This window comes from Vibrio sp. EA2 (genome assembly GCF_033042495.1).
Taxonomy (GTDB): domain Bacteria; phylum Pseudomonadota; class Gammaproteobacteria; order Enterobacterales; family Vibrionaceae; genus Vibrio.
The window spans coordinates 1-57,671 of sequence record NZ_JAWLID010000018.1; the positions used below are offsets into that span (position 1 = coordinate 1).

Consider the following 57,671-nt stretch of genomic DNA (forward strand, 5'->3'; position numbering starts at 1 on the left):
TGGCGCGTCCTGGAGGATTCGAACCTCCGACCGCCTGGTTCGTAGCCAGGTACTCTATCCAGCTGAGCTAAGGACGCGCAATTTGTGAAGCGTATCACATTGATTTTCTTTAAGAACAAAAAAATTGACCGCTACGTCAATAAATGGCGGTGAGGGAGGGATTCGAACCCTCGATACGGCTACAAACCGTATACTCCCTTAGCAGGGGAGCGCCTTCAGCCTCTCGGCCACCTCACCGTTTTATTTGTTCTAAAGAGTGGCGCGTCCTGGAGGATTCGAACCTCCGACCGCCTGGTTCGTAGCCAGGTACTCTATCCAGCTGAGCTAAGGACGCGTAATACACTTTTTAGTTCGCAAGAATGGCGGTGAGGGAGGGATTCGAACCCTCGATACGGCTACAAACCGTATACTCCCTTAGCAGGGGAGCGCCTTCAGCCTCTCGGCCACCTCACCGTCTTGCGGAGGCACATATTACGTTTTACCGAAAATATGTCAAACACTTTCTTTTAAAAAATCCGCCAAAAACACTTAATCGTTGGTGATTTAATCAAAGTGATTATTAAACGAACTTTATCACCCTATTATGATGAAAAAAAGAGAGTCTTCTCTGAAAAAAAGACATTTATCATAAACTAAAAAGGCCAGCCCTTTGGCTAGCCTTTTTCATTCAAACTAAGCTCTGTATCAGAAGAGACTTAGTAGTTACCTGAAGCAACGTTGCCATTACCTTTTTCAGCTTGAATGCGCATGTAGATTTCTTCACGGTGAACTGATACTTCCTTCGGAGCGTTAACGCCGATGCGTACTTGGTTACCTTTAACACCCAGTACAGTTACAGTTACCTCATCACCAATCATCAGTGTTTCGCCTACGCGGCGAGTCAAAATTAGCATTCTATGCTCCTTGAGTAATCTCTAAATTTTCTTACTATCAAAGCTATTATCCAACAAAAGTTATATTTTCGTAAACTACCTTGTTAGCGAAAATCATCCTATTAAGGCATGTTTTTGCTGGATGCTTAACGCTTCATTAGCTGTAATGTAAGCATCATGAAGAACATTTGCCGCCATATCCACACAGTCAGGTGATAATACTAGCATCATGGTGAGTGCATTCGTTGCGCAGAAGTTAATCGCAACACCTTGCTCAGCCAGCAAATCGCACGCATGCTCTACCATTCCATTGGCCTCAAGCCCTACTGCGGTCAACAGACTTACCATTTCACTATTACGGATTTTATCGCTGAACACCAGATCGAACTTGGCACATGCATCTTGTTTTATCATGATACCTGCCCGTTCTGTTTCCTCGATCACATTCCAAATGTCGATACCTAGCATCTGACATTGCTTTGTGGCACTGGATAAATGTTCTTTATCTACTTCAATAATGGCAAGGTCACGTTGAATAGCTATACCAGAGATGGCTTGTGTGCCTGTCTCTCCCTTAACTAAACTGCCTTCATTCCTATCGAATGTAGAAAGCACGCGAAGCGGTACATTGTTCTTCCATGCATATTGCACTGAAGGTAAATGTAAAACTTTAGCGCCACGGCTTGCCATTGCTTCCATGGAAGGAAAGTCAATCACCGCCATTTTTTGCGCCGTTTTTACTACACGTGGGTCACAAGTATAAATACCATCAACGTCGGTAAAGATTTGACACTCATCAGCACGTAGTGCACCTGCCAGTGTCACTGCGCTCGTATCTGAGCCTCCTCGACCTAATGTGGTGATATCCCCATTTTCATTCACACCCTGAAAACCCGCGACGATCACGATTTGCTCTTGTGCAAGCAATGCCATCACTCTCGTGGTATCAATGTGCTTAATCGTTGCGTCATTGTGTTGGTTATCCGTCACAATGTTCGCCTGTGCTCCGGTAAGTGAGCGCGCAGGATGACCGAGTTTGTTCAGTGTCATCGCCAAAAGTGCCATCGACACTTGCTCACCAGCAGAGAGCAAAACATCAAGTTCTCGGGCTGTAGGAACACTATCTACCTGTTTAGCTAGGTCCATAAGCCTATTTGTCTCGCCTGACATAGCAGAAACAACGACAACAACTTGATTACCATCATTTTTCGCCTTAATGATGTGTTCGGCAACTTGGTGGATTCTTTCAATTGAACCCACAGAGGTTCCGCCAAACTTTTGCACGATAAGGGGCTTTTTCACCAGTCTTCACCTTCCCAAGACCAAAGTCTCATTCGGACCACCTACATCCTGTTGATAAAAATAATATAAGTGGCAGTTACAACAAAAACCAAGCAGCTTAGATGACCAGGTTAGTTTCCGGTCAATTAAACCACTTGGTTAACGTAAAAAAATTACGCCCAATCAAAACAAATTGATTGAGCGTAAATTTGTTATTTCATGTTGGTTATAAGCGTTCTTCTAGCCAAGGCTGAACAGTTTTGATTGCTTCAGGAAGTGCAGCTACGTCAGTACCGCCAGCTTGCGCCATATCTGGACGACCACCGCCTTTACCACCAACCTGCTCTGCTACCATTTTAACTAAATCACCCGCTTTGACTTTGCCAACCAGATCTTTAGTGACACCAGCGATCAAACCAACTTTATCACCCGTGATGTTAGCCAGAAGTACCACACCTGAACCCATCTGGTTCTTGATGTCATCAACCATAGTACGTAGGTTCTTGCTATCAGCGCCTTCCAACGCAGCAACCAATACTTTTGTACCGTTGACTTCGATTGCTTTCCCCATGATGTTTGCACTTTCTGCAGCAGCCATCTTGTCTTTCAGCTTTTGAATTTCTTTTTCAAGCGCTTTCGATTTTTGTGCAGATTCTGCCAGCTTCTCTTCGTACTTAGCGGTTTGCGTTTCAATCACATCTAGAGCAGCTTCGCCAGTCACGGCTTCAATACGACGAATTCCCGCAGCAATACCGCTTTCTGAAGTGATCTTGAACAGACCAATGTCACCCGTACTTGAAGCGTGGATACCACCACACAGCTCTGTAGAGAAGTCACCCATCGACAGTACGCGAACTTCATCGTCGTATTTCTCACCGAACAACGCCATCGCACCTTTCTGCTTAGCAGATTCAATGTCCATGATATTCGTTTCGATAACATGGTTGCGACGAATTTCCGCATTAACCATACGTTCCACTTCTTTTAGCTCTTCAGCGGTAACCGCTTCAAGGTGCGAGAAGTCGAAACGAAGGCTTTCAGGTCGAACTAAAGAGCCTTTCTGTAAGACGTGATCACCCAAAATGCGACGAAGCGCTTCGTGCAGTAAGTGGGTCGCTGAGTGGTTTAATGAAGTTGCAGCACGGCGCTCTGCATCGACAATAGTTGCAACGTCATCACCCTTAGCAAGAACGCCTTCAGCCATGACACCGTAGTGTACGATTGCGTTACCCAGCTTCTGAGTGTCTTCAACACGGAATACGCCAGACTCAGTGCGAATCTCACCAGCGTCACCACACTGACCGCCTGACTCTGCGTAGAATGGAGTCTCACCTAGTACGATAATCGCTTTGTCGCCGGCAGACAGTGAATCAACTTCGTTGCCTTCAACGAACATGGCTTCTACTGAACTTGAACCTTTTGTACCGGTGTAACCGCAGAACTCAGTGTCCGCGTCCACTTTAATTGTCGCGTTGTAATCAGTACCAAACTGGCCCGCTTCACGAGCGCGTTGACGCTGTTCTTCCATTGCTTTTTCGAAACCTTCTTCGTCAATGGTAAACTCACGCTCACGAGCAACGTCGTTGGTTAAATCAGCAGGGAAGCCGTAGGTATCGTAAAGCTTGAATACCGTTTCGCCGTCTAGCTCTTTGCCATCCAGGTTATCCAACGCTTCGTTCAAAATAGTCATACCGCGATCAAGCGTACGACCGAAGTTTTCTTCTTCGATACGCAGAACTTTTTCTACAATCGCTTGCTGACGTTTCAGCTCTTCACCAGCGCTACCCATGATTTCTGCAAGCACGCCAACCAGTTTGTAGAAGAAAGTACCCTGTGCACCTAGCTTGTTACCGTGACGAACAGCGCGACGGATAATACGGCGCAGAACATAACCACGGCCTTCGTTTGAAGGCATGACACCATCAACGATCAAGAACGAACAAGAACGAATATGGTCAGCGATAACGCGTAGAGACTGGTTAGATAAATCGTCGTAGCCAACCACTTCAGCAGCGGCTTTGATCAGTGTTTGGAATACGTCGATTTCGTAGTTAGAGTGAACGCCTTGCATAATCGCAGAAATACGCTCAATACCCATGCCAGTATCAACAGATGGTTTTGGCAGTGGCTCCATCGTACCGTCAGCCTGACGGTTGAACTGCATAAATACGTTGTTCCAGATCTCGATGAAACGGTCACCATCTTCTTCAGGCGTACCAGGGCGACCACCCCAAATGTGCTCACCGTGATCGTAGAAGATTTCAGTACATGGACCACAAGGACCTGTGTCACCCATTTGCCAGAAGTTATCTGACTCGTATGGTTTGCCACCTTTCTTGTCACCAATGCGGATGATACGGTCAGCCGGAACACCTACTTTTTTGTTCCAGATATCAAATGCTTCATCGTCGGTTTCGTAAATGGTAACCAGCAGACGCTCTTGAGGCAGTTTCAGTACCTGTGTTAAAAATTCCCAAGCAAATGAAATCGCATCATCTTTGAAGTAATCACCAAAGCTGAAACTACCTAGCATCTCAAAGAAGGTATGGTGGCGAGCAGTGAAGCCCACGTTTTCCAGGTCATTATGTTTACCGCCAGCACGTACACAACGTTGAGCCGTAGTCGCTCGAGTATAGGCTCGTTTTTCCAAGCCTAAGAAACAATCTTTAAATTGGTTCATACCTGCGTTTGTGAACAGCAGGGTTGGGTCGTTATGTGGTACTAACGATGAACTTTCTACGATTTGGTGTCCTTTGCTTTCAAAGAACTTGAGGAACGCGTTACGAACCTCGTCAGTGCTCATGTACATGCAGCTCTTCCTGAAAATAGTCGAGTTAGAATTTCGCCGTATTGTAGATCATACAATCAGCTACGACTAGTTTTCTTACGGAAAAGAGGTCTTAGAGGAATAATTTTGAAGAAAAACAAAAAAAATGCTGGTGAATCGAGCTCAATCGTGCTCCTCAAAGCTTAGCGCGTAGCTGATTTGGTCAAAACTGTATCCACGATATTGCATAAAGCGCACCTGTTTGGCGTACTCTTTCTGGTCTTTGGCTTTTATTCCTTTGAATTTTTTCTCAGCCGCCATTCTTGCCAGTTCAAACCAATCTTGTGGCTCTTCCATCATCGCTTCCTCAATGACCGATTCCGCTACCCGTTTTTGAGCTAATTCCTGACGGATCCTGCGTTCACCATGGCCTTTATAGACATGTTGGCGAATCTGGCTTTTGGCGTAACGCAGATCATCAAGATAGTTGTGATCCAAACAAAAATTGATTGCGACTTCGATATCAGATTCTTCATACCCTTTCAAAGCCAGCTTCTGGTATAGCTCATACTGTCCGTGATCACGACGGCTCAATAACTGAATCGCCGCTTCTTTACTCGATAAGGTCGGTGCTTGACGCTTTTGGTACATGATGATCCTAAACCTATTTTTCCTGTACAGACTTTCTGATCAGCCCGGTAATTTTAGATATAGCAGATACAACAAAGCCCCGCATCGCAGGGCTTTTTATCTCTTTTACTCGAAGTAGAATTTAAAACTCTTCTTCTTTCTGCTCTGGCAATTCACCGCCTTCTGGCTCAGCGACTGCCGGAGCTAAAAGCATGTCACGTAGTGTCTTGTCGATAGTCTGAGCAACTTCTGTATGCTCACGCAGGTAATTACAAGCGTTTGCCTTACCCTGACCGATCTTATCGCCATTGTAGCTGTACCAAGCACCTGCTTTCTCAACCAGTTTGTGCTTCACGCCCAAATCTACTAGCTCACCTTCACGGTTGAAGCCTCGGCCGTACATGATCTGTGTATTTGCTTCTTTAAATGGCGCCGCAATTTTGTTCTTAACCACTTTGATGCGAGTTTCGTTACCCACAACTTCGTCGCCTTCCTTGATTGCGCCAGTACGACGGATATCAAGACGAACCGATGCGTAGAACTTAAGTGCGTTACCACCCGTCGTTGTTTCTGGGTTACCAAACATCACACCAATCTTCATACGGATTTGGTTGATGAAGATACACATACAGTTCGACTGCTTCAGGTTACCTGTTAGCTTACGCATTGCCTGAGATAGCATACGTGCTTGCAGACCCATGTGGCTGTCGCCCATTTCGCCTTCGATTTCCGCTTTTGGCGTTAGTGCAGCAACAGAGTCGACAACCATTACGTCGATAGCACCAGAGCGCGCTAATGCGTCACAAATTTCCAGCGCTTGCTCACCCGTATCTGGCTGAGAAACCAAAAGTGCATCGATATCTACGCCAAGCTTCTTCGCGTATACAGGATCCAGGGCGTGCTCCGCATCGATAAACGCACAAGTTTTGCCTTCACGCTGTGCTGCAGCAATAAGCTCAAGAGTTAGTGTCGTTTTACCAGAAGATTCTGGACCGTATACTTCAACAATACGACCCATTGGTAAGCCACCCGCACCCAAAGCAATATCAAGAGAAAGAGAACCTGTTGAGATGGTTTCTACATCCATTGCGCGGTTATCGCCAAGGCGCATGATTGAGCCTTTACCGAATTGTTTTTCAATTTGACCTAGCGCAGCGGCGAGCGCTTTCTGTTTGTTCTCGTCCATTACTTTCTCCGATTTATTCATCTTCTTTGGGCGACGAATAGTCATTAAACTTTTCTTGAGCAGTTAATCCGCTCAGCAATGAAAGTCATTATACTGTTGATTCATACAGTGTCCATACCTGTATGAAAAAAACTTGGCCTATTCTACATCGCACTTTGCCCCAGAGCTTATCACGTCTGGGCTAAGGTATTTTTAAATTTTCTTGTCCAAATGCTGATAGATTCGAGTCAGTGCATGAAACACGGCCTGTTCACGAACGTCCGCCCGGTCGCCGTCAAAATGCATGGTTTCAACCAACAGCCATTGTTGATTGTCCGCGAATGCAAAACATACCGTTCCAACCGGCTTTTCTTCGCTGCCACCACCAGGACCGGCAATACCACTGATCGAGACACCTATCGTTGCATTCGAATGTTTAAGCGCTCCCTGAACCATTTCAATCACCACAGGTTCGCTGACAGCACCGTATTCATCCAGTGTCTTTGCGTCAACGCCAAGCATTTCCATTTTCGCTTCGTTGCTGTACGTCACAAATGCACGATCCAACCATGCCGAGCTGCCGGCAATGTCAGTAATGGCGGCAGCTACACCGCCTCCGGTACAGGATTCCGCCGTCGTTATTACATGCCCACGCTGCTCTAAAAGCGCACCTAAATCAGCACTTAATTTTGTTGTTCTTTCCATAGCCAAAATGCCCTTTGTCTCTTTTTACTTGATAGGGATTCACGTATCCTAAGCCGCTCTGGAAATAAACAAAAGAACTTACCTGTGAAAGCTGAACAAAAACACACTCCGATGATGCAGCAATACCTCAAGCTAAAGGCTGAGAACCCTGATATTTTGCTGTTTTACCGCATGGGCGATTTCTACGAGCTCTTCTATGATGATGCTAAGCGTGCCTCTCAGTTGCTTGATATCTCATTGACCAAACGTGGTTCATCTGGCGGAGAGCCAATTCCTATGGCTGGTGTTCCGTTTCATGCCGTAGAAGGCTATTTAGCCAAACTCGTTCAGCTTGGTGAGTCGGTCGCAATCTGTGAACAGATCGGTGATCCTGCTACCAGTAAAGGCCCTGTTGAGCGCAAGGTAGTAAGAATTGTGACACCAGGCACCGTGACTGATGAAGCCCTGCTTTCTGAGCGCATCGATAACTTGATTGCGGCAATTTATCACCATAACGGGAAGTTTGGTTACGCGACGCTGGATGTCACTTCAGGCCGTTTTCAATTAACGGAACCAGAAACCGAAGAGGCAATGACGGCGGAACTGCAACGTACCGCACCACGTGAGTTACTGTTTCCTGAAGACTTTGAACCTGTGCATCTGATGTCGAGCCGCAACGGTAACCGTCGTCGTCCGGTATGGGAATTTGAGCTCGATACCGCTAAGCAACAACTCAACCAACAGTTTGGCACCAAAGATTTGGTTGGCTTTGGGGTAGAACATGCCGCGCTTGGCTTATGTGCTGCGGGTTGTTTGATCCAATATGTCAAAGACACGCAACGTACCGCGCTGCCACATATTCGTTCTTTAACGTTTGATCGTCAGGATCACTCCGTTATTCTGGATGCCGCCACGCGCCGTAATCTCGAAATTACCCAAAACCTTGCAGGCGGCACCGACAACACGTTAGCCGCCGTGCTGGATCACTGTGCAACCCCAATGGGAAGCCGCATGCTCAAGCGTTGGTTACATCAGCCAATGCGTTGTGTCGATACACTAAATAACCGTCTTGATGCAATTGGTGAAATAAAAGATCAAGGCGTGTTTGCCGATCTTCAGCCAACTTTAAAACAGATTGGAGATATTGAGCGTATTTTGGCGCGTCTGGCATTACGCTCAGCACGTCCACGTGATATGGCTCGTCTGCGTCATGCTATGCAGCAACTGCCTGAGCTGGAAGCCACTACCACCTCACTGACTCATCCATACCTAGTGAAACTGGCTCAGTTTGCTGCGCCTATGGATGAAGTGTGTGATTTATTAGAGCGTGCAATTAAAGAAAACCCTCCTGTTGTGATTCGCGACGGTGGCGTGATCGCAGAGGGCTACAGTGAAGAGCTGGATGAATGGCGCAAACTTGCGGATGGCGCAACTGAATACTTAGACAAACTCGAAGTGGACGAACGTGAGCGCCATGGCATTGATACGCTTAAAGTGGGTTACAACAACGTGCATGGTTTTTACATTCAGGTAAGCCGTGGGCAAAGCCATTTGGTACCGCCACACTACGTGCGTCGCCAAACCCTTAAAAACGCAGAACGCTACATCATTCCTGAGCTGAAAGAGCATGAAGACAAAGTGCTGAACTCAAAATCAAAAGCACTCGCGTTAGAAAAGCAGCTATGGGAAGAGCTGTTTGATCTGCTGATGCCGAACCTTGAAAAACTACAGAATTTGGCTTCCGCACTTTCTCAGCTAGACGTACTGCAAAACCTCGCAGAGCGTGCTGATTCTCTCGATTACTGCCGTCCGAATTTAGTAAAAGATCCTGGCATCCATATCCAATCGGGTCGCCACCCAGTCGTCGAACAAGTCACCAGTGATCCATTTATCGCTAACCCAATCGAGATCAACCCACAACGTAAGATGTTGATCATTACGGGTCCAAACATGGGTGGTAAATCGACATACATGCGTCAAACGGCATTGATCGCTCTGATGGCCCATATCGGTTCATACGTGCCGGCAGAATCCGCTCAGATTGGTTCACTCGATCGCATCTTCACTCGTATTGGTGCTTCTGATGACTTAGCTTCCGGACGTTCTACGTTCATGGTGGAAATGACGGAAACCGCGAATATTCTGCACAACGCAACGAAAAACAGCTTAGTGCTGATGGATGAAATTGGCCGAGGCACCAGTACCTATGATGGTCTGTCTTTAGCATGGGCAAGTGCAGAGTGGCTGGCAACACAAATCGGCGCGATGACACTGTTTGCCACGCACTATTTTGAATTAACCGAGCTGCCAAGCCAATTGCCACACTTGGCAAACGTCCATTTAGATGCAGTAGAGCATGGAGACAGCATTGCCTTTATGCACGCGGTTCAAGAAGGTGCGGCGAGTAAATCATACGGTCTAGCCGTTGCTGGCCTCGCTGGCGTGCCGAAAACCGTCATCAAAAATGCGCGCACGAAATTGTCTCAACTTGAGCAGTTAAGTCTTGGTAACGATTCCCCTCGCCCTGGCGCAGTCGATGTGGCAAATCAGCTCAGCCTTATACCTGAACCAAGCGAAGTTGAACAAGCTTTGTCTAACATCGATCCGGATGAAATGACACCGCGTCAGGCACTTGAAGAACTGTATCGTTTAAAAAGAATGCTTTAGCAGTAATTGGACACACCACTTAAAACGCAAAAAGGCTATGGTTACCCATAGCCTTTTCTGATTAAGAACGGAGATTAATCATCTTCAACGTTAAACAAGTTTTCCATATTCAAGCCTTGTTTAATGAGGACTTCACGTAGACGACGCAAACCTTCCACCTGAATCTGACGAACACGTTCGCGAGTAAGCCCTATTTCACGACCAACTTCTTCCAGCGTCGATGGTTCATAGCCTAGCAGACCGAAACGGCGAGCCAACACCTCTTTTTGTTTCGGGTTCAACTCTTCAAGCCAGTGAATCAGAGAAGACTTGATATCGTCGTCTTGTGTAGAAACTTCAGGGTCTGAATTGTTTCCATCTGGAATGATATCGAGTAGCGCTTTTTCACCATCGCCACCAATTGGCGTATCAACAGAACTGATACGCTCATTCAGGCGCAGCATTTTGCTGACATCTTCTACTGGAATATCGAGTTGCGCTGCAATCTCTTCAGCCGTTGGTTCATGATCGAGCTTCTGAGAAAGTTCACGCGCAGTACGCAGATAAATGTTCAGCTCTTTCACAACGTGAATCGGTAGACGAATGGTACGCGTTTGGTTCATTAACGCACGTTCGATTGTTTGTCGAATCCACCATGTCGCGTAAGTAGAGAAACGGAAACCGCGTTCAGGGTCGAATTTCTCAACCGCACGGATCAAGCCCAGGTTACCTTCTTCAATAAGATCCAGAAGAGCTAAACCACGATTGCTGTAACGGCGAGAGATTTTAACCACCAAGCGCAAGTTACTTTCGATCATGCGTTTACGAGCAGCTTCGTCACCACGTAATGCACGTCGAGCATACAGCACTTCTTCTTCAGCGGTAAGTAGAGGTGAGAAGCCTATTTCACCTAAATACAATTGGGTTGCATCTAAGCTTTTGCTGCTTGCATCAAATTCTTCACGCGCAGCGGTTTTGCTTTCTTTGGATGATTTTCCGAGTTGGCTGGCAACGGTCTTCACTGACTCATCGTCAAATTCAAACTCTTCAACTTTGGTTACTGTGTTGCTGATACTCATAACGCCTCCCCCTGGCGAGTTAGCAAGACATGACAACTCAATATGTCGCTAAATGGTTTCGCAAGTTGTTTTTCAAAGTTTTACGGTAAATAGCGTTTTGGATTCACTGATTTACCTTGATAGCGAATTTCAAAGTGCAGCTTGACTGATTTCGACCCGGAACTACCCATGGTTGCTATTTTCTGTCCACTGTTCACACTCTGTCCTTCGGATACCAGCAGCTTGTCATTATGAGCATATGCGCTTAGATAATTATCATTATGCTTCACTATAATTAGGTTGCCATAACCTCGTAGCGCATTACCTGAATAAACAACTGTGCCGGCTGCGGTTGAAACAATTGGCTGACCACGCTGTCCTGCGATATCAATACCTTTATTTCCCTGTTCTCCCGCCGAAAAGTTCTTGATTACTCTCCCTTTTGTTGGCCACAACCACTTCGATACATTCGTGTTTTTAGTCGTCGTTGTTGGCGTATTTTTCCTCACATTTTGGTTATCTTTTGAACCAACATACTCCTTTGTTTTAGATTGTTCAACCTTCTTTGGCGGCTGCTTTTGTACCACTTTAGGGGTAGAAGATTGCACTTTTGGGGTAGAGCTTTTACTTGAAGTTTCGGGCTTGGACACTGTTGATGTTTTAATCACTGGCGCCGGAGTCTTCGCAACGATAGGTGCCACAACGGGTTCGACTTTTTGCCCATATTTAGGTGCAATATATTTCGGAGCCCAAAGTTTTAGACGTTGACCCGGGTAAATAGTGTAAGGCTGAGAGAGCTCATTGTAACGAACAAGATCATTTACATTCTTATCTGTGACGTATGCTATGAAATAAAGTGTGTCTCCTTTCTTTACTTCGTAGTAACTCCCTCTATAGCTTCCTCGTTCAACGTTGGAGTAATCTTTTTTCAGGCTGGAAACGGGTGCAGGTGAGTGGGCCGCGCAACCGACAAGTCCCGCAGCTAACATAAAGCTAATACCAGTACGACGTAATAACTTACTCACCTATCCTCAACCCTTACGCTAAATCACCCGAGACTAAAGGAACGAACCGCACCATCTCCACCATAGTAGAAAGGTACTCATCTCCTTTACGCTCGATCTTCAAAAGTTGCTGTTCCGTTTCCCCCACAGGGATAACCATCTTACCGCCATCTTTCAACTGCGCCAGAAGTGCTTGGGGAATGACTTCAGCAGCAGCAGTGACAATAATGGCATCAAATGGACCTTTGGTTTCCCAACCAAGCCACCCATCTCCATGTTTAGTCGAGATATTGTATATATCAAGTTGCTTAAGACGTCGTTTGGCTTCCCACTGTAAAGACTTGATTCGCTCGACGGAGTAAACCCGTTCAACAAGCTGAGCCAGTACCGCAGTTTGATACCCAGAGCCTGTGCCAATCTCTAATACATGGCTTGAGGGCTCGAGCTCCAATAACTCCGTCATACGCGCAACAATGTAAGGCTGAGAAATAGTTTGTCCCTGACCAATCGGTAACGCATTGTTATCGTAGGCTTGGTGCATCATCGCTTGAGAAACAAACCGTTCTCTAGGTAAGTGATGAATGGCATCCAGAACGCGTTGATCTTTAATGCCACTGGCGACGAGATATTCAATCAACCGGTCAGCATGTGGGTTACTCATTACTTCTCTTCCTTCAACCAACTATCCATAGCACGCAATGATTCATGAGCCGTAAGATCAACTTGCAGCGGTGTAATAGAAACCCGACCGTGCTCAATGGCATAAAAGTCTGTACCTTCACCGGCATCTTGCTCTTTACCAGGAGGCCCTAACCAATAAATATCATGACCACGCGGATCTTTCTGCTTGATCATATTCTCTGCGTGATGGCGCGCACCTAAACGAGTCACTTCAATTTGCCCCAGTTGTTCCAGAGGAAGATCAGGGACATTCACATTCAGTAAGCGGTTGGTTGGAATTGGCATAGTAAGGTGTTGTTGTACGAGTCTGCGTGCAATTTTTGCCGCGGACTCAAAGTGGCGCTTTCCAACCAAAGAAAATGCTACAGACTGAACGCCAAGAAAGTGCCCTTCCATTGCGGCGGCCACAGTTCCTGAGTACAGGACGTCATCACCCAAATTCGCACCGTGATTAATGCCTGTCAGAACAAGATCAGGCAAGTTGTCCTTCATCAGCTCATTTAAAGCAAAGTGAACACAATCTGTCGGTGTTCCTTGTACAGAGTAGGTGTTCGGTGCAATCTTGGTTACGCGAAGTGGCTGCTCTAAGGTCAACGAATTAGAAGCACCGGAACGATTTCGGTCTGGTGCAACAATAGTGACTTCGGCAATGTCTCTCAATTCATCGGCAAGCGCATGAATTCCCTGAGCATAAACCCCATCGTCATTGCTAATCAGAATTCGCAATGACTTGGCGTTTGGTGAATCTTGTTCCATTAGTATTCTCTTTCTACTTTTACCTCGTTGACTAACTCACGAACAATGGATGTAGCAAACGAGCCTGCATCTAATGAGAAAGTCAGAGTAATATTGTTTCCGTCAACACTCCAGGCAAGATCTTGCGGCTTTAATGCAATATTACGGCGGTCATGGCGCATACGGTTACCACGAATAAGTGCCATCAAGTCTGGCTCCTCATCCAGGAACGGTTGCTCCAATGCCAAAGCAGCGGCTTGAGTTGGTAGTGCGTTATCACCAGCCAAAGCAGCAGTAATTTCCGCCTCACCGCCGATAAATTGAGCTTGCATATCCGCCATATTACTTGCATCCACCAGCACCTGACCTGTTGGTGTTTGTGCGATATCACCATCGATAAACTTATCGAATAGACCTTGTTCTAAACGCGCAGAGACAATACGGTTGAAAATCCATGAGCGTGCGGCAGACAGGTACATACTGCGTTTATTTTGATTACGAGTACGTACGTTTTCACGCCCCCAACGACGAGCTTCTTCCAGATTATTCCCATCGTTGCCAAAGCGCTGAGCACCAAAGTAGTTCGGTACGCCAACTTGTTTTATTTTTTCAAGACGACGCTCTACGTCCGCGATGTCTGTCACTTCAGACAAAGTGACGACAAATCCGTTTCCAACCAAATCACCCGGACGTAACTTTTTGTTGTGACGATCCGTTGCCAGAATTTCGATATTAGGGTACTGAGCTAAAAACGCGGAAAAGTCCGGTGTTTCACCTTTTGGTAAATGAACGCTCAACCATTGTTCTGTCACCGCATGGCGGTCTTTTAAGCCAGCCCAGCTCACATCCTTAGATTTCACACCACACGCTTTAGCTAACTCATTAGCAACAAAGCTGGTGTTCTCACCCGTTTTACGAATACGCACCATCAAATGCTCCCCTTCGCCAGTAAAGGCAAAGCCGAGATCTTCGCTAACCTGAAAGTGTTCTGGTTGCGCTTTGATTTTCGCTGATGCGACTGGCTTATCTGTAAGGTAAGCCAATGAAGATAAAATATCTGACATGATTTAATTCCACTGCTCTTGCAGCATTAGGGAACAAGTTAATTATTGTTGCTTAAACAAAAGAACAACGGCTTCTGTAGCGATACCTTCTTTACGTCCTGTAAAACCCAAGCGTTCGGTTGTGGTTGCTTTTACGTTGATATTACCGATATCCGTTTCAAGATCTTGAGCAATGGCCGCACACATGGCTTCAATATGCGGTGCCATTTTTGGTGCTTGAGCCATGATGGTAATGTCTGCATTACCCAATCGATACCCTTGTTCTTTTACCCGGCGGTAAACATCTTTCAGCAACTCGCGACTGTCTGCGCCTTTCCACTTGTCATCAGTATCAGGAAAGTGACGGCCAATATCACCAGCCGCTATTGCACCGAGTAACGCATCGCTTAATGCATGTAAAGCCACATCACCGTCTGAATGTGCGATAAGTCCTTGTTCATAAGGAACAGAGACTCCGCCGATAATAACAGGGCCTTCACCACCAAACTTGTGGACATCAAAACCGTGACCAATTCGAATCATTTTCTATCCTTACTTAATCGCCGCGCTCACGGCTTAAATAAAACTCAGCTAATGCGAGATCTTCTGGTTGAGTAATTTTTATATTGCTCGCATTGCCCTGAACTAAAGCGGGCGCTTCACCCTTCCACTCCAAAGCGGAGGCTTCATCAGTGATGGTGATGCCTTGCTGTAAAGCGTCGCTCAGAGCATTTTTTAGGGGCTGAGTTTTAAACATTTGTGGAGTTAGTGCATGCCACAATGCTTCTCTGTCGACCGTATGATCAATGTTTTGTGCTGAGTTGGCACGTTTCATCGTATCTCTCGCTGGTGAGGCAAGAATGCCGCCAGTAGGATGATAAATACAAACATCAATCAAATGGTCTATATCTTTTAACATTATGCACGGTCTTGCAGCGTCGTGAACCAACACCCACTCACTGGTGAGTTGCGTACTTACATAGTTTAGCCCTGAAAGTACAGAATCGGCTCTTTCTTTGCCTCCGGCCACTCGAATCACATCTGGATGATTTGCAATGGATAACTCAGGGTAATACGGGTCACCTTCGGTAACCGCCACCACCACTTTCGCGATTTTAGGATGAGAGAGAAGCTTCTCTACGGTATGCTCTAACACCGCCTTGCCATCGATCAATAAGTACTGTTTGGGGCGATCGGCTTTCATTCGGCTACCAACACCAGCAGCGGGCACAATAGCGATATGAGACGGGACAGTATCCAACATCTTACTGGTTTTCCTCACCAACAATTCGGTAGAAAGTTTCACCATCTCTGACTAAGCCAAGCTCATGACGTGCTCTTTCTTCAATCGCATCAATGCCTTGTCTTAGATCATCAATTTCAGCAAACATTTCATTATTGCGAGCTTGTAGCTTGCTGTTTACTTGCTGCTGTACTTCGATTTCATCTTCTACTGCATAGTAATCAGACACCCCGTTCTTACCGAACCAAAGTGTGTATTGAAGTAAGCCAAACAGTAACGTAAGGGCTATAACAAAGATTCGCATATCGTTGCTAACATTCTGTACCGGAAGGAATTAGATAAGATGATATATATAGCATAAATGCGGGATTGCCTCTAGGGCAGAAAGGAAGACTCACAGACTCCTCACATGAAAGAGTGTAAAGAAAAGCTTTTGGAAGCGTATTCACATAAAGATTCTTCAGGCAAAAAAATACCCCGCCTAAGCGAGGTATTTAAAAGAACTATAAAGTTAAGCTAATAATTAAGCTTGGCCTTTAACTTCTTTAAGACCGCTTTCTTGTGAAAAGAGGGAGCGCGCTCACCTAGCGCTTCCTCGATACGGATAAGTTGGTTGCTTTCTTTTAGGTATGGCAGCAACACGGCCAGAACGGCTCATCGTTCTTAATTACCCGTTTTAAAACAAAAACGCCCCACCGAAGTGGAGCGTTTTTAAAAAGCTTTAAAGTTAAACTTTATTCATTTAAGAATTAAGCTTGGCCTTTAACTTCTTTAAGACCGTTGTAAGGTGCACGCTCACCTAGCGCTTCCTCGATACGGATAAGTTGGTTGTACTTAGCAACACGGTCAGAACGGCTCATAGAACCAGTCTTGATTTGACCTGCAGCAGTACCTACCGCTAGGTCAGCGATAGTTGCATCTTCAGTTTCGCCAGAACGGTGAGAGATTACTGCTGTGTAACCTGCGTCTTTAGCCATCTTGATTGCAGCTAGCGTCTCAGTTAGAGAACCGATTTGGTTGAACTTGATAAGGATAGAGTTAGCAACGCCTTTCTCGATACCTTCAGCTAGGATCTTAGTGTTAGTAACGAATAGGTCGTCACCAACTAGCTGAATTTTACCGCCAAGAAGTTCAGTCTGGTGCTTGAAGCCATCCCAGTCAGACTCATCTAGACCGTCTTCGATAGAAACGATTGGGTATTGAGCAACTAGACCTTCTAGGTAGTGGTTGAACTCTTCAGAAGTGAAGACTTTGCCTTCGCCTTTCATGTTGTAGTTGCCAGCTTCTTTGTCGTAGAACTCAGATGCAGCACAGTCCATCGCTAGAGTAACGTCTTTACCTAGCTCGTAACCTGCAAGCTCAACAGCTTCTTTGATTGCAGCTAGTGCAGCAGCGTTAGATTCTAGGTTAGGAGCGAAACCACCTTCGTCACCAACTGCAGTGCTCATACCTTTGCCTTTAAGAACTTTAGCTAGGTTGTGGAATACTTCTGCACCGATACGTAGACCTTCTTTAAGAGTTTTCGCGCCAACTGGTTGGATCATGAACTCTTGGATGTCAACGTTGTTGTCTGCGTGCTCGCCACCGTTGATGATGTTCATCATTGGTAGAGGCATAGAGAATTGACCTGGAGTGCCGTTTAGCTCAGCGATGTGCTCGTATAGAGGCATGCCTTTCGCTGCTGCTGCAGCTTTAGCGTTTGCTAGAGAAACAGCTAGGATAGCGTTAGCACCGAATTTAGATTTGTTTTCAGTACCGTCTAGTTCGATCATTACTGCGTCGATTGCAGCTTGGTCTTTAGCATCTTTGCCAACTAGAGCTTCAGCGATTGCGCCGTTTACAGCTTCAACTGCTTTAAGAACACCTTTACCTAGGAAACGTGCTTTGTCACCGTCACGTAGCTCAAGAGCTTCGCGAGAACCAGTAGATGCACCAGATGGCGCTGCTGCCATACCTACGAAACCGCCTTCTAGGTGAACTTCAGCTTCTACTGTTGGGTTACCACGTGAGTCGATGATTTCACGACCTAGAACTTTAACGATCTTAGACATTAATGTTTCCTCTCGTTTCAAATATAAATGTCAATTTTAAAGGGCAGCAGCACAACCTTCGCCGCTGCCCGCATCCCTTTACTTACTTCTCGAACTCGCCGCGTGAGAATTGACCCGCGGCTTTAACGAAGCCTGCAAACAATGGATGTCCATCGCGAGGCGTCGATGTAAATTCTGGATGGAATTGAGCCGCCACAAACCATGGGTGTTCTGGGTTCTCAATCATCTCTACTAGCTTCTTGTCCGCAGACAGACCAGAAACTTTCAGGCCAGCTTTTTCGATTTGCGGACGAAGATTGTTGTTTACTTCGTAACGGTGACGGTGACGCTCATGGATCGTCGCGCTACCATATAGTTCGTAAGCTTTTGTCCCTTTCTGTAGGTGACAAAGCTGTGAACCAAGACGCATAGTACCACCAAGGTCAGACTTTTCAGTACGCTCTTCGACGTTACCTGATTCGTCTACCCACTCTGTGATCAAACCTACCACAGGGTACTTCGTTTCTTTGTTAAATTCTGTTGAATGTGCACCTTCCAGACCCGCAACGTTACGCGCGTATTCGATTAGGGCAACTTGCATACCAAGACAAATGCCTAGGTAAGGAACGTTGTTCTCACGTGCGTATTGAGCCGCACGGATTTTTCCTTCAACGCCACGATCGCCGAAACCACCAGGAACCAAGATTGCGTCTAGCCCTTCTAAGAGCTCAACACCTTTGGTTTCAATGTCTTGTGAGTCAACGTACTTGATGGTCACGTTTAGACGGTTTTTCAAGCCTGCGTGTTTTAGCGCTTCGTTTACTGATTTGTAAGCATCTGGTAGTTCGATGTATTTACCTACCATACCGATAGTGACTTCACCGGTTGGGTTTGCTTCTTCGTAAATAACCTGTTCCCACTCAGAAAGGTTAGCTTCAGGAGCGTCAATACCAAAACGAGCACACACAAGATCATCGAGACCTTGAGATTTAATCAATTGAGGGATCTTGTAGATTGAATCCACATCCTTCATTGAAATGACCGCTTTCTCTGGAACGTTACAGAAAAGTGCAATTTTCTTACGCTCGTTCGCTGGGATCATGCGGTCGCTACGACAAACTAGGATGTCTGGCTGGATACCGATCGATAGCAACTCTTTTACAGAGTGCTGAGTTGGCTTAGTTTTTACTTCGCCAGCGGCTGCTAGGTAAGGAACAAGCGTCAGGTGCATGAACATGGCGTTTTCACGGCCGACTTCGATCGCCAACTGACGGATTGCTTCCATAAACGGTAGTGATTCGATATCACCGACCGTACCGCCGACTTCAACGATAGCTACATCGTGACCTTCAGAACCAGCGATCACACGATCTTTAATTGCGTTCGTGATGTGAGGGATAACCTGAATCGTTGCACCTAGGTAGTCACCGCGACGTTCTTTACGAAGTACGTCGGCATAAACACGACCTGCTGTGAAATTGTTACGCTTGGACATCTTAGTGCGAATAAAACGCTCATAGTGGCCAAGGTCAAGGTCAGTTTCAGCGCCATCTTCCGTGACGAACACTTCACCGTGTTGAATCGGGCTCATAGTGCCTGGGTCAACGTTGATGTAAGGGTCAAGCTTCATCATAGTCACTTTAAGACCACGAGCTTCTAGAATAGCCGCAAGAGATGCTGCTGCAATACCTTTACCTAGAGAGGATACAACCCCGCCAGTAACAAAAATGTAATTTGTCGTCATGTTTAACCTGAAATTGGTTGAATGAGGGAAATGGAGTGCTTCTGGACGGGAGATAAATATACCAGAAGCTCCTTACCGCCACAACGTGAAATCTATCACACCGCAATTTTTTATTTTTTGCTTCAAATCAAAGTGGACAAAGAGAACAAGGATGCATATTTATCTTCTTCGTCAAACTGGTCTCAAAACCGCTTCTTGTCACTTGACGCCCGCACTACTCTTCTTTTTTCACTTCATCCCAGAATTCATCAAGCTCAGTCAGAGAGCAATCTTTTAATCCCCTTCCGGATTGAGCTACTTTCACCTCTACCTGCTTAAATCGTCGCGCAAACTTTAAATTCGCCTTACCTAATGCCACTTCAGGGTCTTTACCAAGATGACGAGCCAAGTTCACCGTCGCAAAAAGTAAATCACCCAGTTCGAGTTCTACTTTCTCTTCATCCGGGTCAACTTGAATGGCTTCTTCCATTACCTCATCAATTTCTTCCTGGACCTTACCTACAACCGGCCCAAGCGAATCCCAGTCAAATCCAAATTTAGCGCATTTTTTCTGAATCTTTGTAGCACGCGAAAGCGCCGGCAAAGAGTTTGGTATTGAGTCTAGAATACTTTTTTCTTCTTTGCCTACTTGTGCTTTTTCTTTCGCCTTTTCCGCTTCCCAATTGGCATTAATTTCAGCATCAGATTCGAACTCAGCATCGGAAAAAACGTGAGGATGACGGCGAGTTAATTTTTCATTCACGGTTTCAACCACCTCAGAAAAATCAAACAGCTCCTGCTCTTTCGCCAATTGGCTGTAAAAAATAACCTGAAACAGCAAGTCACCCAGTTCTTCTTTGAGGTTGGGCCAATCGCGATTCTGAATTGCATCGACGACTTCGTAGGTTTCTTCTATGGTATGCGGAACAATCGTATCGAAGCTCTGCTTCATATCCCAAGGGCACCCTCCCTCCGGATCACGCAATTGCGCCATGATCGCTTCAAGCTGTTCAATTGGATGACTCATAACCTTTTCCCCTAAACAAAGCGTTCCTTTTAACAAGGTATTCTTATAGACAAAAAGGCGAGCAGCATAACCACTCACCTTTTAAATTAATTCACTAGTGCGTTTTTACTAAACAGTTGGCTCTTTTAGCAAGGCAGCAAACTTATGAGCCTCCTGAGCATAGCCCGCTATGTGATGGAGCGAATAAGTGCAGCTAACGCAGATAAAAAGCTAAATGTGACGTAAAAACTAGCCGAGGCGTTTTACAGACATAACATCTCTGATCTGCTCAACACGTTTCGACACGCGAGAGAGTGCTTCAATATTGGTCACTTCCAGATCAAAATCCATGATGGCAAGCTGGCGACGATAATCGACGCGGCTCTTCATGCTGGTGACTTTGATTTTCTCATTCGCAAATAGAGTGGTGATGTCTTTTAACAAACCACCACGCTCCATGGCTTCTACTCGTACGGTAAGAATATAGGAACCGACAAAACCACTGCCCCAGACGGTATCAATGATGCGTTCTGGCGCATGATGACGCAGTTCTTCCAGCTGTTCGCAGTCACTGCGGTGAACGGAAATACCACGGCCTTGCGTAATATAGCCACAGATATCATCACCTGGGATTGGCTGACAGCAACGCGCAAGGTGCGTCATTAGGTTATCAACCCCTTCAACCACTACCGCATCTTTCTTCGGCCGGCTCTGAACGGGTGATTTATGCTCAGCTTCCTGAAGTTTTTCAAGTGCTTGCTGATCTTCTTCTTCTGCGGTTGGTTTATTTACCAACGCATTGATGTGGTTAATAACCTGGTTAATACGTAAATCACCACTACCCACACCAACAAACAACTCATCAGGCGTCCTAACGTTGAATCGCTTAAGCGCGTAATGCTCAGCATCTTTCATGGTCGCGCCAATTTTGACCAGTTCGTGCTCTAGGATTTCACGACCTGCCTCTAGGTTTTTCTCACGGCTTTGCTTGCGGAACCAAGCATTGATTTTGGCGCGAGCTCGACCAGAATGAACGAACCCTAATGACGGGTTTAGCCAGTCACGTGATGGGTTTGGCTCTTTTGAAGTGATGATCTCTACCTGATCGCCCATATGCAATTTATGGGTAAACGGTACGATACGTCCGCCGACTTTGGCACCGATACAACGATGACCCACTTCGGAGTGAATATGATAAGCGAAGTCCAATGGTGTCGCGCCCATTGGTAGGTCGACAACATCACCACGAGGCGTAAAGGCATAAACGCGATCATCGAAGACCTGACTTCGTAGCTCATCCAACATCTCACCAGAATCGGACATCTCTTCTTGCCAATCCAGAAGCTTACGCAGCCAGGTGATTTTCTCATCATAGCCACTGCGAGCGCTCGCGCCTTCTTTGTATTTCCAGTGCGCGGCAACACCAAGTTCCGACTCTTCATGCATCTGCTTGGTTCGAATCTGGATTTCGATGGTTTTCCCTTCAGGACCAAGGATAACGGTATGGATGGACTGGTAACCATTTGGCTTCGGGTTCGCGACGTAGTCATCGAACTCACTTGGTAAGTGCTTGTACTTGGTATGGACGACACCTAAAGCGGCGTAACAGTCCTGCAGCTTATCGGCGATAATACGTACCGCTCTGACGTCAAACAACTCGTCAAACGCCAGACTCTTCTTCTGCATTTTTCGCCAGATACTGTAAATGTGCTTTGGTCGCCCACTCACTTCAGCATTAATACCGGAGGATTTCATCTCCTCTGTGAGATCCTCTACAAAGTCTTTGATGTACTGCTCGCGAACTATACGGCGCTCAGATAGCTGCTTAGCAATTTGTTTGTAGGTTTCTGGCTGCTGGTAGCGGAAAGCGTAATCTTCGATTTCCCACTTAAGCTGACCGATACCCAGACGGTTGGCTAAAGGCGCATAAATGTTGGCACACTCTTTTGCCGCCGCACGACGCACTTCATCCGGCGCTTTCTTAACTTCAATCAGGTTACAGATACGTTCTGCTAGCTTGATAACCACGCAACGGAAATCATCCACCATGGCAAGTAACATGCGACGCACATTGTCTACCTGAGACGACGCCTCGCCGCCATCCATAGAGACATTAAGCTGACCGATGGCGGCCATTTCTTCAACGCCATCAATTAGCTTTATGATTTCTTTACTGTATTTTTCTTCCAGCAGTTCTCTATTGAAAGCACCACTTGAAACCAATGGAAACAGTTGTGCAGCCACTAAGGTCGCTTTATCCATAGACAAGGTGATCAGAATTTCGATCATTTCTCGCCCACGCCACAGCAATAATTCCGCTTGTTCGTGATCCACCAAAATGTTTTGGCAGTCTCTGTAAACCTCAATTAAGCGTGATGCTGTGTTTTTCTCTTGCCCCAGGCTAGCCACCCATTGCTCGAGTTCAAACTGTTCATTTTGATTTAAATGCGCGCTTCTTACCGCAACCATCTCATCGTCCTAATTATTATATTCGTGTGGTTTGACTAACACCGTCCAGATTAGTTCTTCAGTCAGCATTGGAGTGCTGACATTTTGGCCCCACCACAAGTAAAAGGGCCAAGGTCCTAAGTACTAGGACTTTTCAAACAAGGCCATTGATTCTAAATGACTGGTGTGCGGGAACATATCCAACATACCTAGTTTGGTTAATTTGTAGCCTTGTTCGATTAAGCTCTGACTGTCCCTTGCAAGGGTAGCAGGATTACAAGAAACATAAACCACGCGCTGAGCCCCAAGTGCGGAAACTTGATCGATGATCCCGCTCGCTCCGGCACGCGCAGGATCGAGAAGGACTTTATCAAACTTCTCTGCCGCCCAAACCTGGCCTTCAAAATCCTGCTCTAGGTTAGCGTGATAAAATTGTGCGTTGTTGATTTGGTTCAAGGATGCATTATTTGTGGCTTTTTCCACCATGTCAGCGACCCCTTCCACACCCACAACATGTTTGGCTAACTTAGCGATTGGCAGGCTAAAGTTACCCAGTCCGCAGAATAAATCTAACACTCGGTCACTCTCTTGTGGGTCTAGCCATTGGATCGCCTGCTCCACCATTTTTTGGTTTACCGCTTGGTTGACCTGGATAAAGTTATTCGGCGTAAATGGCACTTTCACACCATTTTCCTGATAAAACGGTATCTCGCCTGCAATTAAATCAAGCTGATCAGTTTGCGGCATCAGGTACAGTGTCGCGCTATGACGCTCAGCAAGCTTAACCAAAGACTCCACTTCCGATTCCGTCAAAGGGCTCATGTGTCGCAGTGTAATACACGGACCGTTATCGCCTAACACCAGTTCAACATGACCCAATTGCTCAGGCTTTTTAAAATGCTTTAGCTCTGTGTAAATTTCTGCAAGCAGTACGTTCAATTGCGGCGCTAACACTGGACAATCGGTCACCTGAGCAATCTGTTTGCTTTGCTTTTTACGGAAGCCAAAATGCAGTTGGCGCGTCTTTTTATCGACAAACAGACTGACACGAGCGCGACGTCGGTACTGTCGCTCCTCCCCCAAAACCGGCGCATCAAGCTCGATATCACTGCCGGCAAATTTTCGCATCAACTGACGCAGCGTTTGCTGTTTGTGCGTCAATTGTTGGTCATAACCCAAGTGCTGTAAATCGCAGCCACCACACTCATGGTAATGCGGGCAGAATGGTTCAACACGTGCGTCACTTGGCTGTAAAATTTTGATCAGTTTACCGCGAGCAAATTTACTTTTTTCTTCCACCAGCTGTGTCACCACTTCCTCACCGGGCAGCGCGCCATCAATAAATAGCGGCTTTTTCTTTAGGTAAGCGATACCCGCGCCATGATGATCCAAACGTTCAACGTGCACCTGTTGGTGACGAGTGTTGAGTTGGGTTTTCTTTTTTGGTTGAAAGATGCGTGCCATGCTCTGTGCCTGATTTGTGTCTAATTGCCCTACGGCTTCACTATTCTTGATTGCAGCCGTTGTGTGATTGGAGTGACTTGATTATGCTTACCGTTTATTCGGTGACGTCACTTCTTTACTCAAGGCTTTATCGTGCGCTTGAGAAATAATGCGTTATTTTCCCATATCCAGACTCCGATGTAATTAGATAACATGACCAGATATGGCTTACGAGCACGTGTAATTACACTGACTCTCGCTCCCACTCTCATTATTGGCCTATTACTGAGCGGCTTTTTCTCATTTAACCGCTACCAGGATCTTGAGAAACAAGTTATCACCACAGGTAATAGCATCATCGAGCCGCTAGCGATTGCCAGTGAAACTCATCTTCTGACAGAAAGCCGAGAAGCTGTCCGCCGCCTTATCAGCTATGCGCACCGCAAAAACTCCAAACTGGTTCGGAGTATTGCGGTATTTGATGCAAAGCATGAACTTTTTGTCACCTCAAACTTTCATCCTAACTTTGAAGCCTTGATGTTTCCGAAAGATAAACCTATCCCACAGCTGGGAAATTCGGAAATCTACGATAATTACCTAATTTTGCGTGTGCCTATCTTATCTGAAGGCCATTACCTGACAGATCTGTCTAATAAAAGCCAAGCGACCAAAGCCATCGGCTACATTGCCGTGGAGCTGGATCTCTCGTCTCTGCGTCTTCAGCAATATCAGGAAGTCTTCTCTGCCTTTTTGGTGCTAATTTTAGGCCTCGGCCTTGCCAGTGTGTTCGCCTCGCGTTTAATGCATGATGTGACTCAGCCGATCACACACATGAAAAACGTTGTAGACCGTATTCGACGCGGCCACCTGGATGTTCGTATCGAAGGGAAAATGCACGGTGAGCTTGACCAGCTAAAAAATGGTATCAACGCTATGGCCGTCTCACTTTCGGAGTACCATGTCGAGATGCAACATAGTATCGATCAGGCCACCTCTGATCTGCGTGAAACCTTAGAACAGCTGGAAATTCAGAACGTTGAGTTAGACATCGCGAAAAAACGGGCGCAGGAAGCCGCACGTGTGAAATCTGAGTTCCTGGCCAACATGTCTCACGAGCTGCGTACACCACTGAACGGTGTGATCGGTTTTACCCGCCAAATGCTGAAGACCCAACTTTCTAATAGCCAGACGGATTACCTGCAGACGATCGAAAAATCGGCAAATAACCTGCTCAATATTATCAACGACATCCTCGACTTCTCTAAGCTAGAAGCGGGTAAGCTAGCATTAGAAAACATTCCATTTGATTTCCGTGAAAGCTTAGAAGAAGTCGTCAACCTTCAAGCCACCAGCGCACATGAGAAAGGTCTGGAAATCACGCTTAAAGTGGATCCTAAAATCCCATCCGGTTTGATTGGCGATCCTCTGCGTATTCAACAAGTCCTGACCAACCTGGTCGGTAACTCAATTAAATTTACTGAGCGTGGCAACATCGATATCAGTGTCGAGATGCGCTCTCAGTCCGGTGACTCCGTTGAGTTACAATTTATGGTTCGCGATACCGGTATCGGTATTTCAGAGCGTCAGCAAGCTCAGCTCTTCCAGGCATTTAGCCAAGCTGATGCGAGTATCTCGCGCCGCTATGGTGGCACAGGGCTTGGACTGGTCATTACTCAAAAATTGGTTAGCCAAATGGGCGGGGAAATCAGCCTGACCAGTCGTTTGCACCAGGGGTCCACTTTCTGGTTTACCCTGCGCCTCAACTCGACTGATATGCCGATGAGCGATCTGATCGAGATTGAACTGCTTACAGGCAAACAGTTGTTATTGGTTGAGCCAAATATGCAGGCTGCATCAGTAACACAACAGATCCTCAGCCAGGAGGGTATCCTAGTGACATATCGCTCAACGTTACCTGAAGCGAATGAGCACTACGATTACGTCTTGCTTAATCTGGCCGCAAATCAGACTTACGATGAGCAGTCGGTTGAGACCTGGATAGAAAAAGCGAAGCAGATGGCGCCAAGTGTGATCATGGGGACACCAAGTACAGAGCTCGCTCTTGCCGATCATATCATGACGGAGCATCACATCCGGTGTCTGACTAAACCTCTGTCACGACGCAGATTACTACAAAGCCTGATTAGCGAACGGGTTGAATCGCCTCAACCTCTTCTAAGCGCGCCAATTAAGACGGTAGCGGAAGAGCGTTTACCACTGCATGTTTTAGCGGTTGATGACAACCCGGCGAACCTGAAGCTGATTTCTGCCTTACTTAAAGAGCGGGTTGAAACCGTGACGGCATGCAGTAACGGTCAACAAGCCGTGAATTTGGCTACCGAGAAAAAGTACGACATGGTATTCATGGACATCCAAATGCCACATATGGATGGGGTGACCGCCTGTAAGCATATCAAGCAGATTGAGCTCAACAAAGATACACCTGTTATTGCGGTAACCGCCCATGCGATGGCGGGTGAGCGTGATCGTCTCCTCGCCGCTGGTATGGATGACTACCTCACGAAACCAATTGAAGAGCACGTGCTGCAACAGGTTTTGGTTCACTGGAACCCAAATGCCTGCGCGGAGAGCATTGGTAAAGTCACGCCGTCTTACATTGATGAACAGGAAAGTGAAGAAGTAAGCGCAACAGAAAACGCTCATCAGGATGTCATTATCGATTGGCAAGCCGCATTGAAGCAAAGCGCGAACAAAGAAGACTTGGCCAAAGATATGCTGCGTATGTTGATCGACTTTATCCCTGAAGTGGATGATGTGGTTTCTCAAGCACTAGAAGAAGAAAACTTTGCCCGTGAGGAACTCATTCATGTCATTCACAAGTTGCACGGCAGTAGCTCGTATTGCGGCGTGCCAAGGTTAAAGTCGTTGTGTGCGACGCTCGAGCAGGCACTCCGCTCTGGCGCAGATCTGGTCGACATTGAGCCCGAAATGTTTGAGCTACAAGATGAAATGATTAAGGTCACGACCACTGCGAAGCTCTACCTAGAGCCGTAAAAAGTCCGCTGACTAAAACGAAAAAGCCAGAGCATCTGCTCTGGCTTTTTGCTATTTGGCTTCTTTACAAAAAATTCAGACGATTCAGGACTCTAAAATCACGGTCGCCACAGCGTAGTGTCTCTCATCAGAGATCGACAGGTGAATACTTGTCACTCCCATACTTTGAGCTATCTTCTGCGCCGCACCAGACAGGGCAAGTACGGGCTTACCTAACTCATCGTTAGTCACGCAAAAATCGTGAAAGGTCACCCCTTTGGCGATGCCAGTACCCAATGCTTTAGAGGCCGCCTCTTTCACTGCAAAACGCTTGGCAAGATAACGCCCTTTTTGCTTAAGCTGCGAAAACTTAACCACCTCTTCTTCACAAAGAATGCGCTGAGCAAACGAGTCGCCACTGCGGTCCAGCGCTTTTTCAATGCGCTCAATTTCCGCGATGTCCGTACCTAAACCTAAAATAGCCACGAGTAATGCCTGATTACTTACGAGCTTCGATCATCAAGGCTTTCATATCAACGACCGCTTTTTCCAAACCATCAAAAACAGCGCGGCCAATGATTGAATGGCCAATGTTCAGCTCGTAAATTTCTGGCAGTGCTGCAATAGGTGCCACGTTATGGTAAGTCAAACCATGCCCCGCATTAACGATAATGCCCAGATCAGCCGCGTAGCTTGCGCCTGCTGCAATTTTTTTCAGTTCCGCTTGCTGCTCTTCCTCAGTTGTCGCATCAGCATAGTGACCAGTATGAAGTTCAATATAAGGCGCGCCGCATTGCTTTGCTGCATCAATCTGTTGACGGTCAGCATCAATGAACAGAGAAACTTTAATGCCTGCTTCGGTTAGCTTCTTGGTTGCCGTTTTCACTTTCTCAAACTGGCCGACCACATCTAGGCCGCCTTCTGTCGTCAGCTCTTCACGCTTCTCTGGCACTAGACAAACGAACTCAGGCTTGGTTTTCAGAGCAATATCCACCATTTCATCGGTGACTGCCATTTCTAGGTTCATGCGCGTCTGCAAAGTTTCACGCAGAATACGTACATCACGATCCAAAATATGTCGGCGATCTTCACGCAAGTGAATGGTGATACCATCGGCACCCGCTCGCTCAGCAATTTCAGCTGCATGAACGGGATCCGGATATTTTGTACCACGTGCATTACGTAAAGTAGCAATATGATCGATATTAACGCCAAGATAGATTGAGCTCATTTTCCATTACTCCGTGCTCTGAATGTCTGAATAAACAATTCACGACTTTTTAAAGGTTTGCCGCCAAGATACGGCTTTAAGGCTATACGTGTAAAGCGTTTTGCCGCTTTTAACTGCTCTTTAGTGACGAAGCGCCGCTCACTGATTGCAATCAATTCATTACCTAAAAATGTTAGGTTGTCACGCCTCACTGAAGCTATGAATCCCTTCTGCTCACGATAACGATAGGTCATGTTCGCTTCAACAGGTTCCCCCGTCCCAGCACAGTGCATAAAATCAACGCCGTACCCCATAGAAGAAAGCAAGGCCAGCTCAAAACGGCGCAGCGCGGGCTCGGGATTCTCACACTGAGCAAGCTCGGTTAGTACATGCAGATAATCATGAAACAAGGCTTGCATCGGTACCTCTGTCATTAATACACGTCCGATCAATTCATTGACGTACATAGCAGAGTAAAGGTTGATTCCGGTGAGAGGTAATCCCAGGCTAATTGCCTCGGCCTGGCGTAAGGTTTTCATCGACCCTTTGCCTGACCATTTAAGCAAAAGTGGTGTAAATGGCTGTAGCGCCCCTTTCAGGTTGGAACGTTTACTTCGCGCCCCTTTGGCCATTAATGTGATACGACCATACTCCTCACTGAAAATATCAAGAATTAAGCTCGATTCACTGTAAGGTCTTCGGTGCAAAACAAAGCAGCGTTGTAAGCCTTCTGAGGACTGGTTGCTCATTTATATCAATGTGCCTATCTAAAATAAAAAATAAGGAGCCATGCGGCTCCTTATTCTAATCGATGTTGGAGCGAAGTGCCTTCGCTTCAGGTTTATAGATCGTCGATGTAGCCTAGTGAGCGTAGCGCACGTTCGTCATCAGCCCAACCAGATTTCACTTTAACCCAGGTCTCGAGATAAACCTTACGACCAAATAGCTCTTCCATATCCAGACGCGCTTCACGACCGATGGTTTTGATCTTCTCACCACCTTTACCAATCACCATTTTCTTCTGACCATTACGTTCAACCAGAATCAGGGCATTGATATGGAAGCCATCGGTTTCCGGGTTGTAATCAAAACGCTCAATCTCTACCGTCACTGAGTAAGGAAGTTCCTCACCAGTAAAGCGCATCAGTTTTTCACGTACGATTTCAGATGCCATAAAACGCTGTGAACGGTCGGTCACGTACTCTTCTGGGAAGTGGTGCGTCGCGACTGGTAAGTGGTCACGAACATGCTTACGCAGTACATCGATATTCTTACCTTGCTTGGCTGAAATTGGCACTACATCGACAAAGTCCATCTTCTGAGACATCTCCGCCATATGCTGCATCACTTCGTTGCGATCTTGCACGTTGTCGACTTTGTTTACACACAGTACAACAGGGAAGTTAGATTTTTGCAGCTTAGTCAGTACCATCTCGTCGTCTTTGGTCCAATGGGTACCATCGACTAAGAAGAAAACTAAGTTCACATCACTTAAAGAAGAGTTTGCTGCACGGTTCATCAAACGGTTAATGGCACGCTTCTCTTCAATATGAAGCCCTGGTGTATCGACGTAGATTGCTTGGTAATCACCGTCAGTGTCTACACCCATGATACGGTGACGAGTGGTTTGCGGCTTACGAGAAGTAATCGAAATCTTCTGACCTAAAATCTTGTTCAGAAGCGTTGATTTACCCACGTTTGGACGACCAACAATAGCAATAAAGCCACAGTGCTGGTTTTCAGGTGAGCTCGCTTCACCATGTGATGCAAAGTATGCATCAATATCGAATTCGTTATCAGCCATTAGTTAATTGCTCTAGTGCTGTTTCCGCTGCCGCCTGTTCTGCCTTGCGGCGGCTGGTGCCTTTACCGATTACAGGTTTATCCACACCTGCGACTTCACACTCAACCGTAAATTCTTGGTTGTGCGCTTCACCTTTAATATTAGTCACTGTGTAAACAGGCAGTGGTTTTCTTCTGCCTTGCAGGAACTCTTGGAGGCGAGTTTTTGGGTCTTTTTGTGATACACCAGGCTTAATCGCCTCAAGGCGAGACTGGTACCAGCTGAGTACAATGCCACGCACTGCTTCAATATCACTATCTAGGTAAATTGCACCAATAATGGCTTCCACCGCATCGGCTAGAATAGAGTCACGGCGAAAGCCACCACTCTTCAATTCACCTGGACCTAATTTTAAATAATCTCCTAGATCGAATTCACGACCCAGTTCCGCCAATGTGTGTCCACGAACCAAAGTAGCACGCATACGACTCATGTCACCTTCGTTCACTTTAGGGAAACGATGGTACAGATCATCAGCGATGACAAAACTTAAAATTGAATCGCCCAGAAACTCAAGACGTTCGTTATGTTTACTGTTGGCGCTGCGGTGAGTCAGCGCCAGGTTGATAAGCTCGGCATCTTTAAACTGGTAGCCGAGCTTTCGCTCTAGTTTATCAATTGGAGAATTCATACTCTCTCGATATTAATGTTTATTTCTCTATATAGTTGGAGTTGCAGCTAGGCGACAAATAAATTCAGCCCTATGAGCATAGATGTACTATGTGACTAGGGGGGATTTATGCAGTCAACAACGCTGCGACTTCAAATATGACGAGAAGTTAGTGAATACCACCGATGCGGTTAAAACGCACACCCGTTGGAATCCATGAAGGTAGAGCGCTATCTGCGCCACGCTCAAACTCAAAGCTGATCCAAATGGCAACAGCTTTGCCAACCAGGTTGGCTTCTGGAACAAAGCCCCAGTAACGGCTGTCTGCACTGTTGTCACGGTTATCACCCATCACAAAGTACTGACCTTGTGGTACAACCCATTCCGTTGTGCCGCTACGTGGGAAGTACTGCTCCACATGATTGCGAACCAATGGGTTAACCAAAATATTGTGCTCAACGTTACCCAGTTTTTCATCCAACTGGATCATCGGGATACCATTTGAGCTAAATTGACTCTCTTCGACATTACTCAGCTTAACTGGCTTACAGCTCGATTCACCTTTGCTTTGAATACATACCTGCTTGTCATTTGAGTAACGTACAATATCTCCTGGCAAACCAACCACACGCTTGATGTAATCAATACTAGGATGAGGAGGATATTTAAATACGACGATATCGCCACGCTCTGGTTTACCTGTTTCTACCAGCTCAGTGCGCCATACTGGATCTTTCAGACCGTAGGCATATTTTTCTACCAGAATGAAATCCCCAACTAACAAAGTAGGCATCATTGAGCCTGACGGGATTTGAAACGGTTCATAGATAAATGAGCGCAAGACAAGAACAAACGCGATCACAGGGAAGATAGACACACTGTTTTCAACCCACCAAGGCTGGCGTTCTACTTTCTGCAGGGTGACTGCATCTAAGCCGTTGGCTGTTTGAGCTTCGATTTCCGCAACTTTGGCCTGACGTTTTTTCGCAAACACCAGTTTTTCCAGTAGCCAAACTACACCAGTTACCAAGGTCACGATGACCAGAATCAGTGAGAATGTATTCGCCATTAAATTCCCTTATCTAAAAATGCGAAAGTGAAAGAGCATCAACTCTTTCACTTATTTAAGTTCTAACGTCTTATGACCAACAAGAAGGGTACAAAGTTCAACTCTTGTCTTAGTCTTTGCCTACGTGAAGAATTGCTAGGAAGGCTTCTTGAGGCAGTTCTACGTTACCGATCTGCTTCATACGTTTCTTACCTTCTTTCTGTTTCTTCAGCAGCTTCTTCTTACGGCTCACGTCACCACCGTAACATTTCGCGATTACGTTTTTACGGAGCTGTTTAACCGTAGAACGCGCGATGATGTGGTTGCCAATTGCCGCCTGAATCGCGATATCAAACATCTGACGAGGGATAAACTCTTTCATCTTCTCAACCAGCTGACGACCACGAGTTTGAGACTGTTCTTTATGGGTAATCATCGCCAGTGCGTCGACTTTGTCGCCGTTTAGCAATACATCGACACGCACCATGTCCGACGCTTCAAAGCGTTGGAAGTTGTAATCCAGTGATGCATAACCACGAGAGGTTGATTTAAGACGGTCAAAGAAATCGAGAACAACTTCTGCCATCGGAATATCGTAAGTCACTGCGACTTGGTTACCGTGGTAAACCATATCCACCTGTGTACCACGCTTCTCAACACATAATGTGATTACGTTACCTAAGTACTCAGAAGGCACAAGAATATTACAGCGAGCAATCGGCTCACGGATTTCTTCAATGTCATTGACCGCAGGAAGCTTCGCAGGGCTATCGACATAGAGCATGCTACCGTCAGTTTGCTCTACTTCGTAAACTACGGTTGGCGCGGTTGTAATCAGATCCAGATCGTATTCACGCTCAAGACGCTCTTGGATGATTTCCATGTGCAACATGCCAAGGAAACCACAACGGAAACCAAAGCCAAGTGCCGCTGAGTTTTCTGGCTCGTAGAACAGTGACGCATCATTCAGGCTTAGTTTGCCTAACGCATCACGGAAGTTTTCGTAGTCATCCGACGATACAGGGAACAGGCCAGCGTATACCTGAGGTTTCACTTTCTTAAAGCCAGGGAGTGGCTTTTCGCAGCCATGTTTTGCCAGTGTAAGCGTATCACCTACTGGTGCGCCCAGGATGTCTTTGATACCACAAACAACCCAGCCTACTTCACCAGTACGCAGAACATCAGTATCCACACGCTTAGGCGTGAAGATACCCAAGCGGTCTACACCCCAAACCTGGCCAGTGCTCATTACTTTGATCTTGTCGTTCTTCTTCAGCTCGCCGTTTTTAATACGAACCAAAGAGACCACGCCAAGGTAATTATCAAACCATGAATCGATAATCAGAGCTTGTAACGGCGCATCTGGATCCCCTTCTGGAGCCGGAATCGCTGACACGATGTTTTCTAGTACGTCGTCAACACCTAAGCCTGTTTTCGCAGAACAACGGGTTGCTTCCATCGCATCGATACCAACGATTTCTTCAATTTCTTCAGCAACACGCTCTGGATCGGCGGCAGGAAGGTCGATCTTGTTTAGGATTGGCACAACTTCCAGATCCATTTCGATCGCGGTGTAACAGTTCGCTAGCGTTTGTGCTTCTACACCCTGGCCAGCATCAACCACCAATAGCGCGCCCTCACAAGCCGCTAGAGAACGTGATACTTCGTATGCAAAGTCTACGTGTCCCGGAGTATCGATGAAGTTCAACTGGTATGTCTCACCGTCTTTAGCGGTGTAGTTTAGTGTCACACTCTGAGATTTAATGGTGATACCACGCTCACGTTCAAGATCCATAGAATCCAGAACCTGTGCGGCCATTTCACGATCGCTCAATCCTCCACAAACTTGGATTAGACGGTCTGATAGGGTCGACTTACCATGGTCGATGTGGGCGATAATCGAAAAGTTACGAATGTGCTTCATAGATTTAGGCTGACTAACTCTTTACAAATAGGGACAGTAAGAAAGCCATCATCTGATGGCATTTCAATCAAGTTGGCAGATTCTACCGAATTTCGTTAGCGGGCGCACGTAATTTAAGAACCATATACCCAAGTGACGTTAACAGGCGGGGAGCAGAGCTTACTGGATCGGCTCTCCAAGTACTCTAATCAAGGTGACCTGGCGCTGTGATTCATCTTCCAGTGGCTTAGAAATGCGTCTCGCTAACCAGACTCCAGCAGCAGCGAAGAGTACTGAAGACAGAATAATCGCACCTTCGCCACCAGCGATTAAAGGAGCGAGCAGTAGATGGCCGAACAGCGCACCAAGAATCAAACCAAATAGCGGCAACAAGTACACCGCCATAGCCGATTTAATTAAGCTGGATTCTGGAAAGCCAATTTCAACAACCTGTCCGACGTGCACTGATTTATCTGAACGCAAGTGCCATGACAGGCTTTTATTGCCTATGGCTTTTGTCACTACACCTGTACCACAGCTTTTTTGCGATGAGCAGCTACTACAGCTGGTTTGCTGCTCACAACTCAAATCAATTTCGTATTGCTTACCGTGACGCTGTACTCCTGTCACAGTGGCTAACGCTGTCATCATTGCACGTTACTCATGTTTACTGATTATTGGTTACTTTAAATGTAACAGATTGAGCTATACGCTGCGCGGTTGCTGGCGGTATATCGCCCACGACGGAGATTTCATAATCGCCATTTACGTAGCTGTGCAAGGTTCTGCGACCTTGACGAACAAGCTGCCCTTTCAAAGAATGCTCATCTTTGTTCGCCACGTAAACAGAGAAACTGAATAAACCATCAGAATACAACTGACTTTCTACCATTTGATCACTAACCGCCATGCGGTAGCGATTGAGTTCATTAGCCTCAAAGCCATCTGGTATCCAACCGACAATCCAGTCGCTGGTGCTCACCTCACCTTTAGGCATGGTAAGGACAGCTGGTAACTGAACCTCTTCTAAGCCACTCATGAGCTCAGCGATTTTAGTATTCACTGTGTATGAAATCGTACGGTATTGTTCCAGTACTTCGCCATCACGATCGACAAGATCAGCGCGCAAGGGAAGTTTGCTCTTTTCATCAACCCAAAGGATGTACGAATAGCGTAAACCGTCTTTCGGCACGATGCGCAACACCTGAGTTGCGACACCTGCTTCACGGGCTCGGCCAACCTGAACATAATCATAATAACGATTGAGTTCATCAATATTGGTGTTTAGCATTGGAATGGTAGGCGCAACCATTTTCCCCGATTCTATCGTGAAAGGCTCAGCACCGGTTTCGATGTAGCTGACTTCACGGCCTCGGAGAATCACTTCACGCACGGGACCGCTTAAATAAACTAGGTGGGCGTATTGATCTTCACCGTGAGTCGCGTGGCGGTACAGTAAAGGTTCAATGCTGTTCTTTTTGATGAGGATATAAGAGAGCTCGTAGCTTAAACTTTTACTCGCCTCGCTCATTTGATGCAATAAAGCCTCCGCCGACTTATCGTCAGCAAAGGCTTGTGAAGACATCACACTGAACAGAGCGCAAGCGCTGATCAGAAATTTTTTCATTCAACATCCGGCGTCAGAGGTGCATCTTGCTGAGATGCATCACTGTTAATTCTTAACTGTAGTTCGTAGTCTCTCAGCATAGCATGAACACGTTTACGTTGCTCCTGCATATTTGCTTCACCCATAGAACGCTCTACGGATTCACGAGTTAAACTCACAGGTTCCGCACTGCCCGCGAATGGAACGGTTTGCAATACAGGTAACTGTTCAGCTTGAGGTACCGTAGAATCACTTCCGCCGTACTGCTGTACGCCTAAGATGACGACGAGCGATACACACGCAGCAACAGCAACTTGTCCAAACTGAGTCAACCAACCTGGTAACTGACGTTTAGCTTTTTGCGGTTCCGGTTGCGACTCTTTTGGTGCATCCGTAATTGAAATCACGTTTGCACTATGTGAATCGACAGCACGATGCACTGGTTCATCTTCTAACGCTAACGCCACGCTTTCAGCAATATTCCACTCAGGTTTTGCTGGCGCTTCGCCTCGCATCACATCACCAATCAGGTGATAATTCTGCCAAGCTTCACGGCTCTCTTGATCTTGCTCTAATTCCTGAATTAAAGCTTTATCGATCAATTCTCCATCCATGAGAGCTGAAAGTTTTTCTTTGTCAGCCATTGTTTTCACCATAGTTATTACTTGTACTAGCGCTGTAAAAGAGGTTTGATTTTCTTTTCCACCGCTTCACGAGCACGGAAGATACGTGAGCGTACCGTTCCTACCGGGCAATCCATTACTTCAGCAATTTCCTCATAGCTCAAGCCATCAAGCTCTCGCAACGTCATTGCCGTTTTTAAATCTTCAGGTAAAGCTTCGATTGCACTGAACACTACCCGTTGCAATTCTTTGGACAACGTTAAGTTCTCAGGGTTCGAAATTTCTTTAAGTGCACTACCTGTTTCGTAAAATTCAGCATCTTCAGCATCGACATCTGTCGCTGGGGGTCTTCGCCCTTGAGCCACAATGTGATTTTTCGCAGTATTCACTGCAATGCGATACAGCCACGTATAAAACGCACTTTCCCCTCGAAAGCTGGGGATAGCTCGGTAAGCCTTGATAAACGCTTCTTGTGCTACATCTGGAACATCGCCAGGATTACTTACGTATCTGGAAATAAGATTACATACCTTGTTCTGATACTTCGTTACCAGCAGGTTGAATGCTTGCTTATCGCCATTCTGAACTCGCTCAATCAATACTTGATCGGTCAGCTGCTCGTTCATTCGAGCGGATACTCCTATTTGTTATGCCCCTACTCTTCTCAGATATGGGTACTATCTTTGCAAAACGTAGTATTGACACCACTGCTTACTTGAGCACTATTGTGACTGCAATATGAATGAGAAAGTTCCACGACTTCCCCAATTTTTATCATTGTTTTTTCACAGTGTGATGTCATGCGCCAAATCCCTAGCCTGCTTAAGCTTAAATCTAAGTTTGTCAGGCGAGCAAATTAAGGGGAAATGGGTATAATAATCGCCCTCTGTCTAAATTGTGCTGGGTAGAGCATGGAAAAGCAATGATATTGATAAACTATTGCTTATCATTTACATGGCTGTTGGCTGTCTGAATAACTTTTTTAATTAAGCTCGAAAATATTCGTATGTGATTTGGGGTCTAGGGCCTATACATACTAAAAAAGAAGAGTGGCTCTAGTCACCAGAGTAACTGTAATTTAGATGAATCTCCCAACTTAGCCCTTAGTGACGGATGTCACGCTAATGGAAGTGCACATGGTGTGCAAATAATACACAAGATAACGTTGTTGTCTTAGCTTGGGATTATGAAAGTTATATGAACACAAATCGTGAACATGAATGTGATGTGTTAGTGGTAGGGAGTGGAGCCGCAGGTTTGTCGTTGGCTTTACGTGTTGCAAACCACTGTAAAGTAATGGTGCTTAGTAAAGGGCCACGTAGCGAAGGCGCTACCTATTATGCTCAGGGTGGTATCGCTGCAGTGTTTGATGAGTCAGATACGATTGAGTCACATGTTGAAGATACCCAAATTGCAGGCGATGGTATCTGTGATGAAGAAACCGTGCGTTTCATTGCTGAACACTCGAAAGAGTGCGTACAGTGGCTTATAGATGGTGGCGTCCCATTCGATCGCGAAGAGGACGATTCAGACGAAGAACCCCGCTACCACCTGACCCGAGAAGGTGGACACAGCTGTCGCCGTATTCTGCACGCTGCGGATGCCACAGGTATGGCAATGCAGACTTCTTTACAAGATAACGCACACAATCATCCAAACATTCATGTTCTTGAACGGCACAATGCGCTTGATCTGATCACTGAAGATAAAATTGGTGGTGACAAAAATAAAGTCATTGGTGCCTATATTTGGAACCGTAACGAAGAGCATGTAGAAACCGTTCGGGCAAAGTTTGTCGTTCTGGCAACGGGTGGTTCTTCGAAAGTTTACCAATACACATCCAACCCTGACGTTTCATCTGGTGATGGTATTGCGATTGCTTGGCGTGCAGGTTGTCGCGTGGCAAACCTGGAGTTCAACCAATTCCACCCGACCTGTTTGTACCACCCTGAAGCACGTAACTTCCTGCTTACTGAAGCGCTGCGTGGCGAAGGTGCATACTTGCGTCGTCCTGATGGCTCTCGTTTTATGTCAGACTTTGACGAACGTAAAGAGTTAGCCCCGCGTGATGTTGTTGCGCGTGCAATCGACTTTGAAATGAAGCGTTTGGGTGCAGATTGCATGTATCTGGATATTAGCCATAAGCCAGCGGACTTTATTACTAAGCACTTCCCGACCATCTATGCTCGATTGATGGATCTGGGCATTGATATGACCAAAGAGCCGATTCCGATTGTTCCTGCCGCTCACTACACCTGTGGTGGCGTCATTGTCGACAGAAACGGCAGTACCGATCTGAAAAACTTGTATGCGATTGGTGAGGTAAGCTACACCGGCCTTCACGGTGCAAACCGCATGGCATCTAATTCACTGTTAGAGTGCGTCGTTTACGCATGGTCAGCGGCTAAAGATATTCTTAAGCACCGCTCTGAAGTCGAGCTGGCCCCTCAATTGCCTTGCTGGGATGAAAGCCAGGTTACCAACAGCGATGAAGAGGTTATCATCCAGCATAACTGGCATGAATTACGCCTGTTTATGTGGGACTATATGGGCATCGTGCGCACAGATAAGCGATTGGAACGAGCACTACGACGCATTCAAATGCTGCAACAAGAGACGCATGAATACTACAGTAATTTCCGTGTATCGAATAACTTGCTTGAGCTGCGCAACCTACTTCAAGTTGCAGAACTGATGGTGCGCTGTGCGATGCAGCGTAAAGAGAGCCGTGGACTGCACTATACACTCGATTACCCAAATCAATTGGAAAACAGTGGGCCGACGATCCTAACCCCAGCTAAGCAGCTATCTGAAAATTAATCGTCGATAAAATGATTAATGCAACACATCAACAGGGGGCATCGGCTCCCTGTTTCATTTCCCATTGACGCAGTACCAGACTTAACTGGCGATATTGTTTATCTTCACAGCTATCTCGCCATACCGTCACACAATCACCAGACTCCAGTGTAATAGCAGTCTTAAACGGCAGAGTCGACAAATCAACCCGCTTTATCTGAGCCTGATTAGATTCGCTTCTCACTGTGCCATCACAATGAACAGACCAGAGGCCTAAACTAGCAGGTGCTACTAAAAGCTGGTCAGAGTGCAGCTTAAGAATCATTAATAACAGATAAATAGATAATACAATTGGCGTATCAGATAGGATGACCGCCCAAGTCATTGAGAAAATAAGAGAAAAACTCATGACTCGGGCAGTAATTGAGGGGGCAAGGGTGAAATTAACGAACTTTGCTGAGGTTGTGGGCGACAATTTTATCAACCATTGATGCATGACTTAGATTTTCACTACGGCCATGTCCCATAATCCAAGTGAACAGATCAGGATCGTCACACTCAAGCAAAGAAACAAAATGTTGCTGTTCCTGTTCGCTCAGCGCATCAAAGCACTCTTCAAAGAACGGCATAATCACCACATCAAGTTCAAGCATACCTCTACGGCAAGCCCATTTAATACGCGCCTTTTCTTCCGGAGTGTACATTCATTATTCCTTCATAGATGTCTTGTTATCAGTGCGGAGTGTAACAAGGGATATGCTACGCAACTAGTGTACCGGTCACAATACGCGAACCAAACCCGGTCAGGTCGCTTGAGTATAATCAAAGCTGACAAATGCTTATTCTCGAATTACCATAGCTGAAAAACATCTTCAAAAGGCATTGTAATCATGGAATGGCAAACTCGCTTCTCAGCACTACCTCTCTCAACTCAAGATGCTTTACCTGAGCTATCTATCTCACTGTTAGAAAACGTAGGTATGATCACCGTGGTAGGTGATGACAAAAAGTCATACTTACAAGGTCAGGTCACCTGCGATGTCGTCTCTCTTGAGAAAGGCCAATCAACACTTGGCGCGCATTGTGATGCTAAAGGCAAAGTATGGAGTGTGTTCCGTTTATTCCATCACCAGGATGGTTACGGCATGATCCAGCCGAAGTCAGCCATTGACGTTGAGCTAAAAGAAATCAAAAAATACGCGGTATTTTCCAAAGTGGCGATCGAAGAATCCAGCGACATTATTCTGGGTGTAGCAGGCACTAAAGCCGACGCGTTTATTGCTAATTTAAGCGAAGAAAACGGCGATGTACGTGCGATTAACGGTGGCACAGCCGTCAAAGTATCGGATAACCGTTGGTTATTGGTATTAACCAGCCAGGCCGCTCAATCAGTGATTGAAAGCAGCGACGCGACGCTGACGACGCAAGAACTTTGGAACCGTTTTGATATTGAAGACGCACAGCCAATTGTACCCGCAGCCGCGCAAAACGAGCACATTCCACAAGCACTCAACTTACAGGCTCTTGGTGGAATCAGCTTCACGAAGGGTTGTTACACTGGGCAAGAAACCGTTGCTCGCGCTAAATACCGTGGAACCAATAAGCGCGCGATGTACATCGTGCAAGGCGCCACATCAACTAACTTAACTGATGAACCCATTGCTCTAGAACGTAGCGTAGGAGAGAACTGGCGTTCTGTAGGTTCCCTACTGACTCACTACCAATTTTCAGATAACCAGGCGATCGGTTTGATCGTACTACCAAATAACTTGGACGACGACACACGTCTGCGTCTGGTTTCGCAGCCGGAGTGTGAATGGGCAATCGCCGAACTGCCTTACAGCCTTGATGATGAGTAAAGTCATTGAAACGCCTTTAATGCAGTTTCTGGCAGAGCAAAACATCCCGTTTCGTCTGCTTCCACATCAAAGGCCTTCCACCACGATAGAGGATGCCGCGCAGCAGCGTGGCATCCGCCCTTCTCAAATGGTCAAAGCTATCTTACTGAGAGACATGGGGAATCTTTATGCACTCGCCTGTGCGCCCGGAGACCGTAGTATTGATCCCAAAAAGGTCCGCTTGCTTTTGCAATGCCGACGTATGACTTGTGTCGATCAAGCGGATGTCGAAAATATTACCGGATATAAAATTGGCACGGTGACACCGTTGCTATTGAAGCGTCATATGCCAGTTGTATTCGACTCCAGCCTTTTAAAGGAAAGGGAAGTGACCATCAGTAGCGGTGATCGAATGGCGGGTATTGCTTTATCAATAGAAGATCTCGTCGATCTGTGTCAGCCCGTCGTGGCTGATATTTGTCGCTAGTTTAGACAACAAACGTAATCGATTACATAGCAAAGCAAAAACTGTGATAAAGATCACATCACGTGCAAATTAACAGGGAATTTTTAATCATTTTTAAAACATAAATAGTCACTAAAGAAAAACTCGTATATGATGCCTGTGTTGGTTGAGTTTTCAACAGGACTCAGCCGACATAAAGTGAATCCGCTGATTTCGATAACAGTCTTTGTTAAGTCAGCAATCCACTTTTGTGTAATGCATCTGTGACTATTCGCCCGCTGTAGCGGGCTTTTTTTTGTCTGAACTTTTTATCCGGCTTCTTACTCTAAAGATTAAGTAATAACAAAAAACGGAATGAGCGTTGGAAAATAAACATTTAGCAAACATTCCATTTCCTTCTATTCTTAATTCTGTAACAAAACTATTGCTTAATGCACCACGTATAAAAGAATTCAGAACGAATAACGTTCCTTATTAGGTGATTTTTGAGGTTACCCTCACGTAATTTGAGACATAAAGCCGTCGATTTGCCAAAGACAGCACAAATCTCTAAGTTGTTACATCTCACCTGCACTTAGTAGTACGGCTATCACAATAATTTCGCGTTAAAAACGTAGAATAACCTGAGCTAGGTAAGAGAAAAGGAAAGTAAATATGAGACTGTTTAAGCGCTATACACCAGGTATGATTGCTAAACATATAAGTCGTCTTTTTAAAGGAAGAATTTATATTTACGGGGTCGGTAAATTCGAGTTTGATAACGGTAAACTGATACTGCCAGAAAAAGCGGAGAAACGTCATTTCAGAGCCGTAAAAGAGATCAACCAAGAAATCATGAAACTCCGATGCGCATATGCTTAGCTAAAAATCATTGATATAAAGGCTGAATAATTCAGCCTTTTTTGTTGTTGGAATAAGCGACTACTGACGAGCCAACTCTGGTAACTCCCCTTTTAAGCCCAGTGCTCGTTTCATGATCTCATCTTTCGCACCAGGCAACTGCCCAGCCAGACTTAAACCAATACCTCGCACCAACTTCTTAGCCGGGTTATCACCAGAAAATAAATCACGGAAACCTTGCATCGCAGCAATCATCTTAGCGGCTTCCGCTTTACGCCAGCGCTCATAACTGCGTAGGTTACGTTTACTGCCAATGTCCTGGCCTTGCTTCCACAACGCTAAGACTTCCTGAGCTAAACTTGCCGCATCCAGAAGCCCCAGGTTCACCCCCTGCCCCGCTAGTGGATGGATGGTATGGGCTGCATCACCGACTAACGCCACACGCTCAACGACGAAGTCACGTGCATAACGCATTTTTAGCGGAAATGCGGCGCGTGCACCAATCACTTTACACAAGCCAAGGCGTGCGTCGAACTCGCTGGTTAACGCTTTGTTGAAATCATGCTCATCCATCGCCAGTAGTTGCTCTGCTCTGTCTGGTTCAGTCGACCAAACAATAGAGCACATATTTGGTTGAGACATCGGCAACAGTGCCAGCGGGCCATGTGGCGTGAAAATTTGACGCGCGATATGGTTGTGAGGCTCGGCAGTCTGAACGTTCGCGACTAACGCACTATGGCCGTAATCCCAATGAGTAAGCGGAATATCCATCTGTTTACGTAACCAAGAGTTTGCACCATCCGCGCCAACCACTAATTTCGCGGTCATTGCTTGTCCATTATCTAACGTTAGCCAGCTTTCCTGCTCACCAACCGCTAAGGTTGCGCAACGTGCCGGCATAAACAGCGTCACGTTGTCTTGTTTCTGCACTTGCTCCAGCAACGCCAGCTGAATCACTCTGTTTTCAACAATATGCCCCAAGTCAGGCTGGGCCATGCTTTGTGCATCAAACTCTATTTTGCCAAAGCTGTCTTGCTCCCAAACCTCCATGCCATAGTATGGAGATGCTCTGCGCTGTTCAATGCCTTGCCAAGCCCCTAGCTTGCGCAATATGGTTTCACTCGAGCGACTCAATGCAGACACGCGTACATCGGGTAGTTCATTCAGTTTATCATCAGGAACGCTGCCTTCTATGACAGCGACACGCAGGTCACTATCTTTGAATGCGGCGGCAAGCGCCAACCCAACCATCCCTCCGCCGATGATGGCGATATCTACACTTTGCATCATTGCTTTTACTTACCTAATAACTGATTGTACCTAATAACTAATGGTTATCTAATTCTTTGCAACCGTTTATCTTTTTACTAAGCCAAGAGTATGGCGCAGGAGAGGCTGCTTAAAAATAGAAAGGTTATCCATCGCTGCTAAAGCGGCATTACGCCCAATTCGCATCGCGGGTAAATCGTTTGAAAAAATATGTACGAGCGAGCTCGTTAACCAAATGGTTTCGCTCCGATCGGCTTCACGGCGCTGACTAAAACGCATTAAGCCCTGATAACGCCCGACATCATCGCTTTGCTTCACCACCTCTTCAGCCAAAGTCACCACATCACGAATCCCAAGGTTGAAACCTTGTCCAGCAATCGGGTGCAACGTCTGAGCGGCATTACCTACAATCGCAAACCGATGTGAAATATTCTGCTTTCGATGTCGGAGTAATAGCGGATAGCTCGCGCGCAGACCAACTTTATTCAAAGTCCCCAAGCGCCAGCCAAAATCGTGTTGTAGTCGCGCCAGAAAATCACGGTCAGAGAGCGCCAATACCGTCTCCGCTTCATCCGGGTGCAAGCACCATACAAGCGACATGCGATTGTCACTCATAGGTAGAAGCGCAACAGGTCCATTCTCGGTAAAACGTTCAAATGCACGCCCTTGATGCTGCTCCTGAGCCTGGATGTTGGCGATGACAGCCACTTGCTCAAAATCGTGTTCAGATAACTCTAGTCCGACTTGCTGGCAGCACTGTGAAACCGCGCCATCCGCCGCCACTAACAGCTTCGCTTCAAGCTTTTCGCCACTGCTGAGCTCTACAACAGTATGATCTTGCTCTCGCTCGATATAGCTAACGGAGTCTGGGCAGAAGAAGTCTATTGAGATACTCCTGGTAAGTAGCTCTTGATATACGCGTCCCACATCAGACAGCTCAACAACGTACCCCAACGCCTCTACCCCGACCTCTTGCTTGGTAATTTCTGTCATTCCTGCATGAGAACGATCAGAAACATGAATATGCTCAATTGGGGTAGCAAACGGCTCAATGACAGACCACAGTTGCAAATGACGCAGCAGGTTTACCGTACCATAAGATAACGCTATCGAACGAGAATCAAAGCCCGGGTGAACATCCGACTGGGCCTTAAAAGGCTCGACGACAGCAATGCGTAAAGCCGCTTGGGATAAGTGTTCAATTGCCAGAGCTAACGTCGCCCCAGCCATAGCACCACCAGCAATGACTACATCATATTGCCTCATGCTTACCTCTGAACAATCTGTGATTAATGGATCGTAGGTTTATTGTCGCTGCTTTCTGGGCGCGCACCAAACTCGGCATGGATAGTAAGCACACACGCTTTAACATGTTCGATCACTTGCTCAAGTAATTGCGCTTGCTCACCAAGATCGTCGTCTTCATCAATACCAAGCTTGGCTATCTCTTCTAAGTCAGCTAATGCTTCTTTCACATCATCAGACGCTTTGCTCATAACAATGCCAGCTAAGCCAAGGCCAGAGATAAAGTGATTGACGAAGTCCGACAAGCTATCTGCTAATGCAAACAAGCCTTCTTCACCAGGTTCGTCTGGCAATAGTAACGACAACTCCATTGAAGATCCGGTCAGTTCACCGACAGAAACTTTGAACACACTTTGTGCGTACGCTAACGAGGTTGCAGGCCAGCCCATACCATCATTGGTGTAATCAAATAGAATGGGTTGCCAGGTTTGATCGTTAATCGCCAATCCACCACTTAGCATGCCGACAAGCAAACCGTGCAATTCAGCAGGCGTCACCGCCAAACTCGCAGATTGTAATTCAGCAGCAATAGATTGATATTCAGGAAGGGTGATTTCACTCATAACTTGGCTCATTCTTGCGTAATAATGTATCGACATATCCTACCATCAAGCCTACTCCTTCGAAACGACTATCAAATTCATTTTGAACAGCATTTGCTCAATTTGCCGAATTCCTGTGTGATCATGCCATCATTTCTCTTTCTGTGATGGGAAATGCTTGAATCTTAATAGCGGTTTTTCTATAGTTTCCTCCTCGGTAGTTGTACAGAGCAAATACCTTAGATAGCGCGAATATAGAGTTTATTCATCATGAGCAATCAAGCGATCGACGTTTCAATATTAGGCAAAGTAACTCGAGTAAATTGTCCTGCGGGGCAAGAGGAATCTCTCGTTGCAGCAGCAAAAGATCTCGATCGACGATTGAAAGAGATGAGCGAACGTACTAAGGTAACCAATGAAATTCAACTGCTGACGTTTGCCGCATTAAACATTTGTTATGAGTTGCAGACCAAGTCATACGAATCGAACGGCCAACAGCAAGAAATTACTGAGCGAATGGAACAGCTCACTGCGTCTTTAGAGAACGCATTAAGTAAAGTTACGCAAGGACAGCAGTAGATACAAAATTTACCCTGGGGTGTGCGTCAGCAGGATGTAAGTCCCTGAGCCGATAAGCAATACCTAAGGGTTAGTATTTGGTTACTATTGAGCAAGCTTGGCATGTACCGAGAAGCCTACGGTAACCAGTGCTGATCCGCCTTGAACCAGCTGGTTCAAGGGCCACAATCCTCAACGGCACCCTGGGGTATTCCTCTATGTCAGAACTATCTCGACACGAGTTCCGCAAACTGATTCGTGAAAAACGCAATGCTCTATGCAGCGACACGCAGTTTCAAGCGGCTCTTGACTTAGTCAGTCAATTTTCTCAACTCCCTGAAATCCAGCGATCGCAGCACATTGCAATTTACCTCTCAGCTGATGGTGAACTGGATACCAAACCACTTATTGAGTGGCTGTGGCAGCAAGGGAAATCAATCTATCTGCCCGTTATTCACCCTTTTTCAAAAGGGCAGCTGCTGTTTCTTCAGTATTTGAATGACGATCAACTCATCTACAACAAATATGGCATTCTTGAGCCAAAGCTCGATATTCGCCACCTTATGCCTGTTCGTCAGCTCGATCTTATCTGCACGCCTTTGGTGGGTTTCGACAGTATTGGACACCGGTTAGGTATGGGCGGAGGATATTACGATCGCACTCTTTCACATTGGTTTGCCACTGGTGAAGGTGCTGCGCCTGTCGGTATCGCCCACGACTGCCAGCATGTAGAACGTCTGCCAATTGAAAGTTGGGACATTCCACTGCCCAAGATCGTGACGCCAAGCCGAATCTGGCAATGGGAAAGTGAGAAGTAAGCCGCTATAATCTGCCGAAAATGTTAACGGACATCTATTCAGGAGATAGGCATGACTCAAGATGAAATGAAAAAAGCGGCTGGTTGGGCAGCATTAAAATATGTTGAAAAAGGCAGCATTGTCGGTGTAGGCACTGGCTCTACCGTGAATCACTTCATCGATGCACTAGGGACTATCAAAGACGATATCAAAGGTGCAGTCTCTAGCTCTGAGGCTTCTACTGAGCGTCTAAAAGAACTTGGTATTGAAGTATTTGAGTGTAACGACGTAATTAAGCTAGATGTTTATGTTGATGGCGCGGATGAAATCAACCCAACACGTGACATGATTAAAGGTGGTGGTGCCGCGCTAACACGCGAAAAAATCGTCGCAGCCATCTCAGAGAAGTTCGTGTGCATTGTGGACGACACAAAAGCGGTCGATGTTCTGGGTCAGTTCCCATTACCTGTAGAAGTTATCCCAATGGCTCGCTCATACGTAGCACGTGAGCTTGTAAAACTTGGTGGTGATCCAGCTTACCGCGAAGGTGTACTAACAGATAATGGCAACGTGATTCTGGACGTACACAACATGAAGATCACTAACCCGAAAGAAATGGAAGATAAGATCAACAGCATCGCAGGTGTTGTGACTAATGGTCTGTTTGCTCATCGTGGTGCGGATGTGGTTATCACTGGCACGCCTGAAGGTGCAAAAATCGAAGAGTAAAAAACCGAGCTAATTAGCCTATCAGGTTCATTTTTCGGTTATTTCATTACATACGGTGCTGCAAAGCACCGTTTTTCGTTTTTTATCCAAAGAAAATTATTCCTTATTCCGTAATTTTCTTACCCAAAGCGATTTTTTTTTGTTACTTTATTGAACAGAAGACGCACAAGGAAAACGTTTGTCCTCCTACAAAACTATTAATTATCCCCTTTTTAATGGTTTTGCCCAATGTGCGCCATATTAGCCCACCTTTCCATTTTAAGGACGAGAAAAAATGGCCAAAATTTCGCTGGAAAAAGACAAGATTAAGATCCTCTTACTTGAAGGCCTTCACCCTTCTTCAGTTGAAGTTCTTCAAGCAGCTGGTTACACCAATATTGAATATCACAAAGGCTCACTTCCTGAGGAAGAGCTAATCGAAGCAGTGAAAGATGTTCACTTCATCGGTATTCGCTCCCGCACGAACCTATCAGAAGAAGTGATCAATGCAGCAAACAAGCTGGTTGCTATTGGCTGTTTTTGTATCGGTACTAACCAGGTTAATCTAGACGCAGCAGCAAAACGCGGCGTTCCTGTATTTAACGCACCTTTCTCAAACACGCGAAGCGTAGCAGAGCTGGTTCTTGGTCAGATCTTATTGCTTCTTCGAGGCATTCCAGAAAAGAACGCACTTGCTCATCGCGGTATCTGGAAGAAGAGCGCAGATGACTCTTATGAAGCTCGTGGTAAGCGTCTTGGTATTATTGGTTACGGCCATATCGGTACGCAGCTGGGCATCATTGCGGAAAACCTTGGTATGCGCGTTTACTACTACGACATCGAAAACAAGCTGTCACTGGGTAACGCAACGCAAGTTCACACCATGAGTGAACTACTGAATAAGTGTGATGTTATCTCACTGCATGTTCCAGAAACACCAGAAACGAAGAACATGATGGGTGCAGAAGAGTTTGCTCGCATGAAGCCAGGTTCAATCTTTATCAACGCCGCTCGTGGTACTGTTGTTGATATTCCTGCACTTTGCGACACGTTAGAAGCGGGCCATCTAGCTGGCGCAGCGATCGACGTATTCCCTGTAGAACCAAAAACAAATGCGGACCCATTCGAATCTCCACTGCTGAAGTTCGACAACGTGATCCTGACACCGCACGTGGGTGGTTCTACCCAAGAAGCGCAAGAAAACATCGGTGTGGAAGTTGCTGGTAAACTAGCGAAATACTCAGATAACGGTTCAACACTTTCAAGCGTAAACTTCCCTGAAGTATCTCTGCCTGAACACGGTGGTGAATGTTCTCGCTTACTACACATCCACAAAAACCGTCCAGGTATCCTTACTCAGATCAACACCATTTTTGCTGAGGAAGGCATCAACATCGCCGCACAGTACCTACAAACCGCTGCAGAGATCGGCTACGTTGTTATCGATGTAGAGACTGAACGTTCAGAAGAAGCACTCACTAAGCTGAAAAGCATCGAAGGCACTATCCGCGCTCGTATTCTTCACTAAGAACAACAGAAAAAGCAAAGGCAGGGAAAATTCCCTGCCTTTTTTATATCTGAAAAGAGGGTTCGCCTTATTTCAGCTTATAGATAACCTCTACCTGATCGCGAATTACCATCGTAGAATCCTGATAACTATTGCTATTCTGCTTACCTTCCATCGCCATAGAGCGCATTAAAACTGGCGCTGGGTAAGTATTGTTATAGTTTACTCGCCAGATCTCACCTAACGTTTTATCAAAGCCGGAAGCTAAAGAGGCCGCGCTTTCTCTGGCATCTTTGATCGCAGCCAAACGTGCTTGCTGCTGATATTCAGCCTGATTACTCACTTTCAGCTGAATATTATCAACCTGATTAATGCCCGCTTGTATCGCCATATCAAGGTACTGATTGAGGTTGGCTAAATCCTTCACCGTAACATTAATACTGCGAGAAGCGCGATAACCCACCAGTTCAGCCTTACCCGATTTTGGATAATGGTATTGAGGAGCTAGGTACAAATTCGAACTGGTAATACTGTCTTTAGATAATCCTGCATCTGACAGTTTTTGCAAAAACTCATCGACAGTCGTATCCACCGACAGCTTCGCTTGCTCGGCAGTCATCGTAGTATCCACCACTTTGACCGAGAAAGTCGCCATATCTGGAGTCGCAATGACCTCGCCATAACCAGTTGTCGTTACGTGTGCAAATTCAGGTGTAGTAGCTAGGGCTGAAACACTGGTAAGGCTGAGCAAACAAGCCAGCAAACACGAATACAGTTTCATTCGATAGATCCATCCATATATAAAAGACATGTCCCAACAGCGAACATACAGCAGTAAGCACTACCGAAGTCACCAGGGGTAATACTCAAACACTCATAACGGCTTGAGCATATAATGCTTGATCATAGGAATTTTCGACGATTATCCAACCACCCTCGCTCACTTCTAACACAACTTTGACTGTGTAACTTTGGTGTGATTTTTAACCAATTCGAGGTAAGAAGCCCTTACTAGCGTCATTGCTGTCGCGTCCTACTGTGGTAAATGACGTTGAGCATAGCCAACGATTGCCTGTGATATTTCTTGCAAAACACCCGTTTCTAGCTGCCAATGATGCCAGTAAATTCGATAGGTCATCAAAAACCCCGGCGTGATATCAATCAGTGAGCCCTGTTCCAGTTCGTCGGTAATCTGTAGGCGGGGAATCAAACAATAAGCCACGCCAGCTAAAGCCATTTTGAGGAAAGCTTCGGAACTGCTGATATTATGGTGGATGACACTGTCAGGGCGTACATTAAAGTGTTCCGTCAGAAACTTCTTGTGCAGCTCGTCGTATTGATCGTAAGAAACCGCCGGAGCTTCGGCGAGCGTTTTATTATTTACCCCCGCAGAAAAGAAGCGTTGATAAAATTCAGGGTTGGCCACGCAGACATAATCGATACGCCCTAAATAGTCCGCTCTACAGCCCGGGATGGCCTGTGACTCGAGACTGATGGCTCCAGCGACTTCACCACTTCTTAGCTTCTCAATAGAGCGAGACTCACCATAAATGGCAAGTTTCAACTCAACTTGGCGCGTTTTCATTACGCCCTGTAAAGCTGGTAGTAGCCATGTTGCCAAACTGTCCGCATTGGTCGCCAATGAAAGCTGAACAGGACGTGCACTGCTGTCATTGATTAACTCAGGAAGAATTTCATGTTCCAGCAAGCGAATGCGGCGATACAGTCCGAGCAACTTCTTACCGATTGGCGTCGGCTTAGGTGGGTGCTCGCGAATCAGTACCGGTTGAGCAAGAAACTTTTCTAACTGTTTTATCCTTTGAGATATCGCGGATTGAGAGACATACAGGCTCTCAGCTGCACGCTCAAAGCTTCCTTGATAAACAACTGCATCAAGTGCTTCTATCCACTTGTAATCTAGCCCTCGCATACCCTCTCCTTCTCAATAGGGATTTAATAAGTTTTTCTAATAATATATTAAAATCATTAATTATACTTATTTACGCAAAGTCTTTATCTTGCTCTTCTTCGTGATTTTAATGACTATTTTTAGAGGTGAGTTGTGAGCTTTTGGGTTGTATTGCAAGGGTTTGGATTAGGGGCATCAATGATCATTCCGATTGGAGCCCAAAATGCGTATGTCTTAAATCAGGGTATCAAACGCAATCACCATCTCACTACGGCCACCATCTGCAGCATCCTGGATATGCTGTTTATTTCATTAGGTATTTTTGGTGGTGGTGCAGTTTTATCTCAAAATGAAGTGCTACTCACTGTAGTGACACTCGGCGGGATCGCGTTTCTCAGTATTTATGGCTATCTGTCACTAAGAAGTGCATTCAAATCAAAAAATGAATCAGAAACGAAAGGGGAAGTAATTGCACGTGGACGTCGTACCGTCGTTTTAGGCGCACTTGCCGTCACGGTATTAAACCCACACCTATACTTGGACACCGTCGTGATTCTTGGATCTATTGGCGGCCAGTTTGAGGGGCATGATCGTATCGCCTTTGCTCTCGGAACCATTATGGCTTCTTTTGTCTGGTTCTTTACTTTGTCTCTGGGCGCAGCCAAATTGGGGCCAACACTGTCTCAACCTAAGGTAAAAAAGGGCATCGATATCGCAGTGGCAGTGATGATGTTTGCTATCGCCTATGTGTTGGCGAATGAGCTGATAGCTAAGTACTGGTGAGATTCTCATCCTGTTATAACAAACATAGTTTGATCTAAGCATAAAAAAAGCGAGGCACATGTGCCTCGCTCTCTAGATAGAAAATCGTTTTGATTACGCTTCTACTTTGTTCAGATGAACATCCATTTGTGGGAATGGAATTTCGATGCCATTTGCATCCAGGGCTTCTTTGATGCCTTGCATCGCATCAAAATAAACACCCCAGTAATCTTCGGTCTTAACCCAAGGACGTACAACGAAGTTCACAGAAGAATCAGCCAGAGCTAATACACCAATCGTAATATCAGGATTTTTAAGAATTCGAGCGTCTTTTTCCAGCGTTTCACGGATAACTTTCTTGGTTAGTTGTAGATCCGCTTTGTAAGAAACACCAATGACTAAATCAACACGACGAGTCGAGTGACGAGAATAGTTAGTGATTGCACCGCCAATAACTGAAGAGTTAGGCACAACAACCATTTTGTTATCCGGTGTTTTTAGAATCGTTTGGAAAATTTGAATCGCTTCAACACTACCTGCTACGCCACCAATCTCAACATAATCGCCGGACTTAAATGGACGGAACGCTACGATAAGCACACCTGCCGCAAAGTTTGATAGTGACCCTTGTAGAGCAAGACCAACCGCAAGACCGGCCGCACCGATTACCGCAACAACAGAGGCAGTTTGAACTCCAACACGACCAAGAGCTGCAATCAGAACGATCACGAATAACAAGTAACGAACAAGACCGTGAATGAATTCAACGACCGCCTTATCCATGTTTTTCTTTTCAAGAACTTTAGCCACACTACCAGCGACTGCTTTAACGATAATGTTACCGATAAATAGAATAATCAGTGCTGAAATAATGTTTACACCATACTGAACGAGTAGGTCTGAGTTACTTGAAAGCCAATGTTCAGCTTTACTCAGCCCATCCGTTAATGTGGTATCGATACCCACCGATTCACCTGCCATATTACTAATCCTCAAATCAAGATATAAAACCAATTGCCGCTTAATTATGAACCTTATTTTTTATAGGCTCTTATCTGTAACAATATCACTATTGTAAAACTGAACGATGTCAGAATTTTGGCACGATATATTAACTTTGACGCATTGCAAAGTCAGAATTTCGCAAAGAGATGCAAAACAAGACGTTATCAGACTTTTCCTATATCTGCCTGTTACAGATTACGCAATGCTACTCTATTTCGCTACTTTTATTACCTATAATCCAAACACGCAGTACAAAAAGCAACCTATTGTATACAAACCATATGCAAATTTTGCTGTAGATATATTATCCAGTGACGAGCTCGATTTTACAAAAGGTGGGACAAATCTAGACCAATACCTAAATGAAGATATAAAAAAACCCGCTCAAGGAGCGGGCTTTTATCAACTTTAATTCAATCGAATTATAGTACGTCAACTGCGTTAAGGTCAGCGAATGCTTTCTCAAGACGAGCAACCATAGAAGCTTGACCAGCACGTAGCCATACGCGTGGATCGTAGTACTTCTTGTTTGGCGCATCTTCGCCAGTTGGGTTACCGATTTGACCTTGTAGGTAATCGTGGTTTTCAGCTTCGTACTGACGGATACCATCCCAAGTTGCCCACTGTGTATCAGTATCGATGTTCATTTTGATAACACCGTAACCGATAGACTCTTGGATTTCTTCTTGAGAAGAACCAGAACCACCGTGGAATACAAAGTTTAGAGAGTTCGCTGGAAGACCGAATTTCTCAGAAACGTGTGCTTGAGAGTCACGTAGGATAGTTGGAGTAAGAACAACGTTACCTGGCTTGTAAACACCGTGTACGTTACCGAAAGATGCTGCGATAGTGAAACGTGGGCTAACAGCGCTTAGTTTCTCGTATGCGTAAGCAACGTCTTCTGGAGAAGTGTAAAGCTCAGATGCGTCCATGTCAGAGTTATCTACGCCGTCTTCTTCACCACCAGTACAACCTAGTTCGATCTCTAGAGTCATGTTCATCTTAGCCATACGCTCTAGGTATTTAGCACAGATTTCGATGTTCTCTTCTAGAGACTCTTCAGAAAGGTCGATCATGTGAGAAGAGAATAGAGGCTTACCAGTTTGCGCGAAGTACTCTTCACCAGCATCTAGAAGACCGTCGATCCATGGTAGAAGTTTCTTAGCAGCGTGGTCAGTGTGTAGAATTACTGGTACACCGTAAGCTTCAGCTACAGCGTGAACGTATTTAGCACCCGCTACAGCGCCAAGGATTTGAGCACCTTGACCTTCAAGTTTCACGCCTTTACCTGCGAAGAAAGCTGCACCGCCGTTAGAGAACTGAACCACAACTGGAGCTTTAACTTTTGCTGCTGCTTCTAGTACTGCGTTTACAGAGTCAGTACCTACAACGTTTACAGCTGGAAGTGCGAAGTTGTTTTCTTTCGCTACTTCAAAAACTTTCTGAACGTCATCGCCAGAGATAACACCTGGTTTTACGAAGTCGAAGATCTTAGACATGGATTTAATCCTATTTATCTGTCGTTTTTAAACAAAACTTATTAAGTTGAAAATCTTGCAAACGTTTGCTCACAACTGAGGCTATTTTAGCAGAGTTCCTCACACGTTGCAGCAAACAAGAAAGCGGGAGAGTAACCTCCCCCGCTTTGCTTTAATTACTTAGCGCGTGATTCTAGCATTTCTACTGCTGGAAGAACTTTACCTTCTACAAACTCAAGGAAAGCGCCACCGCCAGTAGAGATGTAAGAAACGTCAGCTTTGATACCGAACTTGTCGATAGCTGCTAGCGTGTCACCACCACCTGCAACAGAGAAACCTTCAGAAGCTGCGATAGCTTCAGAGATACCTTTAGTACCCGCTTCGAAGTTCTTGAATTCGAATACGCCTACAGGGCCGTTCCACAGGATAGTTTTTGCGTTTTTAAGGATCTCAGCTAGTGCCGCAGTTGAATCTGGACCAAGGTCGAAGATCATGTCGTCATCTTGAACTTCAGAAACATCTTTGATTTCAGCTTCTGCGTTTTCATCAAACGCTTTTGCACATGCAACGTCAGTTGCTACTGGAATCGCACACTCTTCCATTAGCTTCTTAGCAGTGTCTACTAAGTCAGCTTCGTATAGAGATTTACCAACGTTGTGACCAGCCGCTGCGATGAATGTGTTAGCAATACCACCACCAACAACTAGTTGGTCAGCGATTTTAGATAGAGACTCAAGAACAGTTAGTTTAGTAGAAACTTTTGAACCACCTACGATAGCAACCATTGGACGAGCAGGCTTGTCCATTGCTTTACCTAGCGCTTCTAGTTCGTTTGCTAGTAGAGGACCAGCACATGCTACTGGAGCGTGCATACCAACGCCGTGAGTTGACGCTTGTGCACGGTGAGCCGTACCAAATGCATCCATTACGAATACGTCACATAGTGCTGCGTATTTCTTAGATAGCTCTTCTTCGTTTTTCTTTTCGCCTTTGTTGAAGCGAACGTTTTCTAGAACAACAAGTTCACCAGCGTTTAGCTCTAGGCCATCTAGGTAGTCTTTTGCTAGCTTAACTTCGCAATCTAGTGCGTCGTTTAGGTAGTTAACAACAGGTTGTAGAGAGAACTCTTCAGCGTATTCACCTTCAGTTGGGCGACCTAGGTGAGAAGTAACCATTACTTTAGCGCCAGCTTCTAGGCAGTGCTTAATAGTTGGAAGAGATGCGATGATACGTGCATCAGAAGTAACTTTTCCGTCTTTTACTGGCACGTTTAGGTCAGCACGGATAAATACACGTTTACCTGCAAGATCCAGGTCAGTCATCTTGATTACAGACATGTTGTGTCCTCTCAAATATTTAATAATTAAAGTTTTTGAAAACTCGGCAACCCTGCCAAGCCTGTTAATTCTTCAAACTGGGTATAGAATATGGAGATATTTAACATTTATTTCAAGGTTAAAAATAAATATTTTTCCATCGCTGCTGTACGGCTTACCTCGCAGCTTGCATTGCTAACGCGGTATCCAGCATCCGATTAGCAAAGCCCCATTCGTTATCGCACCAGACGAGCATCTTTACGAGCTGCCCGTTACTCACTCGGGTCTGAGTTCCATCCACAATCGCACTATGGGGGTCGTGATTAAAATCGATGGAAACGAGTGGCGATTCAGTATAGTCAACAATATCACGTAATGTACACTGAGATGCCTCAACAATGGTTTGATTTACGTCATTAACTTTCACATTTGTACTAATTGTGACACTTAAATCCATTGCTGTGACGTTAACTGTCGGAACTCGAACAGAAATTGCTTCAAATTTGTTAGAAAATTTCGGGAAGATTCTTTCAATCCCCTTATGCAACTTGGTATCAACGGGGATAATAGATTGGCTTGCAGCACGTGTACGGCGTAAATCGCTATGGTATGCATCAATAACCTGTTGATCATTCATGGATGAATGGATTGTCGTAATGGTGCCAGATTCAATTCCGAATGCTTCATCTAAGACTTTAATGATAGGCACGATACAGTTTGTCGTACAAGATCCGTTAGAAACAACAACATGTTCGTCTTTAAGCGTTTCGTGGTTTACACCGTAGATAATGGTGTTATCGATGTCGGCAGAGCCAGGATGGGAAAACAGTACTTTTTTAGCACCTGCTTCTATATGCGCTAAACCGTCAGATTTGCAACCATAAACACCGGTACAATCGAGTACCACATCAACTTCGAGATCGCGCCAAGGAAGAAGTTCAATGTCTGAGAGGTGAAGAATACGGATAGCATCGTAATCACCGGCGTCTTGATGACATGAACTGTGGTGAACGTATAAATGCTCTTGGTCGTGAGAAATCTTTTTGCCAAAACGGCCATGACTGGTGTCATATTGAAGTAAGTGCGCCATCGCTTCAGGCTGAGCCAGTTCATTCACTGCTACTACCTTGATCTGCTGATGTTTGCCGCTTTCATACACAGCTCGCAGAACATTACGACCTATACGCCCAAATCCATTGATCGCAACCTTTAGCATTTATCCTTCGCCCTACCAATAATTCGTGTCACAGATAGTACCCGATGACAAACAAAAACGCATTAAGTATGTGTCTTTACCAACACCGTAAACATAAAAACCGAGCATGACAGCTTGAATCTGGATTTGTAGGGCGTAGCTCATTTCGACGGTAAGTCATCTGACACATCAAGAACCACGTCAAATTGTTAGTACCTAACATCTCCCCCAGATGTTGAACACAGGCAAACAGTACTACCGAAAGGCAGATCGCAATATTACATAGTGTTTATGTCATGGTATCCGTTAGCGTAAATATTCTCTTTTCGTCTGAGTTTCAAGTGGTCTAATTTCATTGATATATCCGCAGGCGTAGACTCTCGCCGTGCATCAAACACTATGCACGTAACTTAAAAATACTGTGATTAATCAATTAATTACTACAATAAATATAAAAAGACATCTCCCATAATCCTACGTTATGTGTCTGCGACATTATCGGCATTCGCTGCAAATAATATTCCAGTTACCACTCTTAAACATGGTAGCCAGGCCTGTGCTGTGAGCGCATATCGGTAAGCACTGAAGTAGACACTGCTACACTCATTGTTGCCGCATTTGAAACTATCCGGAGACGAATGCCTTGCTTACGGAAAATATTTCTCACCGTAGCCTCGTTAGTAACCGGAATGCAAAGTTTCAACGGCAAAAATAGTTCAGCACTTCATCAAATTATTCTAAAAAACATTTCAATGTTAGGAATCAATGGAAGCTATGAATAAAAAACCTCCTCACCTGGAGGCATCCGCTCAACAGATGTCACGCAGGAATATACTCAAGGGGATGGCGTCAATTGGCATACTCACGCTTGTTGCTCCACTTCCCCTGAGCGTAATGGCGCAGGAATCAACACCTGCCGACCCCATCACTCTCTTCACACTCGTTTCAGAGCGTTTGACTCAACACCAAGGTCTCTCTCCAATCCTCTCTGAACGTTTTTTCCAAACACTGCAGGATCACAACCCAAGGTTCGAAAACAACCTGAGAGCCTTGGTTAAAGAGATGGCACAAATCGAGACTC

At 45.8% G+C, this 57,671-nt stretch carries 54 protein-coding genes, 4 tRNA genes and 1 other RNA gene (1 of these 59 running past the window's edge); 14 read left to right on the plus strand and 45 right to left on the minus strand.

Features of this window, described 5'->3' with window-relative positions:
* From RXX31_RS21825 to pncC, 10 genes are all read right to left on the minus strand, one after another.
* A tRNA-Arg gene (locus RXX31_RS21825) sits at positions 1–77 on the minus strand.
* A 67-nt stretch (positions 78–144) separates the two neighbouring features.
* A tRNA-Ser gene (locus RXX31_RS21830) sits at positions 145–237 on the minus strand.
* A gap of 20 nt (positions 238–257) precedes the next feature.
* Positions 258–334 (minus strand) — tRNA-Arg (locus RXX31_RS21835).
* 26 nt (positions 335–360) lie between these two features.
* Positions 361–453: transfer RNA gene (locus tag RXX31_RS21840), tRNA-Ser, on the minus strand.
* A gap of 242 nt (positions 454–695) precedes the next feature.
* Positions 696–893 (minus strand): carbon storage regulator CsrA, encoded by a 198-nt coding sequence (gene csrA, locus RXX31_RS21845; protein WP_004415691.1) that lies wholly within the window; start codon positions 891–893, stop codon positions 696–698.
* A 93-nt stretch (positions 894–986) separates the two neighbouring features.
* Complete coding sequence (locus tag RXX31_RS21850; RefSeq protein WP_317591778.1) at positions 987–2,174, minus strand: aspartate kinase; 1,188 nt, start codon at positions 2,172–2,174, stop codon at positions 987–989.
* Between the two features lie 205 nt (positions 2,175–2,379).
* Positions 2,380–4,962, minus strand: a complete 2,583-nt coding sequence (gene alaS, locus RXX31_RS21855; protein ID WP_317591779.1) for an alanine--tRNA ligase — start codon at positions 4,960–4,962, stop codon at positions 2,380–2,382.
* Positions 4,963–5,103: 141 nt separating this feature from the next.
* Entirely contained in the window at positions 5,104–5,571 is a 468-nt protein-coding gene (gene recX, locus RXX31_RS21860; RefSeq protein ID WP_317591780.1) for a recombination regulator RecX, read from the minus strand.
* Positions 5,572–5,692: 121 nt separating this feature from the next.
* Complete coding sequence (gene recA, locus RXX31_RS21865; RefSeq protein ID WP_317591828.1) at positions 5,693–6,736, minus strand: recombinase RecA; 1,044 nt, start codon at positions 6,734–6,736, stop codon at positions 5,693–5,695.
* A 192-nt stretch (positions 6,737–6,928) separates the two neighbouring features.
* A complete protein-coding gene (pncC, locus tag RXX31_RS21870) occupies positions 6,929–7,420 on the minus strand; it encodes a nicotinamide-nucleotide amidase (protein WP_317591781.1) in 492 nt (163 codons plus the stop codon).
* 84 nt (positions 7,421–7,504) lie between these two features.
* Here pncC and mutS point away from each other — a divergent pair, with 84 nt between their 5' ends.
* Positions 7,505–10,066 carry a DNA mismatch repair protein MutS gene (mutS, locus tag RXX31_RS21875; protein ID WP_317591782.1) on the plus strand — a complete coding sequence of 854 codons (2,562 nt, stop codon included), beginning with the start codon at positions 7,505–7,507 and terminating at the stop codon, positions 10,064–10,066.
* 74 nt (positions 10,067–10,140) lie between these two features.
* Here the strand turns inward: mutS and rpoS are convergent, their stop codons facing one another.
* From rpoS to rlmD, 13 genes are all read right to left on the minus strand, one after another.
* The gene (gene rpoS, locus RXX31_RS21880) at positions 10,141–11,124 is read right to left on the minus strand and encodes an RNA polymerase sigma factor RpoS (RefSeq protein WP_317591783.1); all 984 of its coding nucleotides are present in this window, start codon (positions 11,122–11,124) and stop codon (positions 10,141–10,143) included.
* An 80-nt stretch (positions 11,125–11,204) separates the two neighbouring features.
* Entirely contained in the window at positions 11,205–12,128 is a 924-nt protein-coding gene (locus RXX31_RS21885; protein ID WP_317591784.1) for a peptidoglycan DD-metalloendopeptidase family protein, read from the minus strand.
* A gap of 13 nt (positions 12,129–12,141) precedes the next feature.
* Positions 12,142–12,768, minus strand: coding sequence for a protein-L-isoaspartate(D-aspartate) O-methyltransferase (locus RXX31_RS21890; RefSeq protein WP_317591785.1), 627 nt, complete (start codon positions 12,766–12,768; stop codon positions 12,142–12,144).
* Positions 12,768–13,544 (minus strand): 5'/3'-nucleotidase SurE, encoded by a 777-nt coding sequence (surE, locus tag RXX31_RS21895; protein WP_317591786.1) that lies wholly within the window; start codon positions 13,542–13,544, stop codon positions 12,768–12,770. The genes RXX31_RS21890 and surE overlap by 1 nt, the downstream gene beginning before the upstream one ends.
* Entirely contained in the window at positions 13,544–14,587 is a 1,044-nt protein-coding gene (truD, locus tag RXX31_RS21900) for a tRNA pseudouridine(13) synthase TruD (protein WP_317591787.1), read from the minus strand. Before truD ends, surE begins: the two co-directional genes overlap by 1 nt.
* Before the next feature lie 42 nt (positions 14,588–14,629).
* On the minus strand, positions 14,630–15,109 hold the full coding sequence (gene ispF, locus RXX31_RS21905) for a 2-C-methyl-D-erythritol 2,4-cyclodiphosphate synthase (RefSeq protein WP_317591788.1): 480 nt from the start codon (positions 15,107–15,109) through the stop codon (positions 14,630–14,632).
* A 13-nt stretch (positions 15,110–15,122) separates the two neighbouring features.
* Positions 15,123–15,830 (minus strand): 2-C-methyl-D-erythritol 4-phosphate cytidylyltransferase, encoded by a 708-nt coding sequence (ispD, locus tag RXX31_RS21910; protein ID WP_317591789.1) that lies wholly within the window; start codon positions 15,828–15,830, stop codon positions 15,123–15,125.
* 1 nt (position 15,831) lies between these two features.
* The gene (gene ftsB, locus RXX31_RS21915) at positions 15,832–16,113 is read right to left on the minus strand and encodes a cell division protein FtsB (protein WP_014232984.1); all 282 of its coding nucleotides are present in this window, start codon (positions 16,111–16,113) and stop codon (positions 15,832–15,834) included.
* A 445-nt stretch (positions 16,114–16,558) separates the two neighbouring features.
* Positions 16,559–17,860, minus strand: coding sequence for a phosphopyruvate hydratase (gene eno / locus RXX31_RS21920; RefSeq protein ID WP_317591790.1), 1,302 nt, complete (start codon positions 17,858–17,860; stop codon positions 16,559–16,561).
* 82 nt (positions 17,861–17,942) lie between these two features.
* Entirely contained in the window at positions 17,943–19,583 is a 1,641-nt protein-coding gene (locus RXX31_RS21925) for a CTP synthase (RefSeq protein ID WP_317591791.1), read from the minus strand.
* A 214-nt stretch (positions 19,584–19,797) separates the two neighbouring features.
* Complete coding sequence (gene mazG, locus RXX31_RS21930) at positions 19,798–20,589, minus strand: nucleoside triphosphate pyrophosphohydrolase (RefSeq protein ID WP_317591792.1); 792 nt, start codon at positions 20,587–20,589, stop codon at positions 19,798–19,800.
* Between the two features lie 228 nt (positions 20,590–20,817).
* On the minus strand, positions 20,818–23,037 hold the full coding sequence (gene relA, locus RXX31_RS21935) for a GTP diphosphokinase (protein WP_317591793.1): 2,220 nt from the start codon (positions 23,035–23,037) through the stop codon (positions 20,818–20,820).
* A gap of 123 nt (positions 23,038–23,160) precedes the next feature.
* Positions 23,161–24,480, minus strand: a complete 1,320-nt coding sequence (gene rlmD, locus RXX31_RS21940; RefSeq protein WP_317591794.1) for a 23S rRNA (uracil(1939)-C(5))-methyltransferase RlmD — start codon at positions 24,478–24,480, stop codon at positions 23,161–23,163.
* A gap of 192 nt (positions 24,481–24,672) precedes the next feature.
* Here rlmD and barA point away from each other — a divergent pair, with 192 nt between their 5' ends.
* Complete coding sequence (barA, locus tag RXX31_RS21945; protein ID WP_317591795.1) at positions 24,673–27,474, plus strand: two-component sensor histidine kinase BarA; 2,802 nt, start codon at positions 24,673–24,675, stop codon at positions 27,472–27,474.
* Positions 27,475–27,558: 84 nt separating this feature from the next.
* Here barA and acpS read toward each other — a convergent pair whose 3' ends face one another.
* The 11 genes from acpS to rpoE all read right to left on the minus strand — a co-directional run bounded on the left by acpS (position 27,559) and on the right by rpoE (position 36,922).
* Positions 27,559–27,939 carry a holo-ACP synthase gene (acpS, locus tag RXX31_RS21950; RefSeq protein ID WP_317591796.1) on the minus strand — a complete coding sequence of 127 codons (381 nt, stop codon included), beginning with the start codon at positions 27,937–27,939 and terminating at the stop codon, positions 27,559–27,561.
* Positions 27,940–27,952: 13 nt separating this feature from the next.
* Positions 27,953–28,684, minus strand: coding sequence for a pyridoxine 5'-phosphate synthase (gene pdxJ / locus RXX31_RS21955; protein ID WP_317591797.1), 732 nt, complete (start codon positions 28,682–28,684; stop codon positions 27,953–27,955).
* Positions 28,681–29,412 carry a DNA repair protein RecO gene (gene recO / locus RXX31_RS21960; RefSeq protein ID WP_317591798.1) on the minus strand — a complete coding sequence of 244 codons (732 nt, stop codon included), beginning with the start codon at positions 29,410–29,412 and terminating at the stop codon, positions 28,681–28,683. The genes pdxJ and recO overlap by 4 nt, the downstream gene beginning before the upstream one ends.
* 92 nt (positions 29,413–29,504) lie before the next feature.
* Complete coding sequence (gene era, locus RXX31_RS21965; protein ID WP_317591799.1) at positions 29,505–30,467, minus strand: GTPase Era; 963 nt, start codon at positions 30,465–30,467, stop codon at positions 29,505–29,507.
* On the minus strand, positions 30,460–31,137 hold the full coding sequence (gene rnc / locus RXX31_RS21970; protein WP_317591800.1) for a ribonuclease III: 678 nt from the start codon (positions 31,135–31,137) through the stop codon (positions 30,460–30,462). The genes era and rnc overlap by 8 nt, the downstream gene beginning before the upstream one ends.
* 148 nt (positions 31,138–31,285) lie before the next feature.
* Positions 31,286–32,185, minus strand: a complete 900-nt coding sequence (gene lepB, locus RXX31_RS21975; RefSeq protein ID WP_317591801.1) for a signal peptidase I — start codon at positions 32,183–32,185, stop codon at positions 31,286–31,288.
* Between the two features lie 109 nt (positions 32,186–32,294).
* Positions 32,295–34,088 (minus strand): translation elongation factor 4, encoded by a 1,794-nt coding sequence (lepA, locus tag RXX31_RS21980; protein ID WP_317591802.1) that lies wholly within the window; start codon positions 34,086–34,088, stop codon positions 32,295–32,297.
* Positions 34,089–34,247: 159 nt separating this feature from the next.
* The gene (locus RXX31_RS21985; RefSeq protein WP_317591803.1) at positions 34,248–34,718 is read right to left on the minus strand and encodes a SoxR reducing system RseC family protein; all 471 of its coding nucleotides are present in this window, start codon (positions 34,716–34,718) and stop codon (positions 34,248–34,250) included.
* Between the two features lie 16 nt (positions 34,719–34,734).
* Positions 34,735–35,694 (minus strand): sigma-E factor regulatory protein RseB, encoded by a 960-nt coding sequence (rseB, locus tag RXX31_RS21990; protein WP_317591804.1) that lies wholly within the window; start codon positions 35,692–35,694, stop codon positions 34,735–34,737.
* Positions 35,691–36,317 carry a sigma-E factor negative regulatory protein gene (locus RXX31_RS21995; RefSeq protein ID WP_317591805.1) on the minus strand — a complete coding sequence of 209 codons (627 nt, stop codon included), beginning with the start codon at positions 36,315–36,317 and terminating at the stop codon, positions 35,691–35,693. Before RXX31_RS21995 ends, rseB begins: the two co-directional genes overlap by 4 nt.
* A 26-nt stretch (positions 36,318–36,343) precedes the next feature.
* Positions 36,344–36,922 carry an RNA polymerase sigma factor RpoE gene (rpoE, locus tag RXX31_RS22000; RefSeq protein WP_014233001.1) on the minus strand — a complete coding sequence of 193 codons (579 nt, stop codon included), beginning with the start codon at positions 36,920–36,922 and terminating at the stop codon, positions 36,344–36,346.
* Between the two features lie 571 nt (positions 36,923–37,493).
* Here rpoE and nadB point away from each other — a divergent pair.
* Entirely contained in the window at positions 37,494–39,116 is a 1,623-nt protein-coding gene (gene nadB, locus RXX31_RS22005) for an L-aspartate oxidase (RefSeq protein ID WP_317591806.1), read from the plus strand.
* A 28-nt stretch (positions 39,117–39,144) separates the two neighbouring features.
* On the opposite strand, the gene RXX31_RS22010 is transcribed toward nadB, so the two are convergent.
* Entirely contained in the window at positions 39,145–39,504 is a 360-nt protein-coding gene (locus tag RXX31_RS22010) for a hypothetical protein (RefSeq protein WP_317591807.1), read from the minus strand.
* Positions 39,505–39,538: 34 nt separating this feature from the next.
* A complete protein-coding gene (locus RXX31_RS22015; protein ID WP_237315353.1) occupies positions 39,539–39,799 on the minus strand; it encodes a succinate dehydrogenase assembly factor 2 in 261 nt (86 codons plus the stop codon).
* 186 nt (positions 39,800–39,985) lie between these two features.
* On the opposite strand from RXX31_RS22015, the gene ygfZ reads away from it, so the two are divergent.
* The 3 genes from ygfZ (at position 39,986) to RXX31_RS22030 (ending at position 42,260) form a co-directional block, all read left to right on the plus strand.
* Positions 39,986–40,954, plus strand: coding sequence for a tRNA-modifying protein YgfZ (gene ygfZ / locus RXX31_RS22020; protein ID WP_317591808.1), 969 nt, complete (start codon positions 39,986–39,988; stop codon positions 40,952–40,954).
* On the plus strand, positions 40,947–41,420 hold the full coding sequence (locus tag RXX31_RS22025) for a YbaK/EbsC family protein (RefSeq protein ID WP_317591829.1): 474 nt from the start codon (positions 40,947–40,949) through the stop codon (positions 41,418–41,420). Before ygfZ ends, RXX31_RS22025 begins: the two co-directional genes overlap by 8 nt.
* A gap of 633 nt (positions 41,421–42,053) precedes the next feature.
* Positions 42,054–42,260, plus strand: a complete 207-nt coding sequence (locus tag RXX31_RS22030) for a DUF1107 domain-containing protein (RefSeq protein WP_317591809.1) — start codon at positions 42,054–42,056, stop codon at positions 42,258–42,260.
* A 60-nt stretch (positions 42,261–42,320) separates the two neighbouring features.
* Here the strand turns inward: RXX31_RS22030 and RXX31_RS22035 are convergent, their stop codons facing one another.
* The 3 genes from RXX31_RS22035 to RXX31_RS22045 all read right to left on the minus strand — a co-directional run bounded on the left by RXX31_RS22035 (position 42,321) and on the right by RXX31_RS22045 (position 45,376).
* A complete protein-coding gene (locus RXX31_RS22035) occupies positions 42,321–43,529 on the minus strand; it encodes an FAD-dependent 2-octaprenylphenol hydroxylase (RefSeq protein ID WP_317591810.1) in 1,209 nt (402 codons plus the stop codon).
* 66 nt (positions 43,530–43,595) lie between these two features.
* Positions 43,596–44,774: a 2-octaprenyl-6-methoxyphenyl hydroxylase gene (gene ubiH / locus RXX31_RS22040; RefSeq protein ID WP_317591811.1), complete on the minus strand. Its 1,179-nt coding sequence runs from the start codon at positions 44,772–44,774 to the stop codon at positions 43,596–43,598.
* A 23-nt stretch (positions 44,775–44,797) separates the two neighbouring features.
* Positions 44,798–45,376: a YecA family protein gene (locus RXX31_RS22045; RefSeq protein WP_317591812.1), complete on the minus strand. Its 579-nt coding sequence runs from the start codon at positions 45,374–45,376 to the stop codon at positions 44,798–44,800.
* 249 nt (positions 45,377–45,625) lie between these two features.
* On the opposite strand from RXX31_RS22045, the gene RXX31_RS22050 reads away from it, so the two are divergent.
* The 5 genes from RXX31_RS22050 to serA all read left to right on the plus strand — a co-directional run bounded on the left by RXX31_RS22050 (position 45,626) and on the right by serA (position 48,946).
* Positions 45,626–45,934, plus strand: coding sequence for a cell division protein ZapA (locus RXX31_RS22050; protein ID WP_317591813.1), 309 nt, complete (start codon positions 45,626–45,628; stop codon positions 45,932–45,934).
* An 8-nt stretch (positions 45,935–45,942) separates the two neighbouring features.
* Positions 45,943–46,127: non-coding RNA, 6S RNA (gene ssrS, locus RXX31_RS22055), on the plus strand.
* Positions 46,128–46,131: 4 nt separating this feature from the next.
* A complete protein-coding gene (locus tag RXX31_RS22060; RefSeq protein WP_317591814.1) occupies positions 46,132–46,731 on the plus strand; it encodes a 5-formyltetrahydrofolate cyclo-ligase in 600 nt (199 codons plus the stop codon).
* A gap of 51 nt (positions 46,732–46,782) precedes the next feature.
* Positions 46,783–47,439, plus strand: a complete 657-nt coding sequence (gene rpiA, locus RXX31_RS22065; RefSeq protein ID WP_317591815.1) for a ribose-5-phosphate isomerase RpiA — start codon at positions 46,783–46,785, stop codon at positions 47,437–47,439.
* Between the two features lie 274 nt (positions 47,440–47,713).
* Positions 47,714–48,946 (plus strand): phosphoglycerate dehydrogenase, encoded by a 1,233-nt coding sequence (gene serA, locus RXX31_RS22070; RefSeq protein WP_317591816.1) that lies wholly within the window; start codon positions 47,714–47,716, stop codon positions 48,944–48,946.
* A 67-nt stretch (positions 48,947–49,013) separates the two neighbouring features.
* On the opposite strand, the gene RXX31_RS22075 is transcribed toward serA, so the two are convergent.
* Both RXX31_RS22075 and RXX31_RS22080 read right to left on the minus strand, forming a co-directional pair.
* The gene (locus RXX31_RS22075) at positions 49,014–49,706 is read right to left on the minus strand and encodes an oxidative stress defense protein (protein WP_317591817.1); all 693 of its coding nucleotides are present in this window, start codon (positions 49,704–49,706) and stop codon (positions 49,014–49,016) included.
* Positions 49,707–49,958: 252 nt separating this feature from the next.
* On the minus strand, positions 49,959–50,855 hold the full coding sequence (locus RXX31_RS22080) for a LysR family transcriptional regulator ArgP (RefSeq protein ID WP_317591818.1): 897 nt from the start codon (positions 50,853–50,855) through the stop codon (positions 49,959–49,961).
* Between the two features lie 132 nt (positions 50,856–50,987).
* Here RXX31_RS22080 and RXX31_RS22085 point away from each other — a divergent pair, with 132 nt between their 5' ends.
* Positions 50,988–51,617, plus strand: coding sequence for a LysE/ArgO family amino acid transporter (locus RXX31_RS22085; protein ID WP_317591819.1), 630 nt, complete (start codon positions 50,988–50,990; stop codon positions 51,615–51,617).
* Positions 51,618–51,710: 93 nt separating this feature from the next.
* On the opposite strand, the gene mscS is transcribed toward RXX31_RS22085, so the two are convergent.
* Positions 51,711–52,577 (minus strand): small-conductance mechanosensitive channel MscS, encoded by an 867-nt coding sequence (gene mscS, locus RXX31_RS22090; protein ID WP_317591820.1) that lies wholly within the window; start codon positions 52,575–52,577, stop codon positions 51,711–51,713.
* Positions 52,578–52,683: 106 nt separating this feature from the next.
* Between mscS and RXX31_RS22095 the strand changes: the two genes are divergently transcribed.
* The gene (locus RXX31_RS22095; protein ID WP_317591821.1) at positions 52,684–53,013 is read left to right on the plus strand and encodes a hypothetical protein; all 330 of its coding nucleotides are present in this window, start codon (positions 52,684–52,686) and stop codon (positions 53,011–53,013) included.
* A 10-nt stretch (positions 53,014–53,023) separates the two neighbouring features.
* Here the strand turns inward: RXX31_RS22095 and fbaA are convergent, their stop codons facing one another.
* The 3 genes from fbaA to epd form a co-directional block, all read right to left on the minus strand.
* Complete coding sequence (gene fbaA, locus RXX31_RS22100; protein ID WP_317591822.1) at positions 53,024–54,100, minus strand: class II fructose-bisphosphate aldolase; 1,077 nt, start codon at positions 54,098–54,100, stop codon at positions 53,024–53,026.
* A gap of 155 nt (positions 54,101–54,255) precedes the next feature.
* The gene (locus tag RXX31_RS22105) at positions 54,256–55,416 is read right to left on the minus strand and encodes a phosphoglycerate kinase (protein ID WP_317591823.1); all 1,161 of its coding nucleotides are present in this window, start codon (positions 55,414–55,416) and stop codon (positions 54,256–54,258) included.
* A 154-nt stretch (positions 55,417–55,570) separates the two neighbouring features.
* Complete coding sequence (epd, locus tag RXX31_RS22110) at positions 55,571–56,611, minus strand: erythrose-4-phosphate dehydrogenase (protein ID WP_317591824.1); 1,041 nt, start codon at positions 56,609–56,611, stop codon at positions 55,571–55,573.
* 753 nt (positions 56,612–57,364) lie between these two features.
* On the opposite strand from epd, the gene RXX31_RS22115 reads away from it, so the two are divergent.
* Positions 57,365–57,671, plus strand: partial view of a sugar dehydrogenase complex small subunit gene (locus RXX31_RS22115; RefSeq protein WP_317591825.1) — the 5' portion only. The gene runs 221 nt beyond the window's last position; 307 of the gene's 528 nt are visible here — the first part of the coding sequence; the start codon lies at positions 57,365–57,367; its stop codon lies beyond the right edge, outside the window.

What these genes read in the sequence shown, in the direction of transcription:
- nadB (WP_317591806.1), top strand. Translation starts at nt 37,494, where the DNA reads ATGAACACAAATCGTGAACATGAATGTGATGTGTTAGTGGTAGGGAGT.
- alaS (WP_317591779.1), bottom strand. Translation starts at nt 4,962, where the DNA reads ATGTACATGAGCACTGACGAGGTTCGTAACGCGTTCCTCAAGTTCTTT.
- rnc (WP_317591800.1), bottom strand. Translation starts at nt 31,137, where the DNA reads ATGAATTCTCCAATTGATAAACTAGAGCGAAAGCTCGGCTACCAGTTT.
- RXX31_RS22025 (WP_317591829.1), top strand. Translation starts at nt 40,947, where the DNA reads ATGAGTAAAGTCATTGAAACGCCTTTAATGCAGTTTCTGGCAGAGCAA.
- ispF (WP_317591788.1), bottom strand. Translation starts at nt 15,109, where the DNA reads ATGATTCGAATTGGTCACGGTTTTGATGTCCACAAGTTTGGTGGTGAA.
- ygfZ (WP_317591808.1), top strand. Translation starts at nt 39,986, where the DNA reads ATGGAATGGCAAACTCGCTTCTCAGCACTACCTCTCTCAACTCAAGAT.
- eno (WP_317591790.1), bottom strand. Translation starts at nt 17,860, where the DNA reads ATGTCTAAGATCGTTAAAGTTCTAGGTCGTGAAATCATCGACTCACGT.
- RXX31_RS21985 (WP_317591803.1), bottom strand. Translation starts at nt 34,718, where the DNA reads ATGATGACAGCGTTAGCCACTGTGACAGGAGTACAGCGTCACGGTAAG.
- mazG (WP_317591792.1), bottom strand. Translation starts at nt 20,589, where the DNA reads ATGAGTCATCCAATTGAACAGCTTGAAGCGATCATGGCGCAATTGCGT.
- RXX31_RS22030 (WP_317591809.1), top strand. Translation starts at nt 42,054, where the DNA reads ATGAGACTGTTTAAGCGCTATACACCAGGTATGATTGCTAAACATATA.
- RXX31_RS22075 (WP_317591817.1), bottom strand. Translation starts at nt 49,706, where the DNA reads ATGAAACTGTATTCGTGTTTGCTGGCTTGTTTGCTCAGCCTTACCAGT.
- ubiH (WP_317591811.1), bottom strand. Translation starts at nt 44,774, where the DNA reads ATGAGGCAATATGATGTAGTCATTGCTGGTGGTGCTATGGCTGGGGCG.
- recA (WP_317591828.1), bottom strand. Translation starts at nt 6,736, where the DNA reads ATGGACGAGAACAAACAGAAAGCGCTCGCCGCTGCGCTAGGTCAAATT.
- csrA (WP_004415691.1), bottom strand. Translation starts at nt 893, where the DNA reads ATGCTAATTTTGACTCGCCGCGTAGGCGAAACACTGATGATTGGTGAT.
- recO (WP_317591798.1), bottom strand. Translation starts at nt 29,412, where the DNA reads ATGAGCAACCAGTCCTCAGAAGGCTTACAACGCTGCTTTGTTTTGCAC.
- RXX31_RS22035 (WP_317591810.1), bottom strand. Translation starts at nt 43,529, where the DNA reads ATGATGCAAAGTGTAGATATCGCCATCATCGGCGGAGGGATGGTTGGG.
- truD (WP_317591787.1), bottom strand. Translation starts at nt 14,587, where the DNA reads ATGTCAGATATTTTATCTTCATTGGCTTACCTTACAGATAAGCCAGTC.
- lepB (WP_317591801.1), bottom strand. Translation starts at nt 32,185, where the DNA reads ATGGCGAATACATTCTCACTGATTCTGGTCATCGTGACCTTGGTAACT.
- RXX31_RS22105 (WP_317591823.1), bottom strand. Translation starts at nt 55,416, where the DNA reads ATGTCTGTAATCAAGATGACTGACCTGGATCTTGCAGGTAAACGTGTA.
- rseB (WP_317591804.1), bottom strand. Translation starts at nt 35,694, where the DNA reads ATGAAAAAATTTCTGATCAGCGCTTGCGCTCTGTTCAGTGTGATGTCT.
- recX (WP_317591780.1), bottom strand. Translation starts at nt 5,571, where the DNA reads ATGTACCAAAAGCGTCAAGCACCGACCTTATCGAGTAAAGAAGCGGCG.
- RXX31_RS22095 (WP_317591821.1), top strand. Translation starts at nt 52,684, where the DNA reads ATGTCAGAATTTTGGCACGATATATTAACTTTGACGCATTGCAAAGTC.
- RXX31_RS22080 (WP_317591818.1), bottom strand. Translation starts at nt 50,855, where the DNA reads ATGCGAGGGCTAGATTACAAGTGGATAGAAGCACTTGATGCAGTTGTT.
- RXX31_RS22060 (WP_317591814.1), top strand. Translation starts at nt 46,132, where the DNA reads ATGTCAGAACTATCTCGACACGAGTTCCGCAAACTGATTCGTGAAAAA.
- rlmD (WP_317591794.1), bottom strand. Translation starts at nt 24,480, where the DNA reads ATGGCACGCATCTTTCAACCAAAAAAGAAAACCCAACTCAACACTCGT.
- RXX31_RS22045 (WP_317591812.1), bottom strand. Translation starts at nt 45,376, where the DNA reads ATGAGTGAAATCACCCTTCCTGAATATCAATCTATTGCTGCTGAATTA.
- surE (WP_317591786.1), bottom strand. Translation starts at nt 13,544, where the DNA reads ATGGAACAAGATTCACCAAACGCCAAGTCATTGCGAATTCTGATTAGC.
- RXX31_RS21890 (WP_317591785.1), bottom strand. Translation starts at nt 12,768, where the DNA reads ATGAGTAACCCACATGCTGACCGGTTGATTGAATATCTCGTCGCCAGT.
- fbaA (WP_317591822.1), bottom strand. Translation starts at nt 54,100, where the DNA reads ATGTCTAAGATCTTCGACTTCGTAAAACCAGGTGTTATCTCTGGCGAT.
- rpoE (WP_014233001.1), bottom strand. Translation starts at nt 36,922, where the DNA reads ATGAACGAGCAGCTGACCGATCAAGTATTGATTGAGCGAGTTCAGAAT.
- relA (WP_317591793.1), bottom strand. Translation starts at nt 23,037, where the DNA reads ATGGTTGCGGTAAGAAGCGCGCATTTAAATCAAAATGAACAGTTTGAA.
- RXX31_RS21995 (WP_317591805.1), bottom strand. Translation starts at nt 36,317, where the DNA reads ATGGCTGACAAAGAAAAACTTTCAGCTCTCATGGATGGAGAATTGATC.
- ftsB (WP_014232984.1), bottom strand. Translation starts at nt 16,113, where the DNA reads ATGCGAATCTTTGTTATAGCCCTTACGTTACTGTTTGGCTTACTTCAA.
- serA (WP_317591816.1), top strand. Translation starts at nt 47,714, where the DNA reads ATGGCCAAAATTTCGCTGGAAAAAGACAAGATTAAGATCCTCTTACTT.
- lepA (WP_317591802.1), bottom strand. Translation starts at nt 34,088, where the DNA reads ATGAAGCACATTCGTAACTTTTCGATTATCGCCCACATCGACCATGGT.
- pncC (WP_317591781.1), bottom strand. Translation starts at nt 7,420, where the DNA reads ATGGAAAGAACAACAAAATTAAGTGCTGATTTAGGTGCGCTTTTAGAG.
- rpoS (WP_317591783.1), bottom strand. Translation starts at nt 11,124, where the DNA reads ATGAGTATCAGCAACACAGTAACCAAAGTTGAAGAGTTTGAATTTGAC.
- RXX31_RS21925 (WP_317591791.1), bottom strand. Translation starts at nt 19,583, where the DNA reads ATGACGACAAATTACATTTTTGTTACTGGCGGGGTTGTATCCTCTCTA.
- era (WP_317591799.1), bottom strand. Translation starts at nt 30,467, where the DNA reads ATGGCTGATAACGAATTCGATATTGATGCATACTTTGCATCACATGGT.
- RXX31_RS22015 (WP_237315353.1), bottom strand. Translation starts at nt 39,799, where the DNA reads ATGTACACTCCGGAAGAAAAGGCGCGTATTAAATGGGCTTGCCGTAGA.
- epd (WP_317591824.1), bottom strand. Translation starts at nt 56,611, where the DNA reads ATGCTAAAGGTTGCGATCAATGGATTTGGGCGTATAGGTCGTAATGTT.
- rpiA (WP_317591815.1), top strand. Translation starts at nt 46,783, where the DNA reads ATGACTCAAGATGAAATGAAAAAAGCGGCTGGTTGGGCAGCATTAAAA.
- pdxJ (WP_317591797.1), bottom strand. Translation starts at nt 28,684, where the DNA reads ATGAGCTCAATCTATCTTGGCGTTAATATCGATCATATTGCTACTTTA.
- barA (WP_317591795.1), top strand. Translation starts at nt 24,673, where the DNA reads ATGACCAGATATGGCTTACGAGCACGTGTAATTACACTGACTCTCGCT.
- mscS (WP_317591820.1), bottom strand. Translation starts at nt 52,577, where the DNA reads ATGGCAGGTGAATCGGTGGGTATCGATACCACATTAACGGATGGGCTG.
- RXX31_RS22050 (WP_317591813.1), top strand. Translation starts at nt 45,626, where the DNA reads ATGAGCAATCAAGCGATCGACGTTTCAATATTAGGCAAAGTAACTCGA.
- ispD (WP_317591789.1), bottom strand. Translation starts at nt 15,830, where the DNA reads ATGTTGGATACTGTCCCGTCTCATATCGCTATTGTGCCCGCTGCTGGT.
- RXX31_RS22010 (WP_317591807.1), bottom strand. Translation starts at nt 39,504, where the DNA reads ATGAGTTTTTCTCTTATTTTCTCAATGACTTGGGCGGTCATCCTATCT.